This window comes from Bacillus sp. N12A5 (assembly GCF_026790125.1).
In the GTDB taxonomy this organism is placed as follows: domain Bacteria; phylum Bacillota; class Bacilli; order Bacillales; family Bacillaceae; genus Bacillus.
In genome coordinates, this window is record NZ_JALAMR010000004.1 from 1 (window position 1) to 57,671 (window position 57,671).

The window sequence follows — 57,671 nt, forward strand, 5'->3', positions numbered from 1 at the left end:
TCAAAAACGGGGGTCAGTCCCAAGTGAGAAGCTTTTTTTATTGGCGAATAAAGGAAACTTTTTCTATATCTATCTCGTAATGACTAGAGAACTTAGAAGAAAAGGAGAGATAGAATTGAAACAAATGATCGTGAAAATGACGCTGCCGCTGCTGATTGTTTGTCTTGCGTTTTCTTCTTTTTCAGCCTCAGCTCTTGCTGTTTCTGAAGAAAAACATTGGGATCGCTGGATTGAACGACATGCACGTCCACTGGATTCTTCCGATGCTTCAAACAAAGACCTTCGCTTTCTGAAGAAGGTGCTGAAAGGAAAACGAATCGTTCAGTTAGGAGAAACCACACATGGCGCTGGCGAAATCAATGCAACAAAAGTACGCATGATCAAATACCTCCACGAAGAACTGGGATACGATGTATTGGCCTTTGAGTCTGGCTTTACCGATACAAATGCAGCCTACCTTAATATGAGCCAATCCACTTCTAAGAGCACAATGAAAAACGCCATTTCCGCTGTTTGGCACACAGAAGATGTTGTTGAGCTGTTTGCTTACATGAAAGAGCAAAAAGAGAAAGGCGATCCGCTAATCCTTACCGGTTTTGATATTCAAAGCATGAAGAATTCATTCAATGACGCTGCAAACCAATGGGTCAAAGCAGTGGACTCTGAAAAAGCAGAACTGCTCTCTCAATCAGAAAATGACTTTTCAACATTGGTGACAGACAGCAGTACGTTTGAAGAATTTGCGCAAAAGAAAGAAGCGCTTGCGAAAAACTATCAAGAGCTGATCAAGTTCGCTGAAAAAAATGCTTCAGCACTAAAAGCCCACCTTCCGAAAGAGCCGAAAGCTTATGAGATATTTATGCATTCTCTCCAGCTGCGAATTGACGTAATGGAAACGTATATGCCTCAAGAAATGAGACAAAAGCTAAAGGATTATCCGGAGAAATTAGAGGAGCTTCCTTTTGTTTTAAGAGACCGCATGATGGCTGAACAATTTCAGTGGGTAGCCGACACCCTTTATCCGAAAAAGAAAATTATTGTCTGGGGCCACAATTACCACCTTCGCAAACAGAATACGAAAATGATTAAGGATATGACACAGGCAAACACTCCTAATATGGGTGATTATTTGCCGGAGCATCTGAAAAAACAAACATATACGATTGGCATTTATGCATATTCAGGCGCCAGTCTTGATAGCTCGGATAATAAAACCGTTACGCCGGTCACAAGCCCGCCGCCGTCTGGAAGTCTTGAAGCCTTGCTGAAGGCTGCGAACCATCCAGCTGTCTTTGTTGATTTTCTCCATACAAAAAACAAGAAAGGCACTTCGTGGATGTATACCCCGCGGACAGCACTCTATTGGGGGGTCATGGAAGAGCAGATGATCCTGAAGGAACAATATGACGGTGTCATTTGGCTGGAGCATATCACGCCATCAGTCATTATCAAGTGAGAGGGTCCCCTGTTATACTACAGGGGGTTTTTCATTTTGTCTTATCTTTTGGTAGTTTTCAGATAACTATATCAATTAGTAAATGGATGGAAAATACTATTTGTTATTAATAAACCCTTTTGCCGCGAGGGTTTGCAAGAGCTTGGATATTTTTATCAGTCTGGGCGGATCTGTTCATCTTTGCGGCATTTTCCTGTATGATATAGTAAGAGTGTGCATAACAACTAACTATAATTGAACAGGGTGTTTAAATCATGGAAAAACAATACAGAGTATTACTTTACTATAAATATGTTCCCATTGAAGATCCAGAGACGTTTAGAGAGCAGCATCTGGCTTTTTGTAAGGAGCTTGGTTTGTTAGGCCGTATCCTTGTTTCTTCTGAAGGAATTAACGGTACGGTATCAGGTACGGTTGAGCAGACTGAAAAATATATGCAAACAATGAAAGCTGATCCTCGTTTTGCGGACATGGTATTTAAAATTGATGAAGCAGAAGGCCATGCGTTCAAAAAAATCTTTGTCCGTCATAAAAAAGAGCTCGTGACGCTTCGTCTTGAAGATGATGTGGATCCGAACGAAACAACAGGGCAGCATCTGAAGCCTGCAGAATTTTATGAGAAAATGCAGGATCCAAACACCATTGTCATCGATGCGCGTAATGATTACGAGTATGACCTTGGCCATTTCAGAGGAGCAGTCCGTCCTGACATCGAGGCCTTCCGCGAATTGCCTGAATGGATCGAAGAACACAAAGATATGCTTGAAGGCAAAAAGATTTTAACGTACTGCACGGGCGGCGTGCGCTGTGAAAAGTTCTCAGGCTGGCTGATGAAGCAAGGCTTTGAAGATGTGGCACAGCTTGACGGCGGAATCGTCACATACGGTAAAGATCCTGAGGTGCAAGGTAAGCTTTGGGACGGGCAGTGCTACGTCTTCGATGAAAGAATCAGCGTGCCTGTCAACCGTGTTGAGCATGTGATTGTCGGAAAAGACTATTTTACAGGTGAACCGTGTGAGCGTTATGTGAACTGCGCAAATCCATCTTGCAACAAAAAAATGATATGCACACCGGAAAATGAGTATAAATATATGCGCAGCTGCAGCCACGAATGCCGCACGAACCCAAGAAATCTGTATGTCAAAGAGCATAATATGACAGCAGAAGAAGTAAGCGCAAGACTGGCAGCGATTGAAAAAGAAGAGCACGCTGCTGCTGAATAATTGAAAGAACACCTCGGGAATGAGGTGTTCTTTTTTTCTATATGCTTTCGGTTTGTTCGTTTGCGGAAACCCATTCTTTTTGGCGGAAGGCCTTTTCCCATTTAGATACCACAATACAGGCAATCGCATGTCCCGGTACGTTTACGCCTGTTCTCGCCATGTCCATGACGCGGTCAACACCCGCTATTATGGCAACGCCTTCAGCCGGCAGCCCCACAGCATTGGCAGTCGCCAGCAGAACCACAAGCGAGCCAGACGGAACAGCTGCAATGCCTTTACTGGTCATCACAAGCACAAGCATCATGAGCAGCTGCTGGGACAATGTCATGTCTACTTGAAAGGCCTGGGCCAGAAAAATACATGAAACCGATAGATATAAGCTGGAGCCGTCACAGTTCAGTGACAAGCCGGAGGGGACGACAAATGATACAACTCGTTTCGGGCAGCCGTATTTCTCCATTCTGTCCATCAGCTGAGGGAGAATGGTTTCCGTGCTGGTGGTGGAAAACGCAATTAAAAACAGATCCCATATCATTTTTAATACTTCGAAATACTTAATCTGAAAGATAAGACCGACAAGTGGAAAGAGGACAAAGAGGATCAGGAACAGACCAAGAAATACCGTGCCAACCAGCTTAAACATAGGGAGGAGGAGTTCAATGCCATATTGGCCAACAGAGGCTGCCATCAGGGCTAACACGCCGATAGGAGCCGTCACCATGACGATTTGCGTGAGTTTGAACATAATTTGAGCGGTGGATTCAAAGAATTTCATCACTGGTTCAGAGGCTTTGCCGATGCCTGCCGCAGCAACACCAAACAGAATCGCAAAGAATATAACGGCTAACAAATCATTTCTGGCCATGACATCAATAATGTTTGTAGGGATAATATCGAGGATCATTTGTTTGAAATCAACAACTTTATCTGTGTAGCCGGAAAGTTCATTGATATCTTTTTTCGCTAAATGGGAGAGGTCAAGCCCGACACCTGGTTTTAGGACATTTGCTAATACAAGCCCTAGGGCTAATACCAACGTCGTAATCACTTCAAACCAAATGATGGTCTTGATGCCGAGGCTGCCCATTTTTTTCATGCTGCCGCTTCCTGCGGCTCCGATGACAATAGTAGAAAACACAATCGGCACGACAATCATTTTAATCAAGCGGATAAACCCGTCTCCTACAGGCCTCAGTGCCATCCCAAAATCAGGAAAAAAGTGGCCGATCACTGCGCCGATTGCCAGAGCAATTAAGATTTGAAACGCGATTAATTTTTTCAAATGAATCCTCCTTTAGAATGATAGGATTTTAGGCATAATCATATCATTCGTGATTCACAATCAAACACCTTTTTCAAAATTTTATTTTGATAGCGCTTTCATTATGTTGGCAAAAAAGTCCCCCGCAGCAGGGGGACTTTTTTACTTCATATGGATGTGCTTCATCTCTTCTTCAGATGCATTTGTGAAGATGACCGGTGTTACAGCTGAAGCGGCATGCTGTTTGATGTAATCGAGATCAAAGGTGAGAAGCAGTTCACCTTGTTTGACGGCTTGTCCGCTCGTGACGTGAGCTTCAAAGCCTTCCCCATTTAGTGTAACAGTATCAATTCCGACATGGATCAAAATTTCGGTGCCGCTGGCGCTCTTAAAGCCAATGGCGTGTTTCGTTGGAAAAATGGAGATAATTTCGCCGTCCGCAGGGGCAACGACTTTTCCTTCTGCTGGGTCAATCGCAAAGCCCTCACCCATCATTTTTTCGGAAAAGACTTGATCGGGCACGTCTGCCAGAGAGACTGTTTCTCCTTTGAGCGGATATATGAAAGTCTCGCCAGAAGCGGGCTTCTGCTGTTCGTCAGTCTCTGTATCGAGAGTGGCGGCAGTGTCAGGGACGCCTCCGGCTATGATCGTTTTGATATCATCTTTTAAGGCATCAGATTTTGTTCCGAATATTGCCTGGAAGTTGTTGTTGACTTCCAGCACACCTACCGCGCCAAGCCGTTTCAATTCGTCCTTGCTGACTTGGCTCGGGTGATGAACAGTCACACGAAGCCTTGTAATACATGCATCCAGGTTGGCGATATTTTGCTGTCCGCCCAAGGCCTGCAGCACATGAAAGGCAAGCTGGTCTTTAGCGACAGGAGCTTTTGCCTCAGATTGGTCGGCTTCATCTGCTTCACGGCCGGGTGTTTTCAAGTTCCATTTCAAAATCGCAAAGCGGAACAAATAATAATAAATGAAAGCAAATACGATCCCGACAGGAATGACGACCCAGCCGTTTGTCGACAGCCCGTAGTTCAAGACGTAGTCGATTCCGCCGCCTGAGAACGTATAGCCGTGGCGGACGTGGAATAAATCACAAACGACAAAGATAACGCCGGCAAGAATAGAGTTAATTAAATAAAGCACGGGCGCAACGAATAAGAAAGAAAACTCAACAGGCTCTGTAATGCCTGTCAGCATAGATGTGAGCGCCGCAGAAATCATCACGCCGGAGATCATTTTTTTCTTTTCCGGACGCGCAGTATGGATAATGGCAAGAGCAACTGCAGGCAAACAGAAAATCATGTATGGGAAATCCCCCATCATAAAGCGCCCCGCTGTCGGGTCTCCCGCGAAAAACCTTGTCAGGTCGCCGGTTACGATACTGCCTGTTGACGGGTCTGTGTATTCTCCCATCATAAAATAGAAAGGTGTATAAAAAATATGATGCAGGCCAAAAGGAATCAGCAAACGATAGATCGTTGCATAAAAGAACAGGCCGACTGTTGAATCGGCGATTAAACTGCTGGCTGCGTTGATTCCGTTTTGGATCAGCGGCCAAACAAATGAAAAAATCACGCCGATTCCCAGTGAACTGACGGAAGTAATAATAGGGACAAACCGTTTTCCCGAGAAGAACCCAAGGACCGGATGCAGCTCGATTGATGAAAAACGCTTATATAAATAGGCGGCAAGAAGCCCGATGATGATTCCTCCGAATACTCCCATATCAATCAGGTGCTCGGCTCCTTCATACGGAGGCTGAAGCCCGAGTAATTTTCCCATGTTGTCGAGGGTGACGGTTAAAATTAAGTATCCGATGACAGCGGCAAGTCCGGCTACACCTTCGCCGCCGGCTAAACCGATCGCGACCCCAACGGCGAAAATCAGGGGCAGGTTATCGAATACAACGCCGCCTGCATCCTTTATAATAGGGATGTTCAGTAAATCCTTGTCACCGAAACGGAGCAAAAGACCCGCTGCCGGAAGGACGGCAACCGGAGTCATCAACGCGCGGCCAAGCTGCTGCAGAATTTGAAATGCCTTTTTAAACATGACAGTCTCCTTTATGAGTATGATGCTTTCTTTAGTTTTTGAGCCGCTTTTTGATCGGCGATAACGGTTACATGATTGTGTTTTTGAAGAATGGAGGCCGGTACATCTGTCGTGACAGGGCCTTCAGCCATCTTTTGAATGGCGTCTGCTTTTTCCTCGCCGCTTGCTAATAGCACAATATGTTTGCTGAATTCCATGATGGTTTTAATGCCCATTGAAATCGCGAGTCTCGGCACCAGCACCGGATCACCGCCGAAGAATCTGGCATTTGCCTGTATCGTGCTTTCTGACAGCTTAACAACCCGTGTCCGGTCCTCAAAATCAGATCCCGGTTCATTAAAACCGATATGGCCATTGGCGCCGATGCCGAGAATTTGAATATCAATGCCTCCCGCCTGGCGGATGAGATTCTCGTATGCTTTACATTCTGCCTCAAGCTGCGGATTGTCTCCTTGCGGGATATGGGTTTGACCAGGCTGCATATTGATATGCTGAAAAAGATGCTCATGCATAAAATGGTTATAACTTTGCGGATGCGATGGAGAGAGACCAGCATATTCATCCAAATTAAATGTAGTAACCTTTGAAAAATCAATTTCGCCTGCCTGATAGTCTGAAATCAGCTGCTTGTACAAGCCGACCGGCGTGCTTCCTGTTGCCAAACCGAGAACGGCATCTTTCTTAGCCTGTACTTGCTCTTTAATAATGTCAGCGCTTAACTTACAGAGTTCTTCATAGTGCTCGGCGATAAGGATCTTCATGTGACACCCCCTCAAAGAGATAGACAAGCACCATATTTGTTATGACCAATTTATGATAGTTGTCATTACGAATTTAGCACCGCCGTTATCAAACTGTCAATATTAATGTCTGAAAATTTGTTATAAAAGAAGGATACAAATCTTTCATATTTAGAAGGCAAGTGATATGATGGTCTCAATCAAAAAGAACGGTTGCATTACGGAATGGGGAGAATGAAATGACAGCTTTATATTCTGTTATCAAGTTTAAAATCATTGAATTAATTAAGTCGGGCAAATATCAGGCGAATGATCAGCTGCCAACGGAGAGCGAGTTTTGCGAACAATACGATGTCAGCAGGACAACGGTGAGACTGGCCCTGCAGCAGCTTGAGCTTGAGGGATATATTAAGCGGATTCAAGGAAAAGGAACATTTGTATCGGCGGCTAAAATACAAACGCCGATTCCGCATAAGATTACGAGCTTTGCAGAACAAATGAGAGGCCTGCGTTCTGAATCAAAAGTGCTTGAGCTTGTGGTGATCCCTGCTGATCACTCCATTGCTGAGCTTCTGAAAATGAAGGAGAATGAACCTGTCAACAAGCTTGTCAGAGTCAGATACGCCGAGGGGGAGCCTCTGCAGTACCACACCTCATATATTCCCTGGAAAGCGGCACCGGGGCTGGCGCAGGAAGAGTGCACCGGCTCTCTGTTTGAACTGTTAAGGACGAAATACAATATTGAAATCAGCAGGGGCACGGAATCAATCGAGCCGATTTTAACAGATGAAACGATTAGCGGCCACTTGTTAACCAATGTCGGAGCGCCGGCGTTTTTATCAGAATCCCTTACCTATGACAAAAACGAAAAAGTCGTGGAATACGCGCAAATTATTACGCGGGGAGACCGAACGAAATTCACCGTAGAACAGTCATATCAATCATAAAGAAATGTATGAAGAAAGGAATGGTTGCTCTATGTTTCTACTGACGAATGGAAAAGTGCTGTGGGGATCCGTAATTGCTGCTTTCATCCTTTCAATTGTGTTTTACCCGTTTCTGCCGGCGGAAATGCCGATTCATTATGATGGAACGAACCGTCCGGATCTGACGGTTAACAAGCTGGCAGGGATAGTGATACTTCCTGTTTTGATGGTGATGTTTGCATGGGCGCAGAAGATTAATTGGCAATTTGTGATCGCAGTATATATGTTGCTGCTTTGCCATATTGCCGTGCTGTATTTAGCAGTCTAAATCAAACAGCCAGAATGAATCTGGCTGTTTCAGTATGCCGGCAAGACCCTTGCATTCGTTGTCAGGCCAGTGCACCGGTGTTCAGTTATGAAAGAAACGGCGGCTAATGATCAGGCGTCCTGCCCAAGGCTGCCGTTATCACATCCTGTGACAGTCTGCGCCAATTTCTCGTCCATCCTTGATTGGTAATCACGTTGAAAAAGATGCCAAACGGGCTAATTTTCTTTTATTTCATCTTCATTTGACAATGAATGTGGTGTATAATAGCTGATGATCCTAAAGAATATTCTGAAATTTATAAGTGCGAAGCGGCGTATCATGAAAAGAGAGGCTGTATATTTTTTGCAGCTTTAAAAAGACTGAATATTTAAACAATTATGATGTGAAAGGTGTGCTGATCAGATTGAATAAGCTTATCGAACGAGAAAAAATTGCATTTCATAAGGAAAAGCCCGACCCATCATCCTTGGGATTCGGTCAATATTTTACAGATTATATGTTTGTGATGGATTATGAAGAGGGAATCGGCTGGCATCATCCGAGAATTGCGCCGTACGCGCCGCTTACGCTTGATCCGTCTTCATCTGTTTTTCATTACGGCCAGGCTGTCTTTGAAGGATTAAAAGCGTACAGAACAGAAGACGGCAGGGTGCTGCTGTTCCGTCCGGATCAAAATATCAAACGGCTGAACAGATCGTGTGAGCGCATGAGCATGCCTCCTTTAGACGAGGAGCTGGTGCTTGAGGCATTGATGCAATTAATTGAGCTTGAGAAAGATTGGGTTCCAAAGGAAAAGGGAACGTCACTGTATATTCGTCCGTTTGTCATTGCCACGGAACCGAGTCTTGGTGTAAAAGCATCTAAAAGCTATACCTTTATGATCGTGCTTTCGCCTGTCGGCTCGTACTATGGCGATCAGCTGAAGCCGGTTAGAATCTACGTCGAGGATGAATACGTGCGGGCGGTGAACGGCGGGGTCGGATGTGCAAAAACATCCGGAAATTACGCGGCAAGCCTTCAGGCACAGCGAAAAGCGAATGAGCTGGGCTATGACCAGGTGCTGTGGCTGGACGCCATTGAAAAGAAATACGTGGAAGAAGTAGGGAGCATGAACATCTTTTTCGTCATGAACGGGGAAGCTGTCACTCCGGCTTTAAGCGGGAGTATTTTAAGCGGGGTTACACGTGCGTCTGCGATTGAATTGATGCGCAGCTGGGGCATTCCCGTTCGTGAAGAGAGAATTTCGATTGACGAGATTTACGCGGCTTCTGCCCGCGGGGAATTGACAGAGGTCTTCGGCACGGGCACGGCAGCCGTTGTTACACCTGTCGGTGAACTCAATATTCATGGAAAAACGGTGATTGTAGGCGACGGGCAAATTGGAGATCTCTCGAAAAAGCTGTATGAAACGATAACAGATATTCAGCGTGGCAAAGTGAAAGGCCCGTTCAACTGGACATTGGAGGTATAAAGATGAAAAAGAACCTGCCCGGAGGCAGGTTCTTTTTATTTTGAATGCGTGATATCAGCAGTAGCCCGGCTATTGCGGTTTCTCGCATAATACACTGCATAGCAGATGGCCATAAACGAAATGCCGCAATACAATGCGATTCTTTGATTCGGATCAAAGGCAATGCCGATGACGGAAGCCAGGCATAACAGGAACGCGGCAGTCGGTACGATCGGATACCAAGGGGTCCGGTATTTCAAGTCGGCGACCTTGTTTCCCGCTGCGACATATCGTTTTCTGAACATGAATTGGGAAGCGGCGATTCCCATCCACACGACAACGACTGCAAAACCGGAAATCGAAACGAGCACAACGTAAACAGTGTCTGGCGCAAATACGCTGGACAGCAATGACAGAATGCCGCCGATCATACTGAACACCAGCGCATTAAACGGGGTTCCTTTTGACGTCAGCTTTGCGAATGCCGGGTGAAGCGTCTTTTCTTTTGATAACGACCAGAGCATTCGGGAAGAAGCATAGAGTCCGGAATTAGCCGCTGACAGAATCGCTGTCAAGATGACAAAGTTCATCATATCGGCTGCGTACGGGACACCGACTCTGTCAAAGACAGCGACAAACGGACTTTTGATGACGCCGGCTTCTTGAATCGGAATCAGCCCTGACAGAACAAAAATCGTTCCGATAAAAAAGAGGGAGAGACGCCAGACCGTTGTTTTAATCGCTTTTGGTATTGTTTTGTCGGGATCCACGCTTTCACCAGCTGCAATTCCGATCAGTTCCGTTCCCGAAAAGGCAAAATTGACGGACAGCATCGTCATCAAAATCGGGACAAATCCATTTGGAAAGAGCCCGTCTTCCGCTGTGAAGTTGGACAGCATCGGAGCGGCTTCTGCGCCTTTGATCGGGATGATGCCGAACATGGCAGAGCCGCCTAATAGAATAAATAATACGATGGCTAATACTTTGATGCTGGAAAACCAAAATTCTGATTCAGCGAAAAACTTGACCGAAAATGCGTTCAGCAAGAAAATGAACAGCGCAAAGACGGCACTCCACATCCAAACGGACGTATGGGGAAACCAGCGCTGCATTAACAAGCCGGCTGCTGTGAATTCTGATCCCAATGCCACAGTCCATGTCAGCCAGTACAGCCATGCGACCGTAAATCCGGTTCCCGGCCCTATGTATTTGGCTGCATAGGTGTGAAAGGCGCCGGTCACAGGCATAGCCACTGACAGTTCACCGAGGCACAGCATGACCAAATAAACGATGCCGGCCCCGACTAGGTAGGCGAGTATGGTTCCCGCCGGGCCTGCCTGCTGAATGGTGTAGCCAGAGCTTAAAAACAGCCCGGTTCCGATAACACCCCCTAAGGAAAGCATAAAGAGGTGCCGGCTTTTCATACTTCTCTGAAAGTTTGTCTCATTCTTGTTGTGAGCAGATTTCATCTTTTTCCAACCTTCTATGGCGATTTATTTCCTTCCTAATAAAAAATCTCATGTCAGCGAGTGACACGAGACTCCGGCGTACCGGCTTTTAGATAGAATATACAAACTATTCCGATAAGTCAAGTTGTTTTTAAAGAGCGCGCCCAAGCCGCGATGTCTTGAATATCTTCGGGTTTTGTCCGGCAGCAGCCGCCAATCAGCTTCGCCCCTTTTTCATACCATGTGCGGGCACTCGCTCCATAAGGTTCGGTACATGCTGCGCCGTTCCACGTTTTTGTTTTCGGGTCATATTGTTCGCCTGAATTCGGGTAGGCGATGATCGGTTTTGATGTGTGCGTTTTTAACTCCTCTATCAAGGAAGGGATATGCTGAAGCGGCGTGCAGTTGATGCCGATCGCTGCAATTTGGCGGTGCTCATCAAGCCATGATGCGCAGTCAGCGGCAGGTGTTCCGTCACTGATGTGCAGGCCGTCTTTTGCACTGAAGCTGATCCACGCATACGTTTCAGGAAATTCCTTCAGGAGCCGCACAATCGCTTTTGCTTCGGCCAGACAAGGAATCGTCTCGCATGCCAAAACATCAGCCCCGGCCTCGATCAGCGCCTTCATGCGGGGGCGATGAAATTCAATCAGTTCATCTTCTGAGATTCCATAGTTGCCGCGATACTCAGAGCCGTCCGCAAGATAAGCGCCATAAGGGCCTACAGATGCCGCAATGATCGGTTTTGGCCGATTCAGACGGTTCTCTTCAAGCGCCCAAAATTCATCACGTGCTTCAGCTGCGATGCTGACGGACATCTCGATGAGCCGGCGAGCTTCCGCTTCGCTCAGCCCGCGTGCGGCAAAGCCTTCAAATGTCGACTGATAGCTGGCGGTGATCGCACAGTCAGCGCCTGCCGCGAAATAATCAGTATGAACTTGTTTAATCAGGTCTGGCTCTTCCATCAGGATTTTTGCCGACCACAGACTGTCGTTCAAATCACAGCCCTTGCGTTCCAGCTCGGTCGCCATGGCGCCGTCTAGCACAATAAGCGGGTATGTATCTAGTATGTGTTGGATAGGATTCATAGAATGTATCGATGCCTTCTTTCAGATTTTTTTGAAAAGGATATGAAAATCGTAATGGTGGCTTACGGGTTTGTCAATAAACGCAAAAAGAGGAGGGTGTTCAGCCCATATGTCTGAACACCCTTTTCTTATGATATTTGTTTGTTATGTGTGTCAGCCTTTGTATCAGAAAGCGGCCAGCACTCAATGCCATTATGGTTTTTGAGCACATCTTTATAAAAGACCGGATCTTTGCCTGCTTTTTTCTGGCGTGTATAGTCTTTCAGCGCCGTAAAAACGACCTTCGATAATAAGAAAATCGCGATTAAATTTACGACGACCATCAAACCCATGAACAAATCAGCCAGATCCCAGACGAGCTGGACTTTGGCAACACAGCCAAAGACAATCATCGCCAGCACGCCGATACGGTAGACAAAAATCAGTTTTTTGCTTTTGTTCAAAAAGCCGATATTGGTTTCGCCATAATAATAGTTTCCGATTAAAGCACAGAATCCGAATATCAAAATCAGAATAGCGAGAAAGCCTGATGCCCACGATCCGACATGGGAGCTGAGAGAGGCTTGTGTCAACGCGATTCCGCTCAGTCCCGGAGTATGATAGGCATCCGAAAACAGAATGATAAAAGCAGTGCTTGTACAAATGACCAGCGTATCCGTAAGCACACCCAAAGCTTGAATCAGCCCCTGTTTAACAGGATGGCTTGTCGTTGCGGTGGCAGCGGCATTCGGTGCGCTTCCCATTCCTGCTTCGTTTGAAAAGATTCCACGTCTGACACCCTGCATTAACGCTGCACCCAAAGCGCCGCCGGCGGCCTGGTCAACACCAAATGCATTTTTCACGATAAGTGCAATCACGTCCGGCAGTTGCGTAATGTTGGTGAAAATCACGAAAAACGCAACTCCGATATACAGGACAGCCAATACGACGACAATGGATTCAGCCAGCTTCGCAATGCGTTTTACACCGCCGAAAATAATCGTGCCGAACACAGCAATTAAAATGAGTCCTAATGTCAGGCGGTTTGTGCCGAACGCATTTTCAAAGGCGAGACTGACTGTATTTGATTGGACCGAGTTAAAGACAATACCGAACGACAAGGTGATTAAAACGGCGAACAGCGCGCCCATCCACCTTTTGTTCAGCCCTTTTTCCATGTAATACGCCGGCCCGCCGCGGAAGCCGTTTGCATCTTTTACCTTATAAATCTGTGCCAGTGTGCTTTCCACAAAGCTTGATGCTGATCCGATAATGGCGATAATCCACATCCAGAAGATTGCACCTGGCCCGCCGAGTGCAATGGCGATGGCAATGCCCGTAATATTTCCCGTTCCGACACGGGCCGCCATGCTGATGCAAAAGGCTTGAAATGGAGAAATGCTGTTTTTCGACCGGGAAGCGGCACCTTCTCTTAATACCCTGACCATTTCCTTCAGCATACGAACCTGCAAAAACTTAAGCCTGAACGTAAAATAGATTCCCAGAGAAAGGAGCAATACAATTAATAGCTTTGACCATAATAGATCATTTGCGATCCCGACGATATGTTCCAGGATTTGCTGCATACAATCACCTCTTTTTTTAATGTTTAAAAAATACTAAGCTCCCACTCTTGAGCCATGTGTTTCAGCAGCATACCGCCAGTGAGGCTGTTGCCGTATTCATCAATGGCAGGCCCGTAAATGCCGATGCCACATCCAGATTGAAAAGGCTGTTCTCGTCTGGCGCTTGGAGGAACGAGAGCCATGATGCCGCCGGAAACGCCGCTTTTGGCCGGCACGCCGACAAACGCCGCATATTTGCCTGAAGCGTTGTACATGCCGCACGTCAGCATTAATGCCTTGGCCAATTTTGCCACGTCCTTTGGAATCACCTGCTGGCGGCGAATCGGATGATAGCCGTCATGGGCAAGGATCAGGCCGATCAATGCGATGTCTTCTGTAGTGCCCTCCATGGCGCATTGCTTCAAGTAAACCTCAAGCGTTTCTTCTACATCTGCTTCTAAAAAGTTTGTTTCTTTTAAATAGTAGGCCAGCGCTCGGTTGCGGTGCGCGGTTTCCCATTCAGATTGGAACACTTCCTCATGAATTCTCGGCCGTTTTCCTATTAAAGTTTCCATTACCGAGTTAAGAAACTCGAGCTTATCGTGGGCCGACTCTCCCGGAAGAAGCGATGCGATGGTGAGGGCGCCTGCGTTGATCATAGGATTAAACGGCTTTCCCGGCTTGTTGATTTCGAGCCGAATGATTGAATTAAAAGCGTCGCCTGTCGGCTCGACATCTACGCGGTCGAGTACATAGGAAATGCCGCGGCTCATGCAGGCGGCGATAAAGCTGATCACTTTTGAAATGCTTTGCAGGGTAAAAGGGACGTTCCAATCGCCGGCATGTATCATTGTTCCGTCAGGCTCCAATATACAAATGCCGAGCTGTGAGTCATTGACTTTTCCTAAAGCGGGGATATAGTTTGCACTTTGTCCATTGGCGGCAAAGGGGCGATAGTGCTCAACCCAATGATGCAGCTGTGCTGCCGGGTCTTTTTCTGTCAAGGGCTCTTTTATCAACTCTTTCATCGAATTCCTCCTCACTGTTTTTCTTCTTTAAGGACTGAGGTTTATCAAAACGAAGACTGAAGGGGCATTAAACGCTTTCATAAAAGCGGAAGGTATATTTACTGTATAATGGCGACTACAGAATCATACAAAATACGACAAAAAATTTTTGAAAATAAGCCGTAAGATTTATAAAAATCTCATGTTCTGGGTCAAAAGAAATTTGCAGGTTTTCTGCCGTTTCCCCAAAATAAAAGCGAGGATGTGATCATCATAAAACTGGAACGTTTTTTTGAAAAAGACGGATATATACTGGCCCTCATGCTGATTACGGTGCCGTTGGCCGGTGAATTGAAATTTTATCCTCTCAATGAGGAATTCAGGATCAGCTTTGGCGCACCGGCTTTTTTCTTCTTCTTATCGCTGCTGCGGCATGTGCCTGCTGTGCTGCCGGGTCTTCTGACGGGAGCGGCAGTTTTTGTTTTTCGCGTTTTTCTGGAACTATGGGGCGGGGGTCACGATGGACTGGTTCCGATTCTCTATGAACAAGCGTCCGGCTTTTTCTTTTATATGACTTATGCCTGTCTGTTTTACATATTAAAGGCCAATCGTTTTCGAGAACGGCCGATTATGCTCGGTTTCATCGGGTTTATGATTGAAATTGTGTCAGATTGTGTCGAGCTTGCTGTGCAGTTTCTCCTTTTTCATACGGTTGTCACGCCTGCGAAAATCACGGATATCGCGGTGATTGCGGTTTCTCACACATTTATCGTGATGAGCTTTTATAGTGTGCTGAAGCTGTATGAGACGCAATCGAGAGAAAAACAGACAAGGCGGCAGCATGAGCACATGCTGATGATCGTTTCAAATTTATACGAAGAAACGGTACATTTAAAAAAGACGCTGAAAACGACAGAGCAAGTGACGAACGATTCATACCAGCTCTATCGGGAAGTGAAGGGCAAGGATGATCAGCTCAGCGGCAGAATCCTGAGACTGGCCGGAGAGATTCATGAAGTGAAAAAGGACAACCAGCGGATATTCGCAGGGCTTTCAAAACTGATTTCGAATGAGAGTTTAAGGGATTATATGAAGGCTTCTGATTTGCTGCAGCTTGTGATTCGAATGAATGTAAAGTACGCTGAAGCACTAGGGAAAGAGATTGATTTTGACTGCTCGATAGAAGGGGAGCATGACGATTATCACGTATTTATCGTGCTTTCGATCGTAAATAATCTAACGGCAAATGCGGTTGAGGCAATGGGAGAAGAGGGAATGATCAGCCTGAGGCTCCGTAAGCCAAAAGAGAGTATGGTAGAATTCCAGGTGGAAGACAATGGCCCCGGCATTTCTGAGAAAATCGGAGACATTGTGTTTGACCCGGGTTTTACTTCAAAATATGACGAATTTGGCACCCCTTCTACGGGTATCGGACTTTCCTACGTAAAGGAAATCGTGACAGAGCTAGAAGGGGAAATCACGTTTGATAATCAGCAGCGGGGAGTGGTGTTTGCCATCAGGCTGCCTGTTCGGCATTTGATTCAGAAAGGGTGAACCGAAAGCTATGCGTTTTTTTATTGCGGATGATGACCGTGCGGTACGGTCGATTTTAAGGCAGATCATTGAGGATGACGATCTCGGGGAAGTGACTGGTGAAGCGGAAGACGGAAGCCAAGTGGAAGGGCATATGCTGCAATTTAAGCAGATTGATATTTTATTAATTGATCTGTTAATGCCCGGACGGGACGGCATTGAGACGATTCGCCAGCTTCAGGATACGTACTCAGGAAAGATCGTAATGATCTCTCAAGTGGAAGCGAAGGAAATGGTCGGAGAAGCGTACTCGCTCGGCATCGAATATTTTATCCATAAGCCGATTAACCGCATTGAAATTGTCACGGTTCTCCAAAAGGTGAAGGAACGGATCGACCTTGAGCACTCGATAGGGGATATTCAGCACTCTTTAAGCCGGCTTGTCAACCGGACTGAACGGAAAGCGCGTCCTCCGCACAAAAATGACAGCGGCATAAAAGAAGCAGGAACTTTCCTATTGTCCGAGCTTGGCATGATGGGAGAAGGCGGCGCACATGATCTCATGGCGGTGCTTCAGTATTTAGCAGAGCATGAGAAATCCGAGCCATACGAAAAACATATCCCTTCTCTAAAACAAATCTTCATCCAAGTAGCGGAACGAAAGCTGGGGGCAGGGGCATCTGAAACGGAGATCAATCGCGAAATGAAAGCCTCCGAGCAGCGCATCCGCAGAGCGATTATCCATTCGCTGCACCATTTTGCTTCACTGGGCACCACTGATTTTTCGAATCCGAAATTTGAAACCTATGCATCGAAATTCTTTGATTTTCCGGTTGTCAGCCAGAAAATGAAAGAACTCCAATCTAGGGATGCAAAACCTCTCGCCCCCGCGAAAGTGAATATGAAAAAATTCATCCACGTGTTCTTTTTGGAAGCGAAGCTTTTGCACGAGACGATGAAACAAAGAAGCATGTGACCAAAACAGCCGGCTGCCCTGGCTGTTTTTTTGATGCCAAGAATCCCGGCCGGGAAGCGGTTTACTGACTTATCTGTAAAGTTTCAGAAAATAAAGATATTGACTTATTGTTTATTTGTCTTACAATTAAACAAAAGAATATAGGGGAGGAGCGGATATAAAAGAAAAATGAATAAAAGCGCTTTCAATCAGGGGCTGTATACACAAATAACAGGAGGTTATGCTGATGAGCCGTATGAGAAAAGCACCCGCTGGAATTTTAGGTTTTCCGGTTGCACCCTTTAATACACAAGGAAAACTGGAGGAAGAAGCTCTTTTTCAAAACATTGAGTTTTTGCTGGAAGAAGGCTTGGAAGCGATTTTTATCGCTTGCGGGTCTGGTGAATTTCAATCCCTCAGCCATAAAGAATACGAGCAAATGGTGGAAGTCGCAGTCTCGGCAGCCGGAGGCAAGGTGCCGGTTTATACGGGGGTGGGCGGAAACCTCAGCACAGCGCTTGAATGGGCGCAGCTGTCAGAGAAAAAAGGTGCCGACGGCTACTTGATCCTGCCTCCGTATTTGGTGCATGGCGAACAGGAGGGGCTGTATCAGTATGCGAAAACGATTATGGAAAGCACCGACTTGAATGCAATTCTTTACCAGCGCGATAACGCCGTTCTTTCTGTTGAGCAGATCAAACGGCTGACCGAATGTGAACAGCTTGTCGGTGTGAAGGACGGGGTGGGGAATATGGATTTGAATATCAACCTCGTCTATACACTTGGCGACCGTTTAGGATGGCTCAACGGAATGCCGATGGCTGAAGTGACGATGCCGGCTTACCTGCCGATCGGGTTTCACTCCTATTCCTCAGCGATTTCAAATTATATTCCGCATATTTCCCGGATGTTCTATGATGCATTGAAAAACGGAGATGGCGAGCTGGTGAAGGAACTCTATCAGCATGTGATTCTCCCCATCAACGACATTCGCAAACAACGAAAAGGATATGCTGTATCTTTGATCAAAGCAGGCATGGAAATCATGGGATTGAATGTGAGAAATACTGCAAGACCGCCTGTAGGCCCGGTTGAAAAAGAGCATTATCAGCAATTAGAAGCGATTCTGAAGCAGGCGGTTGACCGTTTTCCGAAAAAAGCCGCCACGGTTTGATAAACAGAATAAACATGAAAGGGGCAATGGGCATGTCAGTGATCACGGAACAAAACACATATCTCAACTTTATTAATGGAGAGTGGGTTAAGTCTCAATCAGGCGATATGGTTAAGGTCGAAAACCCTGCGGATGTGAATGATATTGTCGGCTATGTACAAAATTCAACGGCAGAAGATGTGGAACGGGCTGTCGCCGCCGCCAATGAAGCCAAAACGGCTTGGAGAAAGCTGACGGGGGCCGAGCGGGGCCAATACTTATACAAAACGGCGGATATTATGGAGCAGCGCTTAGAGGAAATCGCCGTCTGTGCAACGCGTGAGATGGGGAAAACACTGCCGGAAGCGAAAGGAGAAACAGCCCGCGGGATTGCCATTCTGCGCTATTACGCCGGAGAGGGCATGCGCAAAACGGGTGACGTCATTCCGTCTACTGACAAAGACGCGCTCATGTTTACCACCCGTGTTCCGCTCGGTGTAGTCGGCGTGATTTCTCCGTGGAACTTCCCGGTGGCAATTCCGATTTGGAAAATGGCGCCGGCATTGGTATACGGAAATACCGTTGTCATCAAACCGGCGACAGAAACTGCCGTGACATGCGCGAAGATTATTGCCTGCTTTGAGGAAGCGGGGCTGCCGGCAGGGGTCATCAATTTGGTGACAGGCCCGGGTTCTGTTGTCGGGCAGGGGCTTGCTGAGCATGACGGGGTAAACGCCGTTACGTTTACCGGTTCAAATCAAGTCGGGAAAATCATCGGGCAGGCCGCTTTAGCGAGAGGAGCCAAATACCAGCTTGAAATGGGCGGCAAAAACCCGGTTATCGTAGCCGATGACGCTGATCTTGAAGCTGCGGCTGAAGCTGTCATTACGGGTGCCTTCCGTTCAACCGGCCAGAAGTGCACTGCGACAAGCCGTGTCATCGTGCAAAGCGGAATTTACGGCCGCTTTAAAGAAAAACTGCTTCAGCGCACAAAGGATATTACGATCGGAGACAGCTTAAAAGAGGATGTCTGGATGGGGCCGATCGCCAGCAAAAATCAGCTTGATAACTGCCTGTCGTACATTGAGAAAGGCAAACAGGAAGGCGCTTCTCTTTTGATTGGAGGAGAAAAGCTGGAGAACGGAAAGTACCAAAACGGCTATTTTGTTCAGCCCGCCATCTTTGACAATGTGACATCTGAGATGACGATTGCCCAAGAGGAAATTTTCGGTCCGGTGATTGCTTTGATGAAGGTGAATACGATGGAGGAGGCGCTGGACATTGCCAATGACGTGAAATTCGGCTTAAGCGCATCTATTTTTACGCAAAACATCGGCCGAATGCTCTCATTCGTTGATGATATTGACGCCGGTCTTGTCCGGATTAACGCAGAAAGCGCTGGTGTTGAGCTTCAGGCGCCTTTTGGCGGAATGAAGCAGTCGAGCTCCCACTCCCGCGAACAGGGTGAGGTAGCGAAGGACTTTTTCACGGCGATCAAAACCGTTTTTGTGAAGCCATAATGGTGCTGGGGAAGAGGCGGATGTCTCTTTCCCGGCTTTATCACAGCCAGCATATGATTCTCTACTTTGAAAAGGAGAAGATACTATGAAAAAAGACTATGCGAATGTTTCACCGGCGGACAAAAAAACGTCTGTGCGCTGGTTCATCGTTTTTATGCTGTTTCTTGTGACCTCTATTAACTATGCTGATCGGGCGACGCTTTCCATCACCGGGGATTCCGTCCAGCATGATCTGGGATTGGACTCGGTCGCCATGGGATATGTCTTTTCTGCTTTTGGCTGGGCCTATGTCATCGGGCAGCTTCCCGGCGGCTGGCTGCTGGACCGCTTTGGTTCAAAGACTGTTATTGCATTAAGCATCTTTTTCTGGTCGTTTTTTACACTGCTGCAAGGGGCGATTGGCTTTTTCTCCGCCGGCACAGCGATTATCCTGCTGTTTGCACTGCGTTTTTTGGTCGGCTTGTCTGAAGCGCCTTCATTTCCCGGAAACGGCAGAGTTGTTGCCTCGTGGTTCCCAAGCTCCGAGCGCGGGACCGCTTCAGCCTTTTTTAATTCAGCTCAATACTTCGCAATCGTCATTTTTTCTCCTTTAATGGGCTGGCTCACCCACTCTTTCGGCTGGCATTCTGTCTTTGTTGTCATGGGTGCAGCGGGTATTCTCCTGGCTGTCATCTGGCTAAAAACGGTGTACGAACCGAAAAAACATCCGAAGGTCAACGAAGCCGAGCTTGCGTATATCGAACAGGGCGGCGGGCTGATCTCCATGGATGACAGTAAAAGCAAGCAAGAAACAGAATCGAAATGGCCGTATATCAAACAGCTGTTAACGAACCGCATGCTGATTGGCGTGTACATCGCGCAATATTGCATTACGACTCTCACCTATTTCTTTCTCACATGGTTTCCGGTATATTTGGTTCAGGCCCGCGGCATGTCTATCCTTGAGGCAGGGTTTGTTGCTTCTCTGCCGGCGCTGTGCGGATTTGCCGGCGGTGTGCTTGGGGGCATCGTGTCAGACATCTTACTCAAAAAAGGCCGTTCGCTCACCTTTGCTAGAAAAGCGCCAATCATTGCCGGCATGCTGCTGTCTTGCAGTATGATTGTCTGCAACTATACAGATTCAGCGTGGCTTGTCGTTGTTATTATGTCGCTCGCGTTTTTTGGAAAAGGCTTCGGCGCACTGGGCTGGGCTGTCGTGTCGGACACGTCTCCGAAAGAGTGTGCAGGATTAAGCGGCGGTTTGTTCAACACTTTCGGAAATATTGCCTCAATTACAACACCGATTATTATCGGATACATCGTGAATGCGACAGGATCTTTTAATGGCGCGCTCGTGTTTGTCGGTGCTAACGCGGTTGCGGCGATCCTCAGCTATTTGCTGCTGGTCGGGCCGATCAAACGGGTCGTGTTAAAGAAACAAGAGCAAGATCCCGATCAATCATTGCCGGTCTAATATTTATGAAAGCGCTTTAAAAAAGGAGGATAAGACATGAGTTCATCCATACAAGAGCAGGTTCAAAAAGAAAAAAGTTCGAATATTCCTTCAATTATAGAGATGAAGGTGATCCCTGTTGCGGGACATGACAGCATGCTGCTGAATCTGAGCGGCGCGCACAGCCCATTTTTCACTAGGAATATCGTGATTTTAACCGACAACAGCGGAAATCAGGGTGTCGGCGAGGTGCCTGGCGGTGAACACATCCGTCGCACGCTGGAGCTGGCTGTGCCGCTTGTTATCGGAAAATCCATTGGCGCCTACCAGTCGATATTGCAAACGGTCAGAAAGCAGTTTGCTGATCAGGACAGGGGAGGTCGCGGCATTCAGACGTTTGATTTGCGTACCACGGTGCATGCCGTCACAGCGCTGGAAGCCGCTTTGTTAGATTTGCTTGGAAAGTTCCTTCAGGAACCGGTCGCGGCTTTGCTGGGCGAAGGGAAGCAGCGTGATGAAGTGAAAATGCTCGGCTACCTCTTTTACATCGGCGACCGAAAGCGGACGGCCCTGCCGTATCAAAGCGATGAGCAGTCAGATTGTGCATGGTTCCGTCTCCGCCATGAGGAAGCGCTGACGCCGGAGGCTATTGTGCGTCTTGCCGAATCCGCGCAGGAGCGTTACGGCTTTCAGGATTTCAAGCTGAAAGGCGGGGTGCTGCCGGGAGAGGATGAAATGGAAGCCGTCACCGCATTATCGAAACGTTTTCCAGAGGCAAGGATCACCCTTGATCCGAATGGGGCGTGGTCATTAGAGGAAGCCATTTCCTTATGCAAAGGAAAGCAAGATGTGCTCGCGTATGCGGAAGATCCGTGCGGGGATGAAAACGGCTACTCCGCCCGTGAAGTGATGGCTGAGTTCCGCCGCGCGACAGGGCTTCCGACCGCGACAAATATGATTGCGACCGACTGGCGGGAAATGGGCCACGCGATTCAGCTTCACGCGGTGGATATTCCGCTGGCGGATCCTCATTTTTGGACGATGCAAGGTTCCGTGCGGGTTGCGCAAATGTGCCATGATTGGGGTTTGACATGGGGCTCCCACTCCAACAACCACTTTGACATCTCCCTTGCAATGTTTACCCATGTGGCGGCTGCGGCTCCGGGACGCATCACGGCAATTGATACCCATTGGATCTGGCAGGACGGGCAGCGGTTAACAAAGCAGCCTTTTGAGATTGCTGCTGGCTGTATGAAGGTGCCAAATAAGCCTGGTCTTGGCGTCGATATTGATATGGAACAAGTGGAAAAAGCGCATGACCTCTATCGAAACATGAATTTAGGCGCACGGAATGATGCGATCCCTATGCAGTTTCTGATCAGCAACTGGGAGTTTGACCGAAAACGCCCGTGCCTTGTGCGATAAGTTTGATTGTAAATATTGTCATCTCAGCTATTTTGTCTTACAATTGAACAACTGAAGGGAGAGTTGTTCGTGTACGAAGGTTTAGAAGATCTGAAAGTCGATACAGTCAATCGGAAAACGTTAGCCAAGCAGGTCATTGAACGGATTGTCCATTTATTATCGAGCGGACAGTTAAAGGCCGGTGACAAATTGCCGACAGAAATGGAACTCATGGACATTTTGCATGTCAGCAGGCCGGTGCTTCGCGAGGCCCTCAGCTCACTAGAGACACTGGGTGTGATTACGAGGAAAACCCGCGGCGGCACGTATTTCAACGATAAAATCGGCATGCAGCCATTTTCCGTCATGCTTGCCTTGGCGACTGATAATCTTCCGGCGATTATTGAAGCGCGGATGGCGTTAGAACTCGGACTTGTAACGATTGCCGCGGAAAAAATCAATGAGGATGAGCTTCAGCGTTTGCAGAAGACAATCGACGATATCGCCAACAGCACTGACAATCTTTATGGTGAAGCAGATAAAGAATTCCATCGAATTATAGCGTTAAGTGCCAATAATCCCGTTGTCGAAGGGATGATTCAATCCCTGCTGATCACCCATGCGAAAATTGACAGCCAGATTCCGTACAGGGAGAGAGATGTAACGGTCGAATACCACAAAAAAATCTATGACGCTCTTGCCAAAAGAGACCCGTACAAAGCGCATTACCACATGTATGAGCATTTGAAATTTGTCCGTGACAAAATTCTGAAGGGTATAGATGTTCAATAATTGTAGAGACAGCCGCAGTTGGAACGTAAGATCTGCGGCTTTTTTTGAACTGATTTAGAAAGCGTTTACTAAGATATGAGGAGTGATTTTCTGATGGCGATGAACCTCAGGCAGAACCAAGCGCCCCTTTACATCAAAGTGAATGACACAGATAACACGGCGATTATTGTCAATGACGGAGGACTGCCAAAGGGCACTGTTTTTTCATGCGGCCTTGTACTTGAAGAGGATGTCCCCCAAGGCCATAAGGTGGCCTTAACCGACCTGAATCAAGGGGATGAGATTGTCCGTTACGGAGAGGTGATCGGGTTTGCTGATGAGACGATCAAACGCGGGAGCTGGATTCGGGAAGACCTAGTGAGAATGCCCGCTCCCCCGGATTTAGATGATCTTCCACTTGCAAACAGAGTGGCCAAACCGCAGCCCCCTCTTGAAGGCTACACGTTTGAAGGATATCGAAATCCGGACGGCAGTGCGGGGACAAAAAATATTCTTGGGATTACCACAAGTGTTCAATGTGTCGTTGGCGTTTTGGATTATGCGGTCAAACGGATAAAAGAAGAGCTGCTGCCGAAATATCCAAATGTCGATGATGTTGTGCCGCTGCATCATCAATACGGCTGCGGTGTGGCGATCAATGCGCCGGACGCTGTTATTCCGATCCGCACGATTCAAAATCTCGCGAAGCATCCGAACTTCGGCGGAGAAGTAATGGTCATCGGATTGGGATGTGAAAAGCTCCTCCCGGAAAGAATTGCCTCCGAAAATGATGATGACATTCTATCGCTCCAGGATCACCGAGGTTTTGCGGCGATGATCCAATCCATTTTGGAAATGGCGGAGGAACGGTTAATCAGGCTGAACAGCAGAACCCGGGTGTCATGCCCTGTTTCGGATCTGGTTATCGGCCTGCAATGCGGCGGCAGTGATGCGTTTTCCGGCGTGACGGCGAACCCTGCCGTGGGGTATGCCGCTGATTTATTGGTTCGCGCAGGTGCAACGGTTTTGTTTTCAGAGGTGACAGAGGTGAGGGATGCGATTCATTTATTAACGCCGCGGGCTGTCAGTGAAGAGGTCGGACATTCGCTGATTAAAGAGATGAAGTGGTATGACCGCTATCTTGGGCGGGGGGAGGCGGACCGAAGCGCGAATCCTTCGCCAGGCAACAAAAAAGGCGGATTATCCAATGTGGTGGAAAAAGCGTTAGGCTCGGTAGCCAAATCAGGCACAAGCCCTATCTCCGGCGTGCTTGGCCCAGGCGAAAAGGCAGAGCAAAAAGGCCTGCTGTTCGCGGCGACACCGGCAAGCGATTTTGTGTGCGGAACTCTCCAGCTGGCGGCAGGAATGAATCTGCAGGTGTTTACGACAGGAAGGGGAACACCGTACGGCTTGGCTGCTGCACCGGTGCTGAAAGTATCAACAAGGCATTCCTTATCAGAGCATTGGGCGGATTTAATCGATATCAATGCCGGACGAATTGCAACAGGTGAAGCCAGTATAGAAGACGTAGGCTGGGAGATCTTTAGGACGATTCTGGATGTGGCGAGCGGCCGCAAGCAAACGTGGGCAGACCGTTGGGGCCTTCATAATGATTTGTGCTTGTTTAATCCCGCCCCAGTGACTTGAATCATTGTTCTAGAAGATCGAAATTGGAATATGATAATCTACGTATAAAGAACGGAGGGGTTACCGCATGGCATTCATGAGATTCCGATTGAAACGAATTCAATAGTGAACGACTCTCGCCTGAATGCGGAGAATCGGGATGGATCTGCCTATGTATAGCCCTTATACTTTGTCATAAAAGAGGGTGGCGATGCTGCCCCTCTTTTTTGTGCCTTTCACACATCCCTTCTCTCTATGGCAGGCGGAACATGGGAAAGGGGAAAGAAGATGACAAACCAAAATGAGAAACAGCTTATTCATGAGATTGTGGCACTTGCACGCAACCAGGGGCTGGCGGTTCACTCCGAAAACGCGCAATTGAATGAAACGGGAATGGATTTTCAAGTTGTATTTGCCAAGGACGACACAGGTATGCCGTGGGTGCTGCGAAAGCCGCGGCGAGATGATGTTGTGGAAAGAGCAGCTTCAGAAGGCAGAACGCTTGCCTTTCTCCGGACAATTCTTACAGCTGATGTGCCGGATTGGAGAATTCATACACCGGAATTGATCGCTTACCCTATGTTAAAAGGAACGCCGGCTGCCGGGATTGATTTGGAACAGAAACAGTATGTATGGAATATGAATCATCATCCGCCGTCAGACCATTTTATACGGACACTTGCCAAGATACTGGCTGAATTACATGGAGTGAACCCAGCAGACGCTGGCCAATCTGGTATAAACGTGATGAGTCCGGAAGAAGTCAGGCGAAACACAGCTGAATCTATGGATGACGTAAAGAACACGCTTGGAGTGTCTGAACAGCTTTGGCAAAGATGGCAAACATGGATAAATGATGATGCATACTGGCCAGGTTTCTCCGTGCTGATACACGGCGATCTCCATCCGCCGCATATCCTTATCAATCAAAACGAACACGTTACAGGCCTTCTGGATTGGACAGAAGCAAAGGTCGCCGATCCAGCCAAAGATTTTATCTTTTATCAAATGCTGTTCGGGGAAGAGGAAACCGCGCGTTTGCTTGAATACTATCATCAAGCAGGCGGCCGCATATGGGCAAAAATGCAGGAACACATCTCAGAGATGCAGGCGGCATATCCGCTGGAAGTTGCCAAATTTGCTCTGCAGACACAGCAGGAGGAGCACATCAATATGGCACTGGAAGAACTTGGCGTAAAAAATCGGATTAAAAATTGACTCTATAAATTAACAGAGTATTATAACATTTAGTAACAAAAGAACGGATCAACAATCGTGAGGAAGAGTAAGTACGCATCAGTGTGGGGGTTCAGAGAGTCGGTGGCAGGTGTGAATCGACCCTCCCCTGATGCCGAATGGGCTTCTGAATTGCTTTGCTGAACGGATAGTAGGCGATGCCGGGATTCTCTCCCCGTTACCAAGAGAGAGTATCGAAACGGATGTTTTCTGTACTGAGAGTGAACGGCTGTATAGCTGTTAATAAAGGTGGTACCGCGAGACCCTCGTCCTTTGCATAGGACGGGGGTTTTTTGTGTCTTAAAGGAGGTGACGGCCAATGGATGATGGCTGGTGGTGCATAACAGATGAAGAGGAAAGGAGGATGTCAAATGGTTATTGCAACAGATGATCTTGAGGCCGCATGTCCCAAATGTGAAAGATCGGGAGAAATCGAAGGAACACCTTGCCCGGCCTGCAGCGGGAAAGGTGTTATTCTGACGGCTCAAGGATATACGCTTCTGGATTTTATCCAAAAGCATTTAAATAAGTAAAGGAGAATAGCTGAGCTGAGATGAGATTAGAAGAGCAGAGTAAGCTTCGCGAGGCCGCAGCAGGTACGGTTTTTTTGTTGATCGGAACGGTTTGTTTTGCGTCTAAGTCAATTTGGATTAAATGGGCTTACCAAATGGGTGCTGAGCCAGATGCCGTGCTACTATACAGGCAGCTGATGGCTGTTCCGCTGTTTTGGCTGATTTTTTTGATATACCGTCCACCAATGCCAGACGGTAAGAAAAAAGGAGACCTATGGAAGGCTTGTGGGGCGGGAGTGTTTTGTTTTTTTCTGTCTCCCTTGCTTGATTTTATTGGGCTGAACCATGTATCCGCAATGGTTGAACGTATATTGCTGATGAGCTGTCCGTTGTTTGTGTTTGGATTCACCACGTGTCGTGACCTGAAAATGGGTTCAATTCAGGACCTTTTCGCCATGCTGGCGGTCATGTTCGGCCTTTTCTTTGCGCTCGGAGGCTGGAATGCTGAGCTTTTTCAGGCGAATAGCATTGGAGCTGTATTGATTTTGTTGTCTTCGGCAGTCTATGCTGGTTATCTTGTCCTTTCCGGGCATCTCGTCCATCAAATCGGCGGCATCCGTCTCAATGCATACGGGATGACGGCAGCAGGAGCGGCCATGATGCTTTACACAGGCATTAAGGCGGCGATCGGCATGAATACGCCAATGACAGCATATCCGCTTGCTGTGTACGGTTTATTTGTGTTCATCGCAGTCGTCTCTACTGTGATTCCATTTGTGCTGATGCTTGAGGGCATAAAACGAATCGGGGCACTGCGAGCTGCCAGTATTTCAATGGCAGGGCCTGTCCTGACGATTTTCTTTGGAGCCTTATTTCTTGGTGAGCGGCTCCAGCTTACTCAAACCATTGGATGCGCAGCCGTATTTATTATCATAACGGGCATGGAATATAGAAAACTGAAAACAGGTAAAAATGAATAATTTTTGTAAAACACACACGTTTTTCAATTACAATAAATGTAATCACGTGTGTGTGTTTTGATTTTTCAAAGGTTAGGTGAGAAGATGCAGCGCATATTGCTTGTAGAAGACGACCACTCTATCGGTGAAAAGGTAAAAATGGCGGTTTTCGCTTTTGGCGCCGCTGGAACCAGTTTGGTTCCCATCTTTTTTGGGATGCGTAAACACTCAGTTCCGGCGACCATCATTTCGTCTGTAGTGATTGTGATGCTCATCAGTTCAACAAACCCCGGTTTCTCCATATCGTCTGTTGTGTATATCCCATTATCTTTGGCGGCATTCGGTTTGTTTTTTTCCTACATGGCGATCAGGAACGCGGACAAGCAGGATGCGTAAACAAAGGCACCCAATATGTAAAAACGGCCGATGCTGTCAGCACCGGCCCTCCCGTTATGAATCTGTTCTTGTTTCAAGATAATGCTTCTTGCCAATCTCTTTGCTCATCATATAGAAATGGAAGCAATATTCACCGATTGCCATGGCGATTGCACCGAATAAAGCTGCCAATGCAACTTCACCGCCAGTCATCCCCATAGAAAGCGGCATGCCCATCAGCCAAATGACAAGAAAGGCCAGACCGAAATCAGCCAAAGTCGCAATCATATTATTCCATCTTGGCAATACATAAAGATCGCCCAGCAAATATGAAATAATTCCTAACACAAGTGTCATTAAGATCGTATCACCAAACGTGAAACCAAAGCCCAGGCCAAGCACCAGATACAGCACAATAATTGTCATAATACCTTTAATCGCGAGCGCTTTCACATGTGTCATTCTAAAGTTCCTCCTTCTGTCATTTATTTGTTATGTATGATTCCTCAAATGCAGAAAGTTAAACCTTATATTGTGTTTTTATTGTCCGTATAAAAGGAGTGAATCGTTTGTATGAAAGGCAAGATGTTCACGGTGATGATGATGTTTATGCTTTTCGGAGGCGGGTGCAGGCCTGCTGAAGAGCCGGTATCAACTGCTCATTCTGCAAAAAACAAAGCCTACAATATTCATGAGCGTTTTATTGAAGCGGAGCGTGAATTCGGAACCGAATTGTTTAAAAGCATGTCAGATAAAGATGTAATGGACAATTTGTTAATCTCCCCATACAGCTTGCAGCAGCTGCTGGTAATGACTGCAAATGGAGCGGAGGGAAACACATTAAAAGAAATCAAAGCTGCTTTATATTTATCAGGTCTTCATGACAGCAGCATCAATGAGTCATCGCTGGCGCTTATGAAAAGATTCGAGTCTTTGCCTGAAGGTGATCTCCTGACGGCCAATGCAGTATGGACAAGCCTTGAACCCAGATCTGGCTTTAAACAAACGCTTAAACAATTCTACTCTGGGAGTGTCTTCAAGATGGATGGCAATATTCAGACTGCAAAGAACTCAATCAACCAGTGGACAGCACAGCAAACAAAAGGTCATATTGACGACATAGCGGATCGTCTTTCACCAGAAGCTGTTTCGCTTTTGGTAAACGCCGTCTACTTTCAAGAAAAGTGGTCGCTGCCGTTTGACCGGCAGTTGACGGCTGAGGAGCATTTTCTTCTGCCTGACGGCTCTTCCAAAAAACTGCCGATGATGAGGCAGTCTGCACGCCTTGCTTATTTAGAAAATGAACTGCTCCAAGCAGTCAAGCTTCCATATGAAGATCAGCAGCTTTCTTTCACTTTATTTCTGCCGAAGATAAAGCCGGCTTCTTTCTTGTCTCTCTTCACGTATCAAAACATAAAAGCATGGGACACCGCATTTCAGCCAAAAACAGTGAAGCTGAGCCTGCCCCGTTTTACGCTGAAAGGAAAGTATAACGTAAAACATGCTCTTCGCGATATGGGGATGAAATCCGTCTTTTCTGATGCTGACTTTTCCAGAATGTTTACTGAAGGCCGCGGTGTTTCAATCGATGATGTAAATCATCATACGTTTATCAAGGTGGATGAAGCAGGAGCCGAGGCTGCAGCTGCCTCGACAGCAGAAATTGTTGAGTCGGCAGCGCTCGCGCCAGATGTTATCTTGACGGCGAACCGCCCATTCTTCTTCGCCATCACAGATGAACAAACAACTAGCCTTTTGTTTTTAGGCTTTTTCGCAAATCCGAATGAATAAATTTATAAACTTCATCCTGTCCCCCCGTCATCACTTTTGAAGTAATGAAATATGATGAAAGGAGATTAAGGGGAGGTGACGTGATGGCGGTCGTGAGAGCAACGAGTGCGGATGTCGATTTGCTGGCAAGGCTGCTCAGAGCTGAAGCGGAAGGCGAAGGCAAGCAGGGGATGCTGCTTGTCGGCAACGTGGGAATTAATCGGCTGCGGGCGAATTGCTCAGATTTTAAAGGCCTCCGCACCATTAGGCAGATGATTTTTCAGCCGCACGCGTTTGAGGCTGTGACTCATGGATATTTTTATCAAAGAGCTCGGGATAGCGAGCGTGCCCTTGCACGGCGGTCGATTAATGGTGAAAGACGCTGGCCGGCAAAATTTAGTTTGTGGTACTTCAGGCCGGAGGGAGACTGTCCAGCCCAGTGGTATAACCAGCCGTTTGTGGCCAGATTTAAGTCTCACTGCTTTTATCAGCCGACGGCCGAGACGTGTGAAAATGTATATAACACATTTTAGAGACAGGACGCCGTTCACATTGAACGGTGTTTTTCTTTTGAAAAGAGATGCTATGGAAAATCTTCCTGTGAGAGAATCGAAGAAAAAAGAGCTGACGGAGATGACAGAATGGCCACAATTGATTTGCAAAAGAAAAGTGTAAAGATCGTACTGGAAAAAAAGCAATTAACGAAGGTGACGGCTCGTGTCGGATTGGTGCTTGATATTACGGGTTCAATGAGAACGCTCTATAAAAATGGGACGGTTCAAAACGTGGTGGAGCGGATTTTGGCGGTGGCTGACCAGTTTGATGATAACGGTTTGCTGGATGTATGGGTGTATGATAGTGAATTCTCCCGATTAAAGCCAGTCTCTGAAAAAGATTTTTCTGGATATGTCGATCTGAAATTTTGAATAATGACCATTTGCATAAATTCGGAAGAAATGATGAGCCGCCGGTTATGAAAGACGTACTGCGCAAATATGTCGTGGAGGAACCGAGTCCCTATCCCGCTTTCATCGTTTTTATCAATGACGGAGGCTGTAAAAAGTCGATCAAACCGATCATTGAAGCATCCTCTGATAAATCGGTGTTCTGGCAGTTTGTCGGCGTCGGAAACGGAAACTGCGATTTTCTCCATACATTGGATACGTTAGAAGAGCGTGTCGTGGATAACACGAACTTCCTGCATATCGAAGAGATTGACCGCATTTCTGATGATGAGCTTTATGACGCCCTGCTTACTGAATTTCCATTTTGGCTGAAAGATGCGAAGGAAAAAGGAATTGTAAGAGATCAAGAGCCTCCTGTTGAAAAGCCGAAAAAGAAGGGCTTTTTCAGCCGATTGTTTTCAAAATACTGATACAGCACTGAGTCATTCTGCAAAATGGCTCGGTGTTTTTGTTTTTTTAAGATCATGTGAAGAAAAATAGTCCGAATGGGCGGCTTGCAAACGACAGGATATGCAGAAAATGCGTCATTTAGACAGCTTTCGGCATGTTTCAGCGGCAGGTGTGTGAGGGAAGACCTGTTTTTGATGTTCAGCGCTTACAATCGGTTCACACTTCTTCACAGTCGTTTAACAATGATTTCCTATAATGAAGGCGATCAATGAGAAGAGAGGGGATCTTAAATGGCATACGACAGTCGTTTTGATGAATGGGTACAGAAACTGAAAGAGGAAAGCTTTCAAAACAATACGTTTGACCGCCGCAAATTTATTCAAGGAGCGGGGAAAATTGCAGGTCTTTCTCTTGGATTAACCATTGCTCAGTCAGTTGGGGCGTTTGAAGTAAATGCTGCCCCTAAATTCTCGAGCTATCCATTTACGTTAGGGGTCGCGTCTGGAGATCCGCTTTCTGACAGTGTCGTACTCTGGACACGTCTGGCGCCAGATCCGCTGAATGGCGGGGGAATGCCGAACAAGGCGGTTCCAGTCAAATGGGAAGTCGCAAAGGATGAGCATTTCCGCAAGATCGTGAGAAAGGGCACTGAAATGGCCAAACCAAGTCTTGCCCACTCCGTGCACGTGGAAGCGGACGGGCTTGAGCCGAACAAAGTGTACTATTACCGTTTCAAAACCGGGCATGAACTAAGCCCTGTCGGTAAAACAAAAACCCTTCCTGCGCCTGGTGCCAATGTGCCGAAAATGACCTTTGCGTTCGCTTCCTGCCAGCAATATGAGCATGGCTATTATACGGCCTACAAGCATATGGCGAAGGAAAAGCTTGATCTTGTCTTCCATCTCGGTGATTACATATATGAATACGGGCCAAATGAATATGTATCAAAAACAGGCAATGTCCGCACGCACAGTAGCGCGGAAATCATCACGCTGCAGGACTATCGGAACCGTCATGCCCAATACCGCTCTGACGCCAATTTGAAAGCTGCACATGCGGCGTTCCCTTGGGTTGTAACATGGGATGACCATGAAGTCGAAAACAACTATGCCAATAAAATACCGGAAAAAGGACAGTCGGTTGAAGCATTCGTGCTCCGCCGCGCGGCGGCATATCAGGCGTACTATGAACATATGCCGCTCCGCATCTCCTCTCTGCCGAATGGCCCGGATATGCAGCTGTACAGGCACTTTACGTACGGAAACCTGGCATCCTTCAATGTTCTTGATACCCGCCAGTACAGGGATGACCAAGCTAATAATGACGGCAATAAGCCGCCTTCTGATGAATCGCGTAATCCGAACCGGACCCTGTTAGGAAAAGAACAGGAACAGTGGCTCTTCAACAATTTGAGCAGCTCGACAGCTCACTGGAATGTGCTGGCACAGCAGATTTTCTTTGCGAAGTGGAATTTCGGGACAAGCGCAAGCCCGATCTACAGCATGGATTCTTGGGACGGTTATCCGGCTCAGCGCGAACGGGTCATCAATTTCATTAAAAGTAAAAATCTAAATAATGTTGTTGTGCTGACAGGTGATGTACACGCAAGCTGGGCATCAAATCTGCACGTCGACTTTGAGAAGACAAGTTCAAAAATTTTCGGGGCTGAATTTGTCGGAACCTCGATCACTTCCGGAGGGAATGGCGCGGATAAGCGGGCGGATACAGACCAAATTTTAAAAGAAAATCCGCATATTAAGTTCTTTAACGACTATCGCGGATATGTCCGCTGTACCGTAACGCCTCACCAGTGGAAAGCTGATTATCGTGTAATGCCGTTTGTGACAGAACCGGGCGCCGCCATTTCAACACGGGCTTCATTCGTCTACCAAAAAGACCAAACCGGATTGAGAAAGGTTTCCTCCACAACAATTCAAGGCGGGGTGAAGCAATCCAATGAGGTTGAAGAGGATCGTTTCTTTGCACACAATAAAGCCCATGAAAAACAAATGATTAAGAAACGGGCAAAAATTACGAATTAAGGAGTGAAAAAACATGTTTTCAAACATTGGTATACCGGGCTTGATTCTGATCTTTGTCATCGCCCTCATTATTTTTGGCCCTTCCAAGCTGCCGGAAATCGGGCGTGCCGCCGGACGGACATTGCTGGAATTTAAAAGCGCCACAAAATCACTTGTGTCTGGTGATGAAAAAGAAGAAAAATCAGCTGAGCTGACAGCGGTAAAGCAGGACAAAAACGCGGGCTGAGTGCTGATGAGGCAGACACCGGGTCTGCCTCTTTTTTTATGAAAGGGAGGGCTTTTTTGAATGGATAAAAAAGAAACCCATCTGATCGGGCATTTAGAAGAGCTTCGCCGCCGGATTATCATAACTCTCGCGGCATTTCTTCTATTTCTCATCACGGCTTTTTTATTTGTACAGGACATTTATGACTGGCTGATCAGAGACCTAGACGGAAAGCTGGCTGTGCTTGGCCCGAGTGAAATCCTCTGGGTGTACATGATGCTTTCCGGCATTTGTGCCATTGCGGCTACCATCCCTGTTGCAGCGTACCAGCTGTGGCGTTTCGTTGCACCGGCGCTCACGAAAACAGAGCGCAAGGTGACGCTCATGTACATACCAGGTTTATTTGCGCTGTTTTTGGCGGGCATCTCCTTCGGATACTTTGTCTTGTTTCCGATCGTACTCAACTTTTTGACTCATTTGTCCTCCGGCCATTTTGAAACGATGTTTACAGCAGACCGCTATTTCAGGTTTATGGTGAATTTGAGCCTGCCATTCGGTTTTCTGTTTGAAATGCCTTTGGTGGTGATGTTCTTAACAAGATTGGGGATTTTAAATCCTTACAGGCTGGCCAAAGCGAGAAAGCTATCCTATTTTCTTCTGATCGTCGTGTCCATATTGATTACACCGCCTGATTTCATTTCTGATTTTCTGGTGATGATCCCGCTGCTGGTCCTGTTTGAAGTAAGTGTCACCCTATCGGCGTTTGTCTACAAAAAGAGGCTGAGGGACGAAACGGCTGCTGCTGCTTAGTGCAGCGTACCACCCGGTGATTTCACATCCTCATCATATTGTGCAGCCGTAACAGCGGCGATCCTCAATGCCTGGACAATCGTGTCTAAGCTGAGGCTCGGCGCTGTTTTATCGATTGTTTGCTCAGGGATGTAAGGGATATGGATAAACCCGCCGCGAATGTTTGGAGCTGTCCGGCTAATATGATCCATTAACCCGTAGAACAAATAGTTGCATACAAAGGTCCCCGCTGTATAGGAAACTGCGGCCGGAATGCCGTTTTCCTTCATTTTTTCAGTCATTCGTTTCACAGGCAGCCCTGTCCAGTAAGCAGCGGGTCCTTCAGGAGAAATCTCTTCATCAATCGGCTGCTGTCCTTCATTATCGGGGATGCGCGCGTCTGCAAGGTTGACCGCCACCCGTTCCGGCGTGATCTGCATCCGCCCTCCGGCTTGGCCGGCACAGATCACAATATCCGGCTGATGCTCCTGTATAGCTTGCCGCAGCGTGTCCAGAGCGGTTCTAAAAACAGTCGGAATTTGTACTGCAATGATTATTGCGTCATCCGTTTCAAAGCCATTCATCCGTTTCGCCGCTTCCCATGATGGATTAACGGTTTCTTTGTCAAAAGGGTCGAAGCCTGTGATCAGTACTTTTTTTCTCATCATGCCATCTCCTTTTTTCTTTTATTCTATTGTTTATTTATGGGTTTTTCATCAAAATAATGAAAAGGAGTGAATCACAATGGAGCATTTGCCGCAGCAGGATCACCAGCTGTTCCCAATTGTGCAGACACATACCATGCTTGCCAGCTGCTCACAGAGCGCGTTGGCAGAGCCTGTATCAAGGGCGGTCAAAGACTATCATGACAGCCTGCTGCACATGGGGACGAACTGGAATGAAGCGATAGAAAAAACAGAGAGTGCCAGAATCGAGTTTGCGAAGCTGATAGGGGCTGAACCAGATGAAATTGCGATTGTGCCGTCAGTTTCTGATGCGCTCGTTTCTGCAGCATCGTCCTTATCTGTTTTTAGAAAGAAGCATGTTGTGTATACGGAGATGGATTTTCCGGCAGTGTCTCAAGTCTGGCAGGCACAATTGGATTATAACGTATCCGTCATTCCATCAATAGACGGCGTGCTGCCGCTCGAACAATATGAAACGCATATTACGGATGATACAGTGCTGACGTGTGTTCCGCATGTTCATTATCGTGACGGTTCCATTCAGGATGTCAAAGCGGTCGCTGCCATCACAAAGAGAAAGGGTTCTTTGTTATTTGTGGATGCTTATCAATCAGCGGGGCACATTCCCATTGATGTGAAGGAGTGGGGTGTAGATATGCTGGCGGCAGGCACTCGGAAGTATTTGCTTGGTATACCGGGTATGGCGTTTCTTTATGTAAGGAAGGAGCTGGCGGACGCACTGAAGCCGAGAGCATCAGCTTGGTTCGGCAGGGAGAGCGGATTTGATGCGGATTATGCGAAAGGTGCGCGCCGTTTTCAAACGGGCACCCCTGCTTTTATCAGCGTATACGCAGCGGCATCGGCTTTATCATTGCTGAATCATATCGGGGTTTCTCATATCCGGGATCATGTGAAAACGATCTGTGCCGATGCGTGTCAATATGCTGCTGAAAAAGGCCTGCAGCTGGCGGCGGCACCAGCAGGAGAGCAGCCGGGCATGGTTGCGATTCGGGATGGGCGGGCATCGGAAACGGCGGCGCTGCTGAAGAAGAAAAAAGTGATTTGCGCGCCGCGGGACACTGTCATCCGTCTCGCTCCTCATTTTTATAACACGAAGGATGAAGTGCGCCATGCGATTGATGAAATCGCGCTCCGCATGTAAACATAAAAAAGCCCCTGAACACAATGTCAGGGGCTTTTCATATTAATGATCTACCTTAACTCGCTTCAAGAAGAAAGCGCCAATTAAACCGATAATCGCAACAATCATCGCAAACACAAACGCGTGCTGTACGCCCGCTGTCAAAGCCTGCGGGATGACTGCCGGATCGGCAGGATTTTTGACTGTGCTCATATAATCATGCTGGCCTGCCGCCATAATGCTGACCGCAACCGCTGTTCCGATAGCGCCCGCCATTTGCTGCAGCGTGTTCATGATGGCAGTGCCGTCTGGATAAAACTCGCGCGGAAGCTGGTTTAAACCGTTTGTCTGCGCAGGCATCATGATCATAGAGATCCCGATCATCAAGCAGGTGTGCAGGATGATAATCAGCACAGCTGTTGAAGTGGTTGTGATGTTTGAGAAGAGCCAAAGGACAACAGTGACAATCACAAACCCGGGAATGACAAGCCATTTCGGCCCGTATTTGTCGAACAGACGGCCTGTAACAGGGGACATAAACCCGTTTAAAATGCCGCCCGGCAAGAGAATAAGACCAGAAGCAAATGCCGTCAGGACTAAGCCGCCTTGCAGATACATCGGCAGAAGCAGCATAGATGACAGGATAACCATCATGCAAATGAACACCATGATCACACCCAAAATAAACATCGGGTATTTGAACGCACGCAGGTTCATCATTGGCTGCTTCATCGTCAGCTGGCGGATTGAAAATAGGATAAGACCGACAACCCCGACAATCAGTGAGACGACAACAGTCGGGCTGGACCATCCGCCAGAGCCTTCACCGGCGTTGCTGAATCCGAACACAATGCCGCCGAAACCAATCGTCGATAGGATGATAGATAATACATCAATTTTCGGCTTTGTAATGTCAGATACATTCTGCATGTATGCGATACCGAAAACAAGCGCCAGCACAAGGAACGGAAGAGAAATCCAGAAAATCCAGTGCCAGTTGAGATGCTCCAGAACCAATCCTGAGAAAGTCGGGCCGATGGCTGGCGCGAACATAATGACAAGCCCGATCGTTCCCATCGCCGCGCCCCGTTTATGAGGCGGGAAAATCACCAGGATCGTGTTAAACATCAGCGGCAGTAAAAGCCCGGTGCCGAGCGCCTGAACGACCCTCGCCGCCAATAAAAACGGGAAGCTTGGCGCGAGTGCCGCGATCAAGGTCCCTATAATTGAAAAGATTAGTGACACGGTAAAAAGCTGTCTCGTTGTGAACCATTGCAAGAGCAGTCCTGATACAGGAACGAGGATACCGAGTACAAGCAGGTAGCCTGTCGTTAACCATTGAACAGTTGCTGCTGTTATGTTCAATTCCTTCATGAGATCGGTTAAGGCGATATTCAGCGCCGTTTCACTGAACATGCCGATAAAACCGGCCAACAGCAAGGAAATCATAATCGGCATCACTTTGTATTGCTGAGATGCTTTAGCTGCTGTTTCCACAAATCATTCTCCTCTCTGTGATCTGAATGTATTCATTCAGATCATATAAGTATATCTTTTCTTATTTCTTCAGAAGGGCAGGAATGCGGTTGGAGATTTGAAGGAGCGGTGTGCTGTTTTTTGCTGTCAAAGATAAAAGAATACCGCCTTCAATCATTGCATTAATTACGGTGCTGGCTTCCTTAGCATGGCTCTCGCTGCAGCCTCCCTGCCGCAGTTTTTCCTCATACACAAGGGCCCACTCTTTATAGGCTCCATGGCAGGCTTTCCGCAGCGGTTCGCTTTTCAATGACGTCTCAGCCGCAAGCAAGCCGACAGGCAAGCCTTCAATGTCTTCCGTACATGAAAATTGGCAGGAGAGCTCCCTTAAAAAGGCTTGAATGCCTTCCGCCGGATCCGTGTAGGCTTCCATGCAGTCCGCGATTTTCTGGCGGATATAGTCCTTCATCTCATTCACCGCTTCGATCGCCAGCTGTTCTTTACCGCCTGGAAAGTGGTAGTAAAGAGAGCCTTTAGGCGCGCCGCTTTCCTTAATAATCTGGTTTAGCCCCGTGCCGTAATACCCCTGCAGCTGAAAAAGCCGGGTAGCTGCCGAAAGGATTTTTTCACGGGAATCTCCATAACTCATAGCATTCCCACCTTACTGAATTGCAATCAAAAATATAGTGACTGGTCTATTATCTTGATTCAACCATCAATTGTCAAGAGAAATTCACTGTACGAAAAAACAGAGAGAAAAGCTGACACACCCTTTGACTGGGTAAACGAAATATTCAATGATTAGACATCATAAGAATGTAAGGAGAGAAACGGATGAAAAAACAACGATTGCTCATACTCGCTCTTTTTACCGCATTAGTGCTTGCTTTTACCGGATGCTCACAATCTCCTGCAACAAAGGAACCCCCGAAAGAAAAACAGCAGACACAAAAAGTATCCTCAGCCTCCGCCTCTGGAAAAAAGGACCTGCCAAACATTAAAATCTTAGCGACAGGGGGCACAATTGCAGGGGCGGATAAATCGAAAACCTCAACCACTGAGTATAAAGCAGGTGTCGTTGGCGTTGAATCACTAATCGAGGCTGTTCCGGAAATGAAGGACATTGCGAACGTCAGCGGAGAGCAGATTGTGAACGTCGGCAGCACAAACATTGATAATCACATCCTGCTGAAGCTGGCGAAACGCATTAATAAATTGCTAGATTCAGAAGATGTAGACGGAATCGTCGTGACGCATGGAACCGATACATTGGAAGAAACCGCTTATTTTTTGAACCTCACTGTGAAAAGCGATAAACCGGTTGTTGTCGTCGGTTCGATGAGACCGTCGACAGCCATCAGCGCCGATGGGCCGTCTAACCTGTACAATGCAGTTAAAGTGGCAGGCGCACCTGAGGCAAAAGGAAAAGGGACGCTCGTCGTTCTTAACGACCGCATTGCGTCAGCCCGCTACGTGACCAAAACAAACACAACTGCAACGGATACTTTTCAATCAGAAGAAATGGGATACGTCGGAACGATTGCTGATGATATCTATTTTAATAATGAAATAACCCGCAAGCATACAAAGGATACAGACTTTTCGGTTTCAAACCTTGATCAGCTGCCGCAAGTAGATATTATGTACGGGTACCAAAATGACGGAAGCTACTTGTTTGACGCGGCAGTGAAAGCCGAAGCAAAAGGGATTGTCTACGCTGGTTCAGGGAACGGTTCTTTATCTGACGAAGCGGAAAAAGGAGCGGTCAGCGCAGCCAAAAAAGGCGTCACTGTGGTGCGCTCAACCCGTACGGGAAATGGTATCGTGACACCAAACCAAGACTATGCGGAAAAAGATCTTCTGGCTTCGAACTCTTTAAACCCGCAAAAAGCACGAATATTGCTGATGCTTGCGCTCACTAAAACAGACGATCCTCAAAAAATCCAGGCTTATTTCAACGAATATTAAAGAAAAGAAGGCGAATAAGCCTTCTTTTTTCGGCATTTTAGGACATAAGTTTTCTCTAAACCTTAAAATTTGTTTAAAATAAGTAAGATTTACCCTTTACTTATTCGAAATGGTAAATTAATATAATTGGAGAATTTGTTACAAAAAAAGGAGGATATTATGAAATTTGTAAGAAGTAAGTTCATTGTACTTGTAACAATTTTGATGCTGTCCGTTACATCGCTATTGGCGGTGCAGCCGTCAGCAAAAGCCGCTGAGCACAATCCAGTCGTTATGGTTCACGGGATTGGAGGTGCATCATACAATTTTGCAGGGATAAAGAGCTATCTCGTATCTCAAGGCTGGTCGCGGGACAAGCTGTATGCAGTTGATTTTTGGGACAAGACAGGCACGAATTATAACAATGGCCCGGTATTATCACGATTTGTGCAAAAGGTTTTAGATGAAACAGGTGCGAAAAAAGTGGATATTGTCGCTCACAGCATGGGGGGCGCGAACACACTTTACTACATAAAAAATCTGGACGGCGGAAATAAAATTGAAAACGTCGTAACGCTCGGCGGCGCGAACCGTTTGGTGACAAGCAAGGCGCTTCCGGGAACAGATCCGAATCAAAAGATTTTATACACATCCATTTACAGCAGTGCCGATATGATTGTCATGAATTATTTATCAAAATTAGACGGTGCGAAAAACGTTCAAATTCATGGTGTTGGACACATCGGTTTATTGATGAACAGTCAAGTCAACAGCCTGATTAAAGAAGGGCTGAACGGCGGGGGCCAAAATACAAACTAACGAGATACATAACCTTGAAGATTCCTTTCTTCAAGGTTATTTTTTCTTCGTAAATGCGCCTGCCAACATCACTGCCTCTGCCGACCACATCAAAAACGCATAGATGTGAATCTATATTCAATAATTGGAAAAATAGAAGAGCTAAAATGGGGATAATTTATAAGCCTTGCTTATAAAAGGCAGTGAAAAGTACATAGGTAAATTAGCATAATCACTGGGCTTTTCACATTGCCAAATTCTTTTTTAGCCCGAAACCAAGCCCTCAGAAGTTATTTTTGTTAAAATAGAAAAGTTACAACAGAATTCGGAGGGTTTATTGTGGGAAAAGTGAAACGAAATGCCCCTTGCCCATGCGGCAGCGGCAAGAAATATAAAAAATGCTGCGGAAGTAAAGTTGTCGACTTTCCGACAGAACTAGCGGCAAAAGAAGCAAAACAAATTCAGGAAGACTTAGTGGAGTATGCCTTCACAGTACATAGAGAAAGCATCTCAGGCTTTATCAACCAGCATGATTTTCTTTCTGCTATGGACAGACAGACGAAAGACATCAGCGTATTTAATTTGGGAATCTGGGGAATCTTCTTCCACCCGCTTGCTGGTGAAAAGACAATCTTCGAGGAGTACCTTCAGAAAAAAGGTGATTCGATCACTCGTCCGAAAACGCGTGAGATCGTTGAATCATGGAAGAGCATGACGCCTGCTTTATTGCTGCTGAAGGATCTGAAAGATGCTGTCATTCACTTTGAAGATGTCATTACGAAAAAACAATTTGAAGTGGAAATGGATGCCAACAATCAAGACCTCCCGCCAGTGGGAAGCCTGATTCTCGGATATCCAATCCACGAAGCAGAAAAAGCAGAATTCTTCATGCAGTTCACGATCTTCCCGGTGAAGAGAACAGAAGCGCTGATCAGCAAGGTGAAGAAATACGCAGATGCCGCTGTGAAGAACGGCAAAGCGCCGGAGGACTTCATGAAGCAAGAATTCAACAACGTTCTGTTCGCGCTGTTAGCTGAGAAAGATGAAGAGCCGCAAGCAGAAGCTGTTGAAGAAAACAGTGTTGAGTGGGCAAACGACATGGAGAAAGAAACAGCTGCAGCTATCGAAGAAGGCATGAGCGGAGATGAGTATCCGACTGAACTGATTCCGGCTGTCATTGACATCTGGAAAACATTCTGTGAGAAAAAGTCACCCGTCATCAGAAAACCAGAAGCTTTCGCAGCAGCAGTTGAATATTATGTGAATGCGATTTCTCTGAACGGCGCGTCTGTTTCTCAAGCCAAACTGGCGAAAAAATACGGCGTCAGCGCATCAACGATTTCCAGCCGATACAAAGAAATTGAAAGTACGCTGCAAGAAGAAGCGGATCGTTTTGCAAAAGCGCTATCCTCTTAATCAAAAAACCTTGAAAAGCTGAGCTTTTCAAGGTTTTTTATTTTTGAAACGGAATTTTGATTTCTAGCCGGAAGACAGGGTGGCGGTATGTAAAATCCAGTCTGCCAAAAGCGCTCTTAACCAGTTTTTGAATGATATACGTGCCCATTCCTTCATGAGCGCCGCTTTTCGTTGAACGGCCAAACGATTGATACAATGTATCGAGCATTTTTTAATCCATTCCTGGTGTGCTGTTTTCACAAACTGGCCAGCCTGCTTCCTGAAAGACAAATGGGTTCTGCCAAAATAAACTTGCAAAAGGAGAAATACACTTTCTCCTTTTTGTATATCCTGAAAAAAGAAGGAAAATAGTAAAAGGATATCTAATACAGAAAGTGACCCTGCCCTATTTTTCATCTAAATTGGTTTCGAAGGAGAAGAGCGATGGATCAAACACGTACACTCGGCAAAACGAAGCTGCAGGTGAAGCGGATTGGATTTGGCGCGAATGCGGTCGGCGGGCATAATCTATTTCCAAATCTACATGATGAAACAGGGAAGGATTTGGTCCGCGCTGCATTGGATGGCGGCGTTAACTTTATCGACACTGCCTTTATATATGGACTGGGGCGTTCCGAAGAATTAATCGGTGAGGTCCTGGAGGAACGCGGGGGCCGCAATCAGCTCATCATTGCCACCAAAGGGGCCCATAAAGAAGTGAACGGCAGCATTGAATTAGATAACAGCCGGGAATTTCTTCGCGGCGAGGTGGAAAAGAGCCTGAAGCGGCTGAAAACCGATTATATTGATTTGTACTATGTTCATTTCCCGGATGGCAAAACGCCTCTTGCAGAAGTGGCGGGTACACTGAAGGAGCTGAAGGATGAAGGGAAAATCAAAGCGGTCGGCGCTTCGAACCTCGACTATCAGCAATTGCAGGAGTTTAATGCAGACGGTTATTTGGACGTTTTTCAGTCAGAATACTCTCTGATTCGGCGTGATGCCGAGAAGGAGCTGCTTCCGTATTGTGAAAAACAAGGCATTTCCTTTATTCCTTATTTTCCGCTCGCATCCGGCCTGCTGACAGGAAAATTCACGAAAGACACGGCTTTTGAAGACTTTCGAAAGGACAAGCCGCAATTTCAGGGAGAAACGTTTAGTCAGCATCTCAAAAAAGTGGACAAGCTGAAAGCGGTAGCGGAGGAAAAACAAGTGGAGACAGCACATCTCGCCTTGGCGTGGCTGTTAACAAGACCGGCGATAGACGCCATTATTCCAGGCGCTAAACGTCCTGAGCAATTGAAAGAGAACCTAAAAACCTTGAACATTGAACTGACCGAAGATGAAGCGAATTTCATCAGCGGAATCTTCACATAAAAAAGGAAATAGCCTCGGAGGCTATTTCCTTTTGGTGTTTTATTCTTTGATGAATGCTTCAACTAATTCTGCTGCTCTGTAATCGTCCATATCAAGCTGCCATTGGTCGATGTCATTTTTCTTCATTTTCACTTCAACTGTTTTTTCAGATGAAGCAGGTCCGAGCTTTTTGAATTCTTCAGGATATACTTGAAGCGCGTATTTCACAGCTTCTTCATAGCTTGCGTCAGTGTTTTTGTTGTAGTAGTCTTTCACTCTGTCTTCGATGCGGTCTGAGAGTGAAGACGCGTCTACAGGTTTAATTGTAGCTTCAACGATCGCTTCGTCTTTGGAGATCGAAGTTGTTTTCGCCTGGATAGAAGAGTTTTTGCTTAATCCTGCTTTGATGCCGTTGACGATATTATCAAGTGCTTTACTGTCGGCATATGTGCTTGAAAGGCCGGAAGCTGAGAGATAGCCGTCTTTGGCTGATTCGTTGAAATCATTGACAATTTCATTTTTGTTAGCGCCGGTAATTTTTTCGAAATCAGCGTTGTCTTTACCGAAAAGAAGGACATCAACATAGGCCGATAGCGCTTTTGCAGAGTCTTGAAGCTGATCTGCTGTCGCAAGGATTTTTTTGTCTTTTCCGTCAATTTTGAAAGTAACTGATTTTGGCTTTTTATCACCGTAAGATTCCGGCGTATAGGTAAGCTCGTATTTCTCGCCTTTATCTACAACGAAGAAAAGGTTTCCTTCAACCGATTTGTCAGCGTTAATCGTGCTACCTTGAAGCTTTTCGCTATAGTCTTCAGGATCTGTGTCAGACATTTTGGTATCACCTTGATACAAAGTGAAATCCATGCTGTCCACGTTCAGCGGTTCTTTTCCTGTGTTTTTCACAGCGACATTGACTTTTAACACAAGCTGGTCATCTGAAGTGGATTTATCATATTTAGACGGAAGCGTATAAGAAACATCCTTGATTTTGACTTGAGCTATATCTGAGCTTTTTTCTGTTTCTGATTCTTTCTTCTCCGCGCTTGTTTTGCTGCCGGAACAAGCAGCTGTAAACATCATCAGCAGAAGAATTAGGAAAACAGCATACGTTTTTTTCTGAAACATTCATTTTTCCTCCTCAAATGGTTTAGGAAAGGGGAGTCTTTTGTCTTTGAGAAATGGATCTTTTTGAATGGATTAGCATCATTTAACCAAAAAAATCAGTTCTTTTCTCACGGTTTTCACCGGATTTTCTGGAAACTCCGCCCTTCTTTGTCATGAATGGACCTATAAAAAGTTACAACGGAATTAATTTTAAGATTATTAGCTTTTATATTGAATAGGTTCATCATACTATTTTTGGTGAAAAATGTTCTGGTAAAACTGGTAAACTCAGAAATTTGTGTATTTTAGACTATTACTTTTTAACTGGTTGAAGGAGACATAAGAATGATGAAAGGGGCTGTCTTTGTGAAGAAAGAGGAACTGAAACAAAAAGCATTGGAAATCGGCCGGGTGCCGGCTCACTTAAAACTGGAAATTGAAGATTATGGCGGTGACGAGAAAGGAGCCCATTTTTGTTGGGTAGATCCTCAGGATGAACACACCGGCATTATCGTGGAACTTGGGCCGGGCGGGGAGCTGGAATCCCTCTCTCGTGATACTGAGCCTGAAAGCGGAGAAAAGCTGTCTGAGGAGAAACTAGAGGATATTATGCGCCAATTTGTCGAGACTCATTATCCCGGGGCACTGTCTGTCTTTGTCCTTGAAGAAAACGAACGTACATACGATGATAAAGTGAGATTTTCATATGTTCAAATGGAGGACGGACTTCCTCTTCCCATGAGTGGGTTAATGGCTGAAGTTTCCTTATCGGGTGAGATCATTTACTTCCGCTATTACGGCAAAGCGGGCAGCATCATCAAGCCAAAGCGGGTCGCGGATGTTCAAGAGGCGCTTGCCTATTTCAAGAAAGATGTGGAGTTCGACCTTTTATTTGAGATTCTCCATCGTTCCGTTTACAAAAACGGAGATGATCAGCCGCATTTGGTGTATGAGCCTGAGTGTAGGGCCATTACTGTACCTGCCGATTTGGTTCAAGAAGAAAAAGACTTTGATGATGACGATGACAGGGAGCGGGAGAGCTTTCCTCTCCCTTTATTCGAGGGCATTCACGATAAGGCAGATCCCAGCAGCATGATCGGCATCGAAAAAGGCTTTGTCAAAGAGCGGGAAACGGATTTGGGAGACGGGAGAATCGGGATCGTTTGGCGGAATCCAGATGATCCTGTATATCAACCGGCTGATAAAAGCATGGACAGCTGGTTGAAGGGACGGACTCATCAAGTGCTGAAAACGATCCATAATAAAGAAACCGGAAAACTCGAAGGCGTCATGTCATTTATGGAGAAAAAAGGGCCGTTGACAGTAACTGAGGCAGAGTGCGAAAAAATCGCGCTTCGCTTTCTGTTTGCTTTATTTCCGAATGCCGATCAATATTTTAAGATCAGGTACGATGAGCCAGATGAACAAGAAAACGCAGTTGCCGGGTTTACATTTGAAGCGCACTGTCACGGGGTGCCGCTCCGGTTTGGGCAGATCAGAATCTGCGTCAGCCGCCAAACTGGGCACATTACCGTTTATATGGGACCGGATATTGACCCGAAGGAGCTGGAAACCATTCATCCGGTTCCGGCCATTTCAGCAGAACAGGCCAAGTCTATCTTTTGGCAGCATTTTAAAGTTGAGCTTGGCTGGGAGAGAGAATACCGTGATGATGAAGAACACATCTACCGGCTCGTCTACAAGCCGGTGTATCCGCGTTTGATAGAAGCTCATACCGGAGAGCCTGTTATCAGTTTATGGTAAAACAGCCAAAAGTCACACAAATGCCGCGGGCGTATAAGGTGAGGTGTGATAAAAGTAGCAGAAAGAATATTGAAAAACAATGACAATAATAGAAAAGGACCTTTCTTCACTTTAAATGAAGAAAGGTCTTTTTATATAATAAACAGGATTCTCTTTGTCGTAGACTCTTTGAAAGGATGACTTCATTGGTTACTAAACAGCTGAAAAAGAAGGCGCAAGAGATCGGGAATGTACCGCCGCATTATGAGCTTGAGATAGAAGATTACGACGAAAAGCAAAAGAAGAACGGGCAGGCATATTTCATCTGGAAGGACCCCGAAGATCCGGAAAAGCACATTATAGTTGAACTTGGAAAGGATGGCGCTTTACTCACCTTTTCAACAACCGTGCGCTCCGAGGCAGACATCAAGCTTCCAGATGCCGAGCTGAAGCTGACGGCCCTTCAGTTTGCTGCAGCCAACCATCCCGGCACATTTATGAAATTTCATTTTCAAGGCAAGGAAGAACGGGGACAGCACATCCGTTTTGTCTATACCAAAATGGAGCTGGGGCTTCCGCTTCCCAATTCAGGCTTTTTAATTGATATGACCCGAAGCGGACAGATTGTCCATTTTTTATATTACGGAGAAGAGCATAAAGCCGAAGTGCCAACGGAATTTGTACCAAAAGAGAAGGTTGTGTCTCATTACTTAAATACAATGTCTTTGCAGCTGATGTACGATGTCATTGATGGCGAACAGGAACCGAGGCTTGTGTATGAACCGATTCTTCCGGGATACAGCTATCCCGCGGATGTAGACGAAATCGTGCCCGACCAGCATATCGCAGATGAAAGAATAGAAGACGGGGCGCCTTTGCCGCCGCTTCAGAATGCGGAAGACACCGATATATATGCTATGCTGGGCCTCACCTCTGATATGCAGAAAGTCAGTGAAAAGGACTTTGGAGAAGAAATGGGAAGCACGTGGCGCAAAGGCACTGCACCGGAGCGGAAAGATTTAAGCATAGGAAGCTATTTTGAAACGAGAAATAAAAATACAATCAAAATGAAGACTGATAAAAGAACAGGAAAATTAAAAGCAGCGATTTCTTTTATGGACCGGCGGGACACCCGCCAATGTTCAACGGAAGAATGCCAGGAGATCGCGCTTCAATTTTTGTATGCCCTCTATCCGAGAGCGGCTGAGTTTTTCAGAGTGAATCCCGTCCGAATTGATGAAAGAGGCAGGGTCCGCAATCATTTTTCTGTCTGGTATAAAGGAGTGCCGCTGCGGTTCGGCGCTGCCCGCATCATTGTCAACCCGGAAACGGGGAAAATTGATGCTTTTATGGCGCCGGATATTGATCCTGAACTGTTGGAAACAATCAATCACAGGCCGGATGTTTCAGCTGAAGAAGCGAGAGAAACGTTTTTAGCTGCGTTTGATGTAAAGCTGGAGTGGCAGCCTGATTTTGCAGCAGGCAGCGATCAGCATTACAAGCTTGTCTATAAGCCGGTTTATCCTTCCTATATTGATGCGCACATAAGGAAAAAGAAAAGGCGGTGAGGGTGTCTAGTCAGGAATCATCTCCAAGTGGGGATAGTCCTTGAATCGATTCCAGTCCCCGCCCCACTTAAAACCGAGTTTCTTAGCAATCTCGACAACCTCCAGCCAATCTGATTTGCCGTTTTGATTGCCGTCATACTCCATATCCCATATGATGCTGCCATCCTTTTTTTGAAGGGCGAAATCTACCGCTAAACCATAGTTATGATATGATTCCCCTCCTCTTGCATAGGTGACAATATTTCCTTTTTTTGTGCGTCCCTGTTTATATAATTCGTCTTGTTCCTTAAAGGATCTGAACCCTTCTGTAATGACAACGCTAATGCCTTTTTTCGCTGCTGCGGCCTTGAGAGCATCGGCATTCTGCTTCACAATCGGATGAAGAGCTGAAGGGACAGGCATATCCTGCAGGGCATTTTGAGAATGCCATTCGTGCCGTATCGAACTAAAACACAGATCAAGAAGAAACAGAATACATAAGATAACGAATATTTTTGCAGATAATTTCATATTGGTCTCACTTTCTCATGATGTTCTGAGTGTTAACGCTTTTAGGAGATAGACTCTCTCTAAACGAGATTAGCTATGATAAAATATAACATAAATAGTAGCAGGAGGAAGGAGGCAGACCGATGAGAGCAAAGATTCCATCTGAAGAAGTAGCAGTAAAGCTAAACGAATGGTACAAGCTCATTCGCGCATTTGAAGCAGAACAAGCAGAAGCGTTAAAACAAGAGATTGAATACGATTTAGAAGACATGGAAGAAAATCAGGACTTGCTTTTATATTTTTCTTTGATGGAATTCAGGCACCGAATCATGCTTGATAAGCTGATGCCGGTGAAAGACAGCGACACCAAGCCTCCGTTCTCTGATATGCTGAAAGAAATTGAAAGCAATCAGCAAAAACTCACAGGCTTATTGGAATACTACTTTTATTATTTCAGAGGAATGTACGAATTTAAGCAGAAAAATTTCATATTAGCAATTGACCATTATAAACATGCCGAGGAAAAGCTTGAGTATGTTGAGGATGAAATTGAAAAAGCTGAGTTTCTTTTTAAGGTTGCAGAAGTGTATTATCACATCAAGCAAACGTATTTTTCCATGAATTATGCGAGCCAGGCGCTGGATATCTATACGAAATATGAACTGTACGGGCGCCGCCGTGTGCAGTGTGAATTTATCATCGCCGGAAATTTGACCGATGTGTATCATCATGAAAAAGCGCTGACACACTTGTGCAGCGCCTTAGATCATGCAAGGCAGCTGGAGGAAGCATATATGATCGCCGCTGCCCATTATAATGTCGGACACTGTAAGTACAGTCTGGGCGATTTCAGTGAAGCGGAGGGCTATTTCAAAAGAGCCGCCGCCATTTTTGAGGAGCACAACTTTCAGCAAGCCGTTCAAGCCGTTTTTTCACTGACCCATATCTATTGTAAACAGGGAAAATACGACAAAGCGATAGAGATGTTTGGACACGGGATGAAGAGCGCAGCTGAATGGGAAGATGACATGTACTTAACGAAATTCCGCCTCATTCATGAGCTGTATCTTGGCAGCGGCGACCGAAGCGTGCTTGAAGAATGCTTTGACCTCCTGGAATCCCGCCAGCTTCTTGCCGATGCAGAAGAACTGCTGCATGATACAGCAGAACGTTTCAATCAGCAGGAACGCTACGAGTCCGCTGCATTCTTTTACCGCAGGCTGATGAATATTAAAAAAACGCTTGCCGAGCAGCGTTTTCAATAGGAGATGGCAGAGAACATACAGGTTCTCTGCTTATTTTTTTGCTGTTTTCAACCCGGAAAAATAGGGTATTTTCCACTGCATAATGAAAAGTCAGAGGAGGATATTGTGTATGTATAAAGATTTAACTGGAAAAACAGCGATTGTAACAGGTTCTTCAAAAGGAATCGGAAAAGCCATTGCGGAACGGTTTGGACAAGAGAAAATGAATGTTGTCGTGAATTACCACAGTGACCCGTCAGGAGCAGATGAAACGGTAGAAATCATTAAGCGTAACGGAGGGCAAGCCGTCGCAGTTGAGGCGGACGTGTCAAAAGAAGAAGGGATTCAGGCGCTCTTGGACACCGCTTTAGAGCACTTCGGCACACTTGATGTGATGGTGAACAACTCCGGCTTTAACGGTACGGAGGCCATGCCGCATGAGATGAGTCTTGAAGATTGGCAGAGAGTGATTGATGTCAACGTCACCGGAACCTTTTTGGGAGCGAAAGCAGCGCTTAACCACATGATCAAAAACAACATCAAAGGCAATGTACTGAATATCTCGAGTGTTCACCAGCAGATCCCGCGCCCCGTTAACGTTCAATATTCTACGTCCAAAGGCGGCATGAAGATGATGACGGAAACGCTGGCGCTCAACTATGCAGATAAAGGAATCCGCGTTAACGCGATAGCGCCCGGCACCATTGCCACAGAATCAAATGTTGATACGAAAAAGGAAGAAAACAGGCAAAAACAACTGAAAAAAATCCCGATGAAAGCCTTCGGAAAGCCGGAAGAAGTGGCGGCAGCAGCGGCTTGGCTCGTATCTGAGGAAGCAAGCTATGTGACCGGCACAACACTTTTCGTCGACGGCGGAATGACACTTTATCCATCACAGCTTGAATAGAATACAAAACAGGGGGATTGCGGGATGAAGACAGACTGGTGGAAGGATGCAGTGGTTTATCAAATTTATCCGAGAAGCTTTCAGGACAGCAATGGAGATGGTATTGGAGACTTGCAGGGGATCATTTCCCGTCTTGACTACATAAAAGAGCTCGGGGCAGATGTGATTTGGATTTGTCCGATTTACCCTTCTCCGAATGTTGACTACGGATATGATGTGACGGACCATAAGACGATTATGGATTCATACGGAACGATGGATGATTTTCACGAACTGCTTGACCAGGTGCACCAGCGCGGATTAAAGCTGGTGATGGACTTTGTGTTAAACCACACATCGGTCGAGCATCCGTGGTTTAAAGAAGCGGAGCTGGACAAAAACAGCAAATACCGCAGCTATTACTTTTGGCGTCCCGGCACAAAGAACGGCTTGCCAACGGACTGGGTGTCTGACTACGGATGCCCGGTCTGGCAATACGAGGAGCACACGGGGGAATATTATCTCCATATGAATGCTGTTAAACAAGCTGATTTAAATTGGGAGCATCCTGAGGTGCGCCAAGCGGTATTTGACATGATGAAATTTTGGCTCGATAAAGGGGTGGACGGCCTGCGCATTGATCAGCTCCATCTCATCTCCAAGAAAGAATATCTTCCGTCGTATGAGGACTATATCAATCAGCAGGCTGAGCCGAAGCCTTTCCAGCCAAATGGCGAACGAATTCATGACTATTTAAAAGAAATGACAGATGAAGTATTTTCTCACTATGATGTCATGTCTGTCGGAGAGGTTGGCAGTGTTACACCAGAGGAAGGACTGAAATATACGGGAACCGATAAGCATGAGCTGAATATGATTTTTCACTTTCAGCATATGGAGCTTGATCAGCAGCCTGGAAAAGAACATTGGGATTTGAAGCCTCTTGAGCTTTCTGATTTAAAAACAGTTTTGACAAATTGGCAAAAGAAGCTTGAACATCAAGGCTGGAATACACTGTTTTGGTGCAATCACGACCAGCCCCGGATTGTGTCCAGGTTCGGAGACGATGGGGAATACCGCAAAGCATCAGCAAAAATGCTGGCTACCGTACTTTATTTCATGAAGGGCACGCCGTATATTTATCAGGGAGAAGAAATCGGGATGACAAACGCGCCGTTTACCCGGATTGAGGACTACAAAGATATCCAAACGATCAATATGTATCATAAACGGGTGTATGAAAAGGGCTATGATCCAGAAGATGTGATAAGATCAATCTTAGCCAAAAGCCGGGATCACGCCCGGACGCCGATGCAGTGGAGCAGCGGCAAGAATGCCGGATTTACTGACGGCACGCCTTGGCTCAAGGTCAACCCGAACTTCTTGTCCATCAATGTGGAGGAAGCACAGAAAGATCCTGATTCAATCTTAACCTATTACAAAAAACTGATCAGCTTGAGAAAGCAGTACGCCGATCTTATCAAAGGGAGCTATGAGCTTTTGCTTCCGGATGATCCGCAGCTGTTTGTATATATGAGGGAAAACGCCAAACAGCAGCTATTATCGGTCAATAACTTTTCGAAAGAGCAGGCTGTATTCCGTTGGCCTAAGTACTGCGGCAAGGACCAGGCATCCCTGCTTCTCAGCAATTATAAAAACAACGAAGATATTGACGATGAAATGGTATTTCAGCCGTATGAAAGCAGAGTATATCTTCTCGACAAACTAATGATATGACTCAACCCGGCTTATTCAGCCGGGTTTTTTAAGTACATATATTCGTGCTGCAGACGGGAAGAATAAAATCAAAATGAAAATTAATCTTGCAAAACGTAATGACTTCGGTTTATTATGATATAGGATTACAAAATCGTTATCATTTTGATTTGAATAATGAAAAAGAGGGGATATACGATATGTTTAAAAAATGGAGCGGTTTGTTTGTGATTGCGGCGTGCTTTTTATTAGTTGCAGCATGCGGCAATTCATCAACAAAAGGGTCGGCGGATTCTAAAGGTGATAAACTGCACATTGTCACAACGTTCTACCCGATGTATGAATTTACAAAACAAATTGTAAAAGACAAAGGCGATGTGGATCTGTTAATTCCATCTTCCGTCGAGCCGCATGATTGGGAACCGACGCCGAAGGACATTGCCAACATTCAGGATGCTGATTTGTTCGTTTATAATAGTGAGTACATGGAGTCATGGGTGCCGTCAACTGAAAAAAGCATGGGCCAAGGCCACGCTGTTTTCGTTAATGCGAGCAAAGGCATTGATTTAATGGAAGGCTCTGAAGAAGAACATGAAGAGCACGGTGAGCATGAGGAGCATGAACATGGGGAGCATGAGCACAGCCATGCAATGGATCCTCACGTATGGCTCAATCCTGTTCTGGCGCAGAAAGAAGTTAAAAATATTACGGCGCAAATCGTAAAGCAGGACCCGGATAACAAAGAATACTATGAGAAAAATAGTAAAGAATATATTGCAAAACTGCAGGATCTTGATAAACTATATCGTACAACCGTAAAAAAAGCGGAGAAGAAAGAATTCATCACGCAGCATACAGCGTTTGGCTATCTGGCAAAAGAATACGGTTTGACGCAGGTTCCGATTGCAGGGCTTTCACCTGACCAAGAACCGAGCGCAGCCGACTTGGCAAAGCTGAAAACGTATGCCAAGGAACACAATGTAAAAGTCATTTACTTTGAAGAAATTGCATCCTCTAAGGTCGCAGATACGCTAGCCAGTGAAATTGGCGCGAAGACAGAAGTGCTTAATACACTGGAAGGCTTAAGCAAAGAAGAACAGGATAAAGGCTTAGGGTATATCGACATTATGAAACAAAACCTCGATGCCCTGAAAGATTCACTATTGGTTAAATCATAAGATAGTGTGCGCCGGAGGGTGCACACTATTTCTTTGTGAGAAAGGAAGATTGACATGAATCTCGTCTCATTGAAAGATATCGTTTTCGGCTATTCCCACACGCCTGTTTTGGATAAAGTATCACTTGATATTGAAAGCGGTGAGTTTGTCGGCATTACAGGACCAAACGGCGCCTCTAAATCGACGCTCATGAAGGTGATGCTCGGCATGCTGAAACCGTGGGAAGGCACGGTGACGATCAGCAAAAGGAATACAGAAGGAAAACGCCTGACGATAGGGTACGTTCCGCAGCAAATCTCATCATTTAATGCCGGTTTTCCAAGCACGGTGCTGGAGCTGGTTCAGTCAGGCCGCTACACAAAAGGGAAATGGTTTAAGCGTTTAAATGAAGAAGATCATATCGAAGTAGAAAAAGCGTTAAAAATGGTGGAAATGTGGGAGCTTCGCCATCGGAAAATCGGCGACTTATCAGGCGGACAAAAGCAGAAAATCTGTATTGCCAGAATGCTTGCCAGCAATCCGGACCTGTTGATGCTGGACGAACCGACAACAGCCGTTGACTACGACAGCAGAAAAGGATTTTACGAATTTATGCACCATCTCGTGAAAAACCACAACCGCACCGTTGTGATGGTTACCCACGAACAAAACGAAGTACAGCAATTTTTAGATAAAGTGATTCGACTAGAGAGAGGAGAAAAAGGCGGATGGAAATGTTTGACTTGGAATTCATGCGACGAGCTTTTCTAGCAGGCGGCATGATCGCCGTCATGGCCCCGATATTAGGGGTGTATCTCGTTCTCAGAAGACAGGCCTTAATGGCTGACACACTTTCACATATTTCATTGTCAGGTGTTGCCATCGGCTTTTTTCTCAGCACCAATATTACGGCGGCGAGCATAGTCGTCGTGACGGTCGGCGCAATTGGAATTGAATACATGCGGCGGGCATACCGGACGTATTCAGAAGTATCCATTGCCATCTTAATGGCGGCCGGCCTGTCCTTCGCGATGTTTTTAATCAGCCTGTCAAAAGGCACCGCCAATATGAGCATCGATCAATACCTATTTGGATCGCTCGTGACAGTAAACCAGCAGCAGGTGTATATTATCGCCATTATTACACTGCTGATTCTGCTTTACTTTATCGTACTGAGAAGACCGCTCTACCTGCTGACGTTTGATGAAGCAACGGCAAAAACGTCTGGAATCAATACGAACGTTCTGTCGATGTCGTTCAGTATCGTCACAGGCCTTGCGATTTCAGTCATTATTCCGATCATTGGGGTTCTTCTTGTATCAGCCCTGCTCGTATTGCCGGCAGCATTCGCCATCAGAATTGCAAAGGGCTTTAACATGGTTTTTATCACCGCCATACTCATTTCGTTATTCAGCGTATTTATGGGACTGACATCATCCTATCAGCTCGGAACGCCGCCAGGGCCGTCCATTACCCTGCTGTTGATCGTTCTGCTTTTGATTGGATTTGCAGTTCAGGGAGTTTGGATGTTTATCAAAAAAGAAGCTCAGCGTAAAAAAGGGCGCCGCTAACATGAAAAGCAGTTTTCCCCTGGGGAAAACTGCTTTTTTTATAGAAACAATCCGGCAAGACGTTCATAAGTTTCTTTTTTCGCCTCAAAATCAAATACATTGCACAGAACCATGATTTCATTTGTTTCGTAGCGCTCTGTGAGTGATAAAAGCTGCTGTTTGACTGTGCTTGGAGAACCGATCACCATCCGCTCTCTGTTTTCTTCTATGAGTTTTTTATCGGACGCTGTGTAAGGATGCGCTTTTGCTTCCTCGATGCTTGGCACGCGGCTGTCCAAGCCTTTTCCGACACGAAGAAGCCATAAATCCTGGCTTAACGCGAGCTCTTCAGCCTCTTCATCTGTTTTTGCGCAAATGACAAAAATCGTAAACAGTGCAGCCGGAGACGAAAAATGGGCGGCCGGCCGGAAGCTCTCCCGGTAGACGCGAAATGCATTTTCTCCTCGCTCAGGATTAATGAAATGCCCAAATACATACCCAATGCCCTGATGCGCCGCGCGTCTTGCGCTGTTTTCACCGAGACCGAGCACCCACAGCTCCGGTGCAGTGTCAATAAGGGGCGCCGCTTTGATTCCGGCATACGGATGGTCGGGAGGAAGGGAATCTGTAAGAAAATAAGAGACATCCTGCAGCTGTCTGTTAAATTCGGTTAAGCTTTTTTTCACCCCGTCCGTTAATGCAAGCCTAGTTTTTGTCGTGCCGCCGGGGGAACGGCCGACGCCAAGGTCAATCCGGTTGGGATACAGGGCCTCAAGCTGGCGAAAGGTTTCGGCCACTTTAAACGGGCTGTATTGGGGCAGGAGCACGCCGCCTGATCCGACACGAATCGTGTTTGTCTGTGCTGCGATGCGGGCGATCATGATTTCAGGCGCTGTGCTTGCCAGTCCTTTCGTGCTGTGGTGCTCGGCAAACCAATACCGCTTATAGCCCCACTGTTCGCTTAATTGAGCAAGCTCAACCGAATGCTGAAGAGTTGTCACAGGGCTTTCTCCTTTAGAAACTGGTGCCTGGTCAAGTATGCTTAAATGAATCAAAGGGCCGCTTCCTTTCTGTCTGTTTTTAGAATGTGACACAAGAATAGGCAAAATGACTCGCTCACGTCAAATGGTTTGTTTAAGAAGTGCACTTTATAGCTTTTGCAAATCATATATCAAATATGGAAGTTTTTTTTCGAGGTTTTTCGTCAATTATTCTTAACTTTTACGAAACTTTGATATAATAACAAACGTATATATTAGTAATTTACGGCTTATTTTCCTTATGAGCGTAAAAATAAATGTGACTATCTTCACATTTTGATGAGTAGGAGTGAATCGTGTGGCAATTTCTTTAGAAAAAGGTCAACGAATTGATTTAACAAAAGGAAAAGCCGGCCTGTCTAAATTGATGGTCGGTCTCGGCTGGGACCCGGTGTCCTCAGGCGGAGGGTTTTTCAGCAAACTGCTTGGCGGAGGCGGCGCGAATATCGACTGTGATGCTTCAGTGCTGATGCTGGAAAACGGAAAATTCACCGATAAGAAAAATGTAATTTATTTCGGCAACCTGAAAAGCCGCTGCGGCGGTGTACAGCACACAGGCGACAACCTGACAGGCGACGGTGCGGGCGATGACGAGCAAATTATGATAGATTTAGATAAAGTGCCTGGAAACATCGATAAGCTTGTATTTGTAGTGAACATTTATGATTGTGTCAGAAGAAAACAAGATTTCGGCATGATTCAAAATGCGTTTATTCGCGTAGTTGATCAATCAAATCGTGAGGAAATGCTCAAATACAATCTGAGAGACAATTATGCCGGCAGAACAAGCCTGATTACAGCAGAAATCTACCGCAGCGGCAATGAGTGGAAGTTTGCGGCGATCGGTGAAGGCACAAATGATACGAGATTAGAAGATATTATCAGCCGTTACGCATAAAAGAAAAAGGAGTGGATGAAACATGGCAATTTCATTGGCAAAAGGACAGAAAGTAGATTTGACAAAAACAAATCCGGGTCTTTCAAAGGTTGTTGTCGGTTTAGGCTGGGATACAAATAAATATGACGGCGGACACGACTTTGACCTTGACTCAAGCGTGTTTCTGTTAGACGCTGCAGGCAAATGCGCGTCACCAAACGACTTTATTTTCTACAACCAGCTTGAGGGCGGCAATGGTTCAGTCGTCCATTCAGGCGACAACCTGACAGGCTTAGGCGAAGGCGACGATGAGAATGTGAAAGTGAATCTCAGCGCTGTGCCGGCGAACATTGATAAAATCTCATTTGTTATCACAATCCACGAAGCAGAAGCGCGCAGCCAAAACTTTGGACAAGTATCAAACGCGTTCGTTCGCATCGTAAATGAAGAAACAAATGAAGAGCTCATCCGTTACGATCTTGCAGAAGATTTCTCTATTGAAACGGCAATCATTGCAGGAGAGCTTTACAGACATAACGGCGAGTGGAAATTCTCCGCTATCGGCTCAGGCTACCAAGGCGGCCTTGCCCGCATCGCAACGGACTATGGCTTGCAAGTCGGTTAAGAAAAAGGAAGAGCAGAAAGGAGAGAGGCAGTATGGCCATTCAATTATCAAAAGGACAGCGTATTGATTTAACGAAAACAAATCCGGGACTCACAAAAGCAGTGATCGGCTTAGGCTGGGATACAAACAAGTACTCCGGCGGACACGATTTTGACCTGGATGCTTCAGCCTTTTTAGTTGATGCGCATGATAACTGCGTGAATGATCTCGATTTCGTCTTCTACAATAACCTTGAACATCCGAGCGGCGGTGTCATCCATACGGGTGACAACCGCACGGGTGAGGGCGACGGAGATGATGAGCAGATTATTGTTGATTTTTCGAAAATCCCTGCTCACATTGAGAAAATCGGCATCACAGTGACCATTCACGATGCTGAAGCACGCAGCCAAAACTTTGGACAAGTTTCCAATGCGTTTGTGCGCGTTGTGGATGAAGAGACGCAGGATGAGCTTCTTCGCTTCGATTTGGGAGAAGACTTTTCCATAGAAACAGCTGTTGTCGTTTGTGAGCTTTACAGACACGGCGGTGAATGGAAATTCAATGCAATCGGCAGCGGTTTTTCCGGCGGGCTGGCTGCATTGTGCCGGAACTACGGTTTGCAAGTGTAAGCGAGTGACAAATAGAGAAGTCACCGTTTCAAATTAATAGGAGGAAAAAACTTGGACTTTTTACATCATATCATGTCTACGTATGCTTCATTTTTC

At 46.3% G+C, this 57,671-nt stretch carries 54 protein-coding genes, 4 pseudogenes and 1 other annotated feature (1 of these 59 running past the window's edge); of the genes and pseudogenes, 41 read left to right on the forward strand and 17 right to left on the reverse strand.

What is annotated here, in order from left to right; genetic code table 11:
- Positions 1 to 115: 115 nt before the first annotated feature.
- Entirely contained in the window at positions 116 to 1,456 is a 1,341-nt protein-coding gene (locus tag MOC09_RS05295; protein ID WP_268369889.1) for an erythromycin esterase family protein, read from the forward strand.
- A 254-nt stretch (positions 1,457 to 1,710) separates the two neighbouring features.
- On the forward strand, positions 1,711 to 2,679 hold the full coding sequence (locus MOC09_RS05300; protein WP_268358520.1) for a rhodanese-related sulfurtransferase: 969 nt from the start codon (positions 1,711 to 1,713) through the stop codon (positions 2,677 to 2,679).
- A 37-nt stretch (positions 2,680 to 2,716) separates the two neighbouring features.
- On the opposite strand, the gene gltP is transcribed toward MOC09_RS05300, so the two are convergent.
- The 3 genes from gltP to nagB all read right to left on the reverse strand — a co-directional run bounded on the left by gltP (position 2,717) and on the right by nagB (position 6,759).
- Positions 2,717 to 3,961, reverse strand: coding sequence for a glutamate-aspartate/proton symporter GltP (gltP, locus tag MOC09_RS05305; RefSeq protein ID WP_268358521.1), 1,245 nt, complete (start codon positions 3,959 to 3,961; stop codon positions 2,717 to 2,719).
- 141 nt (positions 3,962 to 4,102) lie between these two features.
- Complete coding sequence (gene ptsG / locus MOC09_RS05310) at positions 4,103 to 5,998, reverse strand: glucose-specific PTS transporter subunit IIBC (RefSeq protein ID WP_268369808.1); 1,896 nt, start codon at positions 5,996 to 5,998, stop codon at positions 4,103 to 4,105.
- 11 nt (positions 5,999 to 6,009) lie between these two features.
- On the reverse strand, positions 6,010 to 6,759 hold the full coding sequence (gene nagB / locus MOC09_RS05315; RefSeq protein WP_268358523.1) for a glucosamine-6-phosphate deaminase: 750 nt from the start codon (positions 6,757 to 6,759) through the stop codon (positions 6,010 to 6,012).
- A gap of 218 nt (positions 6,760 to 6,977) precedes the next feature.
- Between nagB and gamR the strand changes: the two genes are divergently transcribed.
- The 3 genes from gamR to MOC09_RS05330 all read left to right on the forward strand — a co-directional run bounded on the left by gamR (position 6,978) and on the right by MOC09_RS05330 (position 9,463).
- Entirely contained in the window at positions 6,978 to 7,685 is a 708-nt protein-coding gene (gamR, locus tag MOC09_RS05320) for a transcriptional regulator GamR (RefSeq protein ID WP_268358524.1), read from the forward strand.
- Between the two features lie 31 nt (positions 7,686 to 7,716).
- Entirely contained in the window at positions 7,717 to 7,992 is a 276-nt protein-coding gene (locus MOC09_RS05325) for a DUF1648 domain-containing protein (protein ID WP_268358526.1), read from the forward strand.
- A 403-nt stretch (positions 7,993 to 8,395) separates the two neighbouring features.
- The gene (locus MOC09_RS05330; RefSeq protein ID WP_268358527.1) at positions 8,396 to 9,463 is read left to right on the forward strand and encodes a branched-chain amino acid aminotransferase; all 1,068 of its coding nucleotides are present in this window, start codon (positions 8,396 to 8,398) and stop codon (positions 9,461 to 9,463) included.
- Between the two features lie 35 nt (positions 9,464 to 9,498).
- Here MOC09_RS05330 and mmuP read toward each other — a convergent pair whose 3' ends face one another.
- The 4 genes from mmuP to MOC09_RS05350 all read right to left on the reverse strand — a co-directional run bounded on the left by mmuP (position 9,499) and on the right by MOC09_RS05350 (position 14,550).
- Positions 9,499 to 10,911 carry an S-methylmethionine permease gene (mmuP, locus tag MOC09_RS05335; RefSeq protein WP_268369810.1) on the reverse strand — a complete coding sequence of 471 codons (1,413 nt, stop codon included), beginning with the start codon at positions 10,909 to 10,911 and terminating at the stop codon, positions 9,499 to 9,501.
- Between the two features lie 119 nt (positions 10,912 to 11,030).
- A complete protein-coding gene (gene mmuM / locus MOC09_RS05340) occupies positions 11,031 to 11,978 on the reverse strand; it encodes a homocysteine S-methyltransferase (RefSeq protein ID WP_268369812.1) in 948 nt (315 codons plus the stop codon).
- 128 nt (positions 11,979 to 12,106) lie between these two features.
- Entirely contained in the window at positions 12,107 to 13,543 is a 1,437-nt protein-coding gene (locus MOC09_RS05345; RefSeq protein ID WP_268369814.1) for an alanine/glycine:cation symporter family protein, read from the reverse strand.
- A 23-nt stretch (positions 13,544 to 13,566) separates the two neighbouring features.
- Positions 13,567 to 14,550 (reverse strand): glutaminase, encoded by a 984-nt coding sequence (locus MOC09_RS05350; RefSeq protein ID WP_268369816.1) that lies wholly within the window; start codon positions 14,548 to 14,550, stop codon positions 13,567 to 13,569.
- 300 nt (positions 14,551 to 14,850) lie between these two features.
- On the opposite strand from MOC09_RS05350, the gene MOC09_RS05355 reads away from it, so the two are divergent.
- From MOC09_RS05355 to MOC09_RS05410, 12 genes and pseudogenes are all read left to right on the forward strand, one after another.
- Positions 14,851 to 16,083, forward strand: coding sequence for an ATP-binding protein (locus MOC09_RS05355; RefSeq protein WP_268369891.1), 1,233 nt, complete (start codon positions 14,851 to 14,853; stop codon positions 16,081 to 16,083).
- Between the two features lie 10 nt (positions 16,084 to 16,093).
- Positions 16,094 to 17,038 (forward strand): DNA-binding domain-containing protein, encoded by a 945-nt coding sequence (locus tag MOC09_RS05360; RefSeq protein ID WP_268369818.1) that lies wholly within the window; start codon positions 16,094 to 16,096, stop codon positions 17,036 to 17,038.
- 226 nt (positions 17,039 to 17,264) lie between these two features.
- Positions 17,265 to 18,191 (forward strand): 5-dehydro-4-deoxyglucarate dehydratase, encoded by a 927-nt coding sequence (gene kdgD / locus MOC09_RS05365; protein ID WP_268358539.1) that lies wholly within the window; start codon positions 17,265 to 17,267, stop codon positions 18,189 to 18,191.
- 32 nt (positions 18,192 to 18,223) lie between these two features.
- Complete coding sequence (gene gucD / locus MOC09_RS05370) at positions 18,224 to 19,690, forward strand: alpha-ketoglutaric semialdehyde dehydrogenase GucD (protein ID WP_268369820.1); 1,467 nt, start codon at positions 18,224 to 18,226, stop codon at positions 19,688 to 19,690.
- Positions 19,691 to 19,775: 85 nt separating this feature from the next.
- Positions 19,776 to 21,143 carry a glucarate transporter GudP gene (gene gudP / locus MOC09_RS05375; RefSeq protein WP_268358544.1) on the forward strand — a complete coding sequence of 456 codons (1,368 nt, stop codon included), beginning with the start codon at positions 19,776 to 19,778 and terminating at the stop codon, positions 21,141 to 21,143.
- Positions 21,144 to 21,179: 36 nt separating this feature from the next.
- Positions 21,180 to 22,547: a glucarate dehydratase gene (gudD, locus tag MOC09_RS05380; protein WP_268369822.1), complete on the forward strand. Its 1,368-nt coding sequence runs from the start codon at positions 21,180 to 21,182 to the stop codon at positions 22,545 to 22,547.
- A 69-nt stretch (positions 22,548 to 22,616) separates the two neighbouring features.
- A complete protein-coding gene (locus tag MOC09_RS05385) occupies positions 22,617 to 23,318 on the forward strand; it encodes a FadR/GntR family transcriptional regulator (RefSeq protein WP_268369824.1) in 702 nt (233 codons plus the stop codon).
- Between the two features lie 93 nt (positions 23,319 to 23,411).
- Positions 23,412 to 24,944 (forward strand): galactarate dehydratase, encoded by a 1,533-nt coding sequence (gene garD / locus MOC09_RS05390; RefSeq protein ID WP_268369826.1) that lies wholly within the window; start codon positions 23,412 to 23,414, stop codon positions 24,942 to 24,944.
- Positions 24,945 to 25,211: 267 nt separating this feature from the next.
- Positions 25,212 to 26,141, forward strand: a complete 930-nt coding sequence (mphK, locus tag MOC09_RS05395) for a macrolide 2'-phosphotransferase MphK (protein ID WP_268369828.1) — start codon at positions 25,212 to 25,214, stop codon at positions 26,139 to 26,141.
- 48 nt (positions 26,142 to 26,189) lie between these two features.
- Positions 26,190 to 26,436 (forward strand) — a binding site (T-box leader).
- Between the two features lie 94 nt (positions 26,437 to 26,530).
- On the forward strand, positions 26,531 to 26,692 hold the full coding sequence (rtpA, locus tag MOC09_RS05400; RefSeq protein ID WP_268358558.1) for an anti-TRAP regulator: 162 nt from the start codon (positions 26,531 to 26,533) through the stop codon (positions 26,690 to 26,692).
- Between the two features lie 20 nt (positions 26,693 to 26,712).
- Complete coding sequence (locus MOC09_RS05405) at positions 26,713 to 27,651, forward strand: DMT family transporter (protein ID WP_268358561.1); 939 nt, start codon at positions 26,713 to 26,715, stop codon at positions 27,649 to 27,651.
- 126 nt (positions 27,652 to 27,777) lie between these two features.
- Positions 27,778 to 28,026, forward strand: a pseudogene (locus tag MOC09_RS05410) (ABC transporter permease); the annotation flags it as partial.
- Here the strand turns inward: MOC09_RS05410 and MOC09_RS05415 are convergent.
- Together MOC09_RS05415 and MOC09_RS05420 are read right to left on the reverse strand one after the other, a co-directional pair.
- Positions 27,987 to 28,121, reverse strand: a complete 135-nt coding sequence (locus MOC09_RS05415; protein WP_268358563.1) for a hypothetical protein — start codon at positions 28,119 to 28,121, stop codon at positions 27,987 to 27,989. The pseudogene MOC09_RS05410 and the gene MOC09_RS05415 overlap by 40 nt on opposite strands.
- Positions 28,081 to 28,467 carry a YndM family protein gene (locus MOC09_RS05420; RefSeq protein ID WP_268358565.1) on the reverse strand — a complete coding sequence of 129 codons (387 nt, stop codon included), beginning with the start codon at positions 28,465 to 28,467 and terminating at the stop codon, positions 28,081 to 28,083. The genes MOC09_RS05415 and MOC09_RS05420 overlap by 41 nt, the downstream gene beginning before the upstream one ends.
- 111 nt (positions 28,468 to 28,578) lie before the next feature.
- Between MOC09_RS05420 and MOC09_RS05425 the strand changes: the two genes are divergently transcribed.
- From MOC09_RS05425 to tatC, 7 genes and pseudogenes are all read left to right on the forward strand, one after another.
- Complete coding sequence (locus tag MOC09_RS05425; RefSeq protein WP_268358567.1) at positions 28,579 to 29,796, forward strand: serpin family protein; 1,218 nt, start codon at positions 28,579 to 28,581, stop codon at positions 29,794 to 29,796.
- A gap of 83 nt (positions 29,797 to 29,879) precedes the next feature.
- On the forward strand, positions 29,880 to 30,308 hold the full coding sequence (gene cwlJ / locus MOC09_RS05430; RefSeq protein ID WP_268358570.1) for a cell wall hydrolase CwlJ: 429 nt from the start codon (positions 29,880 to 29,882) through the stop codon (positions 30,306 to 30,308).
- A 108-nt stretch (positions 30,309 to 30,416) separates the two neighbouring features.
- Positions 30,417 to 31,150: pseudogene (locus MOC09_RS05435) on the forward strand (vWA domain-containing protein).
- Positions 31,151 to 31,225: 75 nt separating this feature from the next.
- On the forward strand, positions 31,226 to 31,402 hold the full coding sequence (locus tag MOC09_RS05440; RefSeq protein ID WP_268367198.1) for a hypothetical protein: 177 nt from the start codon (positions 31,226 to 31,228) through the stop codon (positions 31,400 to 31,402).
- 18 nt (positions 31,403 to 31,420) lie between these two features.
- Positions 31,421 to 33,172 (forward strand): alkaline phosphatase PhoD, encoded by a 1,752-nt coding sequence (gene phoD, locus MOC09_RS05445; protein ID WP_268367197.1) that lies wholly within the window; start codon positions 31,421 to 31,423, stop codon positions 33,170 to 33,172.
- Between the two features lie 13 nt (positions 33,173 to 33,185).
- Positions 33,186 to 33,398: a sec-independent protein translocase protein TatAD gene (gene tatAD / locus MOC09_RS05450; RefSeq protein ID WP_003223835.1), complete on the forward strand. Its 213-nt coding sequence runs from the start codon at positions 33,186 to 33,188 to the stop codon at positions 33,396 to 33,398.
- 60 nt (positions 33,399 to 33,458) lie between these two features.
- Positions 33,459 to 34,187: a twin-arginine translocase subunit TatC gene (tatC, locus tag MOC09_RS05455; protein WP_268367196.1), complete on the forward strand. Its 729-nt coding sequence runs from the start codon at positions 33,459 to 33,461 to the stop codon at positions 34,185 to 34,187.
- Here the strand turns inward: tatC and pcp are convergent.
- Positions 34,184 to 34,831, reverse strand: a complete 648-nt coding sequence (gene pcp, locus MOC09_RS05460; protein WP_268369830.1) for a pyroglutamyl-peptidase I — start codon at positions 34,829 to 34,831, stop codon at positions 34,184 to 34,186. The two genes, tatC and pcp, sit on opposite strands and share 4 nt — an antisense overlap.
- A 79-nt stretch (positions 34,832 to 34,910) precedes the next feature.
- On the opposite strand from pcp, the gene MOC09_RS05465 reads away from it, so the two are divergent.
- Positions 34,911 to 36,014: an aminotransferase class V-fold PLP-dependent enzyme gene (locus tag MOC09_RS05465; RefSeq protein ID WP_268369832.1), complete on the forward strand. Its 1,104-nt coding sequence runs from the start codon at positions 34,911 to 34,913 to the stop codon at positions 36,012 to 36,014.
- 42 nt (positions 36,015 to 36,056) lie between these two features.
- On the opposite strand, the gene lmr(B) is transcribed toward MOC09_RS05465, so the two are convergent.
- A complete protein-coding gene (gene lmr(B), locus MOC09_RS05470) occupies positions 36,057 to 37,490 on the reverse strand; it encodes a lincomycin efflux MFS transporter Lmr(B) (RefSeq protein ID WP_268367193.1) in 1,434 nt (477 codons plus the stop codon).
- Between the two features lie 61 nt (positions 37,491 to 37,551).
- Complete coding sequence (locus MOC09_RS05475) at positions 37,552 to 38,118, reverse strand: TetR/AcrR family transcriptional regulator (protein WP_268367192.1); 567 nt, start codon at positions 38,116 to 38,118, stop codon at positions 37,552 to 37,554.
- 185 nt (positions 38,119 to 38,303) lie between these two features.
- On the opposite strand from MOC09_RS05475, the gene MOC09_RS05480 reads away from it, so the two are divergent.
- From MOC09_RS05480 to MOC09_RS05490, 3 genes are all read left to right on the forward strand, one after another.
- Positions 38,304 to 39,437, forward strand: a complete 1,134-nt coding sequence (locus MOC09_RS05480) for a type II asparaginase (protein WP_268369834.1) — start codon at positions 38,304 to 38,306, stop codon at positions 39,435 to 39,437.
- Positions 39,438 to 39,596: 159 nt separating this feature from the next.
- Entirely contained in the window at positions 39,597 to 40,235 is a 639-nt protein-coding gene (locus tag MOC09_RS05485; RefSeq protein WP_268367191.1) for an esterase/lipase family protein, read from the forward strand.
- Positions 40,236 to 40,553: 318 nt separating this feature from the next.
- On the forward strand, positions 40,554 to 41,630 hold the full coding sequence (locus MOC09_RS05490; RefSeq protein WP_268367190.1) for a helix-turn-helix domain-containing protein: 1,077 nt from the start codon (positions 40,554 to 40,556) through the stop codon (positions 41,628 to 41,630).
- Positions 41,631 to 41,667: 37 nt separating this feature from the next.
- Here the strand turns inward: MOC09_RS05490 and MOC09_RS05495 are convergent.
- A pseudogene (locus tag MOC09_RS05495) lies at positions 41,668 to 41,871 on the reverse strand (ATP-binding protein); the annotation flags it as partial.
- Positions 41,872 to 42,053: 182 nt separating this feature from the next.
- On the opposite strand from MOC09_RS05495, the gene MOC09_RS05500 reads away from it, so the two are divergent.
- Positions 42,054 to 42,986 carry an aldo/keto reductase gene (locus MOC09_RS05500; RefSeq protein WP_268369836.1) on the forward strand — a complete coding sequence of 311 codons (933 nt, stop codon included), beginning with the start codon at positions 42,054 to 42,056 and terminating at the stop codon, positions 42,984 to 42,986.
- A gap of 39 nt (positions 42,987 to 43,025) precedes the next feature.
- Here MOC09_RS05500 and MOC09_RS05505 read toward each other — a convergent pair whose 3' ends face one another.
- Positions 43,026 to 44,090, reverse strand: coding sequence for a DUF4352 domain-containing protein (locus tag MOC09_RS05505; RefSeq protein ID WP_268360118.1), 1,065 nt, complete (start codon positions 44,088 to 44,090; stop codon positions 43,026 to 43,028).
- Between the two features lie 85 nt (positions 44,091 to 44,175).
- Positions 44,176 to 44,244, reverse strand: a pseudogene (locus MOC09_RS05510) (hypothetical protein); the annotation flags it as partial.
- 173 nt (positions 44,245 to 44,417) lie between these two features.
- On the opposite strand from MOC09_RS05510, the gene MOC09_RS05515 reads away from it, so the two are divergent.
- On the forward strand, positions 44,418 to 45,833 hold the full coding sequence (locus tag MOC09_RS05515; RefSeq protein ID WP_268369892.1) for a YcdB/YcdC domain-containing protein: 1,416 nt from the start codon (positions 44,418 to 44,420) through the stop codon (positions 45,831 to 45,833).
- A 185-nt stretch (positions 45,834 to 46,018) separates the two neighbouring features.
- Positions 46,019 to 47,380, forward strand: coding sequence for a YcdB/YcdC domain-containing protein (locus tag MOC09_RS05520; RefSeq protein ID WP_268369838.1), 1,362 nt, complete (start codon positions 46,019 to 46,021; stop codon positions 47,378 to 47,380).
- A gap of 6 nt (positions 47,381 to 47,386) precedes the next feature.
- On the opposite strand, the gene MOC09_RS05525 is transcribed toward MOC09_RS05520, so the two are convergent.
- Positions 47,387 to 47,890, reverse strand: a complete 504-nt coding sequence (locus MOC09_RS05525; RefSeq protein ID WP_268360116.1) for a M15 family metallopeptidase — start codon at positions 47,888 to 47,890, stop codon at positions 47,387 to 47,389.
- A gap of 122 nt (positions 47,891 to 48,012) precedes the next feature.
- On the opposite strand from MOC09_RS05525, the gene rapJ reads away from it, so the two are divergent.
- The 6 genes from rapJ to znuB all read left to right on the forward strand — a co-directional run bounded on the left by rapJ (position 48,013) and on the right by znuB (position 54,443).
- Positions 48,013 to 49,134: a response regulator aspartate phosphatase RapJ gene (gene rapJ, locus MOC09_RS05530; protein WP_268369841.1), complete on the forward strand. Its 1,122-nt coding sequence runs from the start codon at positions 48,013 to 48,015 to the stop codon at positions 49,132 to 49,134.
- A gap of 109 nt (positions 49,135 to 49,243) precedes the next feature.
- Positions 49,244 to 50,020 carry an SDR family oxidoreductase gene (locus tag MOC09_RS05535; RefSeq protein ID WP_268369843.1) on the forward strand — a complete coding sequence of 259 codons (777 nt, stop codon included), beginning with the start codon at positions 49,244 to 49,246 and terminating at the stop codon, positions 50,018 to 50,020.
- 24 nt (positions 50,021 to 50,044) lie between these two features.
- Positions 50,045 to 51,736 carry a glycoside hydrolase family 13 protein gene (locus MOC09_RS05540; RefSeq protein ID WP_268369845.1) on the forward strand — a complete coding sequence of 564 codons (1,692 nt, stop codon included), beginning with the start codon at positions 50,045 to 50,047 and terminating at the stop codon, positions 51,734 to 51,736.
- Positions 51,737 to 51,915: 179 nt separating this feature from the next.
- Complete coding sequence (locus MOC09_RS05545) at positions 51,916 to 52,893, forward strand: metal ABC transporter substrate-binding protein (RefSeq protein ID WP_268369847.1); 978 nt, start codon at positions 51,916 to 51,918, stop codon at positions 52,891 to 52,893.
- Between the two features lie 54 nt (positions 52,894 to 52,947).
- Positions 52,948 to 53,643, forward strand: a complete 696-nt coding sequence (gene znuC, locus MOC09_RS05550; protein WP_003241253.1) for a zinc ABC transporter ATP-binding protein ZnuC — start codon at positions 52,948 to 52,950, stop codon at positions 53,641 to 53,643.
- Positions 53,601 to 54,443 carry a zinc ABC transporter permease ZnuB gene (znuB, locus tag MOC09_RS05555; RefSeq protein ID WP_268360111.1) on the forward strand — a complete coding sequence of 281 codons (843 nt, stop codon included), beginning with the start codon at positions 53,601 to 53,603 and terminating at the stop codon, positions 54,441 to 54,443. Before znuC ends, znuB begins: the two co-directional genes overlap by 43 nt.
- Positions 54,444 to 54,481: 38 nt before the next feature.
- On the opposite strand, the gene MOC09_RS05560 is transcribed toward znuB, so the two are convergent.
- Positions 54,482 to 55,477, reverse strand: coding sequence for an LLM class flavin-dependent oxidoreductase (locus MOC09_RS05560; RefSeq protein ID WP_268369849.1), 996 nt, complete (start codon positions 55,475 to 55,477; stop codon positions 54,482 to 54,484).
- Positions 55,478 to 55,760: 283 nt separating this feature from the next.
- Here MOC09_RS05560 and MOC09_RS05565 point away from each other — a divergent pair, with 283 nt between their 5' ends.
- The 4 genes in view from MOC09_RS05565 to MOC09_RS05580 are tightly spaced (at most 51 nt apart) and all read left to right on the forward strand, a layout consistent with a single transcriptional unit that may run on beyond the window.
- Entirely contained in the window at positions 55,761 to 56,360 is a 600-nt protein-coding gene (locus tag MOC09_RS05565; protein WP_268360109.1) for a TerD family protein, read from the forward strand.
- A gap of 22 nt (positions 56,361 to 56,382) precedes the next feature.
- Positions 56,383 to 56,964: a TerD family protein gene (locus tag MOC09_RS05570; RefSeq protein ID WP_003241245.1), complete on the forward strand. Its 582-nt coding sequence runs from the start codon at positions 56,383 to 56,385 to the stop codon at positions 56,962 to 56,964.
- A gap of 32 nt (positions 56,965 to 56,996) precedes the next feature.
- A complete protein-coding gene (locus MOC09_RS05575) occupies positions 56,997 to 57,575 on the forward strand; it encodes a TerD family protein (RefSeq protein ID WP_268360108.1) in 579 nt (192 codons plus the stop codon).
- A 51-nt stretch (positions 57,576 to 57,626) separates the two neighbouring features.
- Positions 57,627 to 57,671: the beginning of a TerC family protein gene (locus tag MOC09_RS05580; RefSeq protein WP_268360107.1), read on the forward strand. 729 nt of this gene lie beyond the right edge of the window; the window shows 45 of its 774 coding nt (coding positions 1-45); it begins with the start codon at positions 57,627 to 57,629; its stop codon lies off the right edge, out of view.

Excerpts from the sequence above, each read along its gene's own strand:
- phoD (WP_268367197.1), top strand. The coding sequence starts at position 31,421 with ATGGCATACGACAGTCGTTTTGATGAATGGGTACAGAAACTGAAAGAG.
- MOC09_RS05440 (WP_268367198.1), top strand. The coding sequence starts at position 31,226 with ATGGGCGGCTTGCAAACGACAGGATATGCAGAAAATGCGTCATTTAGA.
- MOC09_RS05425 (WP_268358567.1), top strand. The coding sequence starts at position 28,579 with ATGAAAGGCAAGATGTTCACGGTGATGATGATGTTTATGCTTTTCGGA.
- MOC09_RS05570 (WP_003241245.1), top strand. The coding sequence starts at position 56,383 with ATGGCAATTTCATTGGCAAAAGGACAGAAAGTAGATTTGACAAAAACA.
- MOC09_RS05345 (WP_268369814.1), bottom strand. The coding sequence starts at position 13,543 with ATGCAGCAAATCCTGGAACATATCGTCGGGATCGCAAATGATCTATTA.
- MOC09_RS05405 (WP_268358561.1), top strand. The coding sequence starts at position 26,713 with ATGAGATTAGAAGAGCAGAGTAAGCTTCGCGAGGCCGCAGCAGGTACG.
- pcp (WP_268369830.1), bottom strand. The coding sequence starts at position 34,831 with ATGAGAAAAAAAGTACTGATCACAGGCTTCGACCCTTTTGACAAAGAA.
- mmuM (WP_268369812.1), bottom strand. The coding sequence starts at position 11,978 with ATGAATCCTATCCAACACATACTAGATACATACCCGCTTATTGTGCTA.
- MOC09_RS05360 (WP_268369818.1), top strand. The coding sequence starts at position 16,094 with ATGCGTTTTTTTATTGCGGATGATGACCGTGCGGTACGGTCGATTTTA.
- kdgD (WP_268358539.1), top strand. The coding sequence starts at position 17,265 with ATGAGCCGTATGAGAAAAGCACCCGCTGGAATTTTAGGTTTTCCGGTT.
- MOC09_RS05515 (WP_268369892.1), top strand. The coding sequence starts at position 44,418 with ATGAAAGGGGCTGTCTTTGTGAAGAAAGAGGAACTGAAACAAAAAGCA.
- MOC09_RS05500 (WP_268369836.1), top strand. The coding sequence starts at position 42,054 with ATGGATCAAACACGTACACTCGGCAAAACGAAGCTGCAGGTGAAGCGG.
- MOC09_RS05545 (WP_268369847.1), top strand. The coding sequence starts at position 51,916 with ATGTTTAAAAAATGGAGCGGTTTGTTTGTGATTGCGGCGTGCTTTTTA.
- znuB (WP_268360111.1), top strand. The coding sequence starts at position 53,601 with ATGGAAATGTTTGACTTGGAATTCATGCGACGAGCTTTTCTAGCAGGC.
- MOC09_RS05575 (WP_268360108.1), top strand. The coding sequence starts at position 56,997 with ATGGCCATTCAATTATCAAAAGGACAGCGTATTGATTTAACGAAAACA.
- rapJ (WP_268369841.1), top strand. The coding sequence starts at position 48,013 with ATGAGAGCAAAGATTCCATCTGAAGAAGTAGCAGTAAAGCTAAACGAA.
- ptsG (WP_268369808.1), bottom strand. The coding sequence starts at position 5,998 with ATGTTTAAAAAGGCATTTCAAATTCTGCAGCAGCTTGGCCGCGCGTTG.
- gudD (WP_268369822.1), top strand. The coding sequence starts at position 21,180 with ATGAGTTCATCCATACAAGAGCAGGTTCAAAAAGAAAAAAGTTCGAAT.
- gucD (WP_268369820.1), top strand. The coding sequence starts at position 18,224 with ATGTCAGTGATCACGGAACAAAACACATATCTCAACTTTATTAATGGA.
- MOC09_RS05300 (WP_268358520.1), top strand. The coding sequence starts at position 1,711 with ATGGAAAAACAATACAGAGTATTACTTTACTATAAATATGTTCCCATT.
- garD (WP_268369826.1), top strand. The coding sequence starts at position 23,412 with ATGGCGATGAACCTCAGGCAGAACCAAGCGCCCCTTTACATCAAAGTG.
- MOC09_RS05535 (WP_268369843.1), top strand. The coding sequence starts at position 49,244 with ATGTATAAAGATTTAACTGGAAAAACAGCGATTGTAACAGGTTCTTCA.
- MOC09_RS05465 (WP_268369832.1), top strand. The coding sequence starts at position 34,911 with ATGGAGCATTTGCCGCAGCAGGATCACCAGCTGTTCCCAATTGTGCAG.
- rtpA (WP_268358558.1), top strand. The coding sequence starts at position 26,531 with ATGGTTATTGCAACAGATGATCTTGAGGCCGCATGTCCCAAATGTGAA.
- nagB (WP_268358523.1), bottom strand. The coding sequence starts at position 6,759 with ATGAAGATCCTTATCGCCGAGCACTATGAAGAACTCTGTAAGTTAAGC.
- gamR (WP_268358524.1), top strand. The coding sequence starts at position 6,978 with ATGACAGCTTTATATTCTGTTATCAAGTTTAAAATCATTGAATTAATT.
- mmuP (WP_268369810.1), bottom strand. The coding sequence starts at position 10,911 with ATGAAATCTGCTCACAACAAGAATGAGACAAACTTTCAGAGAAGTATG.
- MOC09_RS05525 (WP_268360116.1), bottom strand. The coding sequence starts at position 47,890 with ATGAAATTATCTGCAAAAATATTCGTTATCTTATGTATTCTGTTTCTT.
- MOC09_RS05480 (WP_268369834.1), top strand. The coding sequence starts at position 38,304 with ATGAAAAAACAACGATTGCTCATACTCGCTCTTTTTACCGCATTAGTG.
- gudP (WP_268358544.1), top strand. The coding sequence starts at position 19,776 with ATGAAAAAAGACTATGCGAATGTTTCACCGGCGGACAAAAAAACGTCT.
- tatC (WP_268367196.1), top strand. The coding sequence starts at position 33,459 with ATGGATAAAAAAGAAACCCATCTGATCGGGCATTTAGAAGAGCTTCGC.
- MOC09_RS05505 (WP_268360118.1), bottom strand. The coding sequence starts at position 44,090 with ATGTTTCAGAAAAAAACGTATGCTGTTTTCCTAATTCTTCTGCTGATG.
- znuC (WP_003241253.1), top strand. The coding sequence starts at position 52,948 with ATGAATCTCGTCTCATTGAAAGATATCGTTTTCGGCTATTCCCACACG.
- mphK (WP_268369828.1), top strand. The coding sequence starts at position 25,212 with ATGACAAACCAAAATGAGAAACAGCTTATTCATGAGATTGTGGCACTT.
- tatAD (WP_003223835.1), top strand. The coding sequence starts at position 33,186 with ATGTTTTCAAACATTGGTATACCGGGCTTGATTCTGATCTTTGTCATC.
- MOC09_RS05420 (WP_268358565.1), bottom strand. The coding sequence starts at position 28,467 with ATGACACATGTGAAAGCGCTCGCGATTAAAGGTATTATGACAATTATT.
- MOC09_RS05485 (WP_268367191.1), top strand. The coding sequence starts at position 39,597 with ATGAAATTTGTAAGAAGTAAGTTCATTGTACTTGTAACAATTTTGATG.
- MOC09_RS05325 (WP_268358526.1), top strand. The coding sequence starts at position 7,717 with ATGTTTCTACTGACGAATGGAAAAGTGCTGTGGGGATCCGTAATTGCT.
- MOC09_RS05350 (WP_268369816.1), bottom strand. The coding sequence starts at position 14,550 with ATGAAAGAGTTGATAAAAGAGCCCTTGACAGAAAAAGACCCGGCAGCA.
- MOC09_RS05475 (WP_268367192.1), bottom strand. The coding sequence starts at position 38,118 with ATGAGTTATGGAGATTCCCGTGAAAAAATCCTTTCGGCAGCTACCCGG.
- cwlJ (WP_268358570.1), top strand. The coding sequence starts at position 29,880 with ATGGCGGTCGTGAGAGCAACGAGTGCGGATGTCGATTTGCTGGCAAGG.
- MOC09_RS05540 (WP_268369845.1), top strand. The coding sequence starts at position 50,045 with ATGAAGACAGACTGGTGGAAGGATGCAGTGGTTTATCAAATTTATCCG.
- MOC09_RS05355 (WP_268369891.1), top strand. The coding sequence starts at position 14,851 with ATGCTGATTACGGTGCCGTTGGCCGGTGAATTGAAATTTTATCCTCTC.